Raw genomic sequence first — 56,713 nt, forward strand, 5'->3', positions numbered from 1 at the left:
GTGCGGACCTCCATCTCCTGGATGGCCTTGGTCAGCCCGGTGATCTCCGACTCGACCTCGGTCAGCACACCCGGGTCGGCCTCGGCCTCGGCCAGCTCCAGCAGAACCTGGGCGTCGTCGAGGCCGGAGCGCAGGCTGCCCAGCTTGCTGATCTCGCCGTTGACGTACGACAGCTGCGAGGTCACCTGCTGGGCCTTGGCCTGGTCGTCCCACAGGTCGGGAGCGGAGGCCTCCTGCTCCAGGCGGGCCTTGTCCTCGTGGAGCCGGTCGAGGTTGAGGACGGCCTCGATGTTTCGCAGGGTCGCGTCGAGTTCCTTGAGCTGTTCGGCGTAATCGGCAGCGGTCACGACAGACAAGCGTACTGTGCCGGGAGCGGAGCAGCTCGTTCCCTATGCGCGAACCCGCTGACCGTCACCCGACGGGGGCGGACTTCAACCACGACAGGGCCGCCCGGTGGTAGGCGACGGCGAACTCCAGCGCGCTGGCGTCGTACGTCTCGCCGTCCCGTTTGGCGTTCTTCACCTGCTCCCGGACCTGGGCGAGGGCCTCGGTGTGGTATTCGTTGGCCGAGGCGTACAGGCCCTTCAGCTGGCTGGCGGAGTGCAGGTTGCCGAAAGCCATCCGGAGCGCTATCGGGTTGCGGATGGTGTCCCGCCCCGGGTTCTCCGCGAGCCAGCGGGAAAACGTTCGTTTTCCGCTGGCGGTGAGCGCGTAGGGCTGGCTCATCCGCGGGCCCGGCTTGCCGAGCCGCACGAAACCCCGCTCAGCCAGCACCGGCAACTCGCGGTACACCTGACTGCGGGTCATCGACCAGTACGGCGCCAGACGGCGCTCAGCGGCGGCCATCAACTGACCGCCTGTCATCGGGCCCTCGTGGAGGAGGCCGAGCAGGGCCGCCGCCGTAGGGTTGACTCCGGAATCCGCCATGCCCACTACGCTGCCACTTTGCGCACCCGGCGTCCAGGATTTGCCGGTTTGCCACCCGACAGGACTTCCTAAGTGCACTGTCGGCGGCAGACTGTCCGTTGAGGACTATCGATGGATCGCCACATTCCGGGCGTCCGCCGGCGGCGCCCACGCGCGCCGCCGGCGGGTCGTCGCCGGTCAGCCCATGTGCGGGTACGTGTGGTCGGTCGGCGGCACGAAGGTCTCCTTGATCGTCCGCGGGGAGATCCAGCGGACCAGGTTCAGCCAGGAGCCGGCCTTGTCGTTGGTGCCGCTGGCGCGGGCGCCACCGAAGGGCTGCTGCCCGACCACAGCGCCGGTCGGCTTGTCGTTGATGTAGAAGTTGCCGGCGGCGTACCGCATGCGCTCGCCGACCGACTCGACGACCCGGCGGTCGGTGGCGAACACCGAGCCGGTCAGCGCGTACGGGGCGATCGACTCCGCCTGCGCGACGACCTCGTCGAAACGGGCGTCGTCGAACACGTGCACGCCCAGGATCGGCCCGAAGTACTCGGTGGTGAAGGTCTCGTGGGCGGCGTCGCCGCACTCGAAGAGCGTCGGTCGCACGAAGTAGCCGACCGAGTCGTCGGCGGTGCCACCGGCCAGCACCCGGCAGCTGTCGTCACTGGCGATCAACTCAAGCGCGGCGGTGTGCCGGGCGAACGCCTTGTCGTCGATCACCGCACCGCCGAAGTTGCCGAAGTCGGACACGTCACCGTAGGTCAGCGAGTCGGCGGTGGCGGCCAGCCGGTCCCGCAGCCCACCCTCCCAGATCGAGCGCGGCACGTACGCCCGCGACGCCGCCGAGCACTTCTGGCCCTGGTACTCGTACGCGCCACGGATCAGCGCGGTGTGCAGAGCGTCCACGTCGGCGCTGGTGTGCGCGACGACGAAGTCCTTGCCGCCGGTCTCGCCGACCAGGCGAGGGTAGCCCCGGTAACGGGAGATGTTGTCGCCAACGGTCCGCCACAACTGCTGGAAGACCTTCGTCGAACCGGTGAAGTGGATGCCGGCCAGATCCGGGTCGGCGAGCACGACGTCCGAGACCTCCTCGCCCCGGCCGGTGACCATGTTGATCACGCCGGGCGGCAGGCCGGCGGCCTCGAACAGCCGCATGGTGAAGTGCGCGGCGAACTGCTGGGTCGGGCCCGGCTTCCAGACCACAGTGTTGCCCAGCAGGGCCGGCGCCGACGGCAGGTTGCCGGCGATGGCGGTGAAGTTGAACGGGGTGACCGCGTAGACGAAGCCCTCCAGCGGGCGGTGGTCGAAGCGGTTCCAGACGCCGGGCGAGGACGCCGGCTGCTCCTCGAGCAGGCGACGTGCGAAGTGCACGTTGAACCGCAGGAAGTCGATGAACTCGCACGCCGCGTCGATCTCCGCCTGGATCGCGGTCTTCGACTGACCGAGCATGGTGGCGGCGTTGAGCGTGTCCCGCCAGGGACCGGCGAGCAGCTCGGCGGCGCGCAGGAAGATCGCGGCGCGCTCCTCGAAGGGCAGCGCCCGCCACATCGGCGCGGCGTCCTTGGCCGCCTTGGTCGCGGCCCGCGCGTCGTCGTGGGTGGCGTGCGCGGTCACCCCCAGCACGTGGGCGTGCTTGTGCGGCTGCACCACGTTGATCGGGTCACCGCCGGCCATCCGCTGCTCACCGCCGATGGTCATCGGCAGGTCGATGCGCTCGGCGGCGAGCTCGGTCAGCCGCCGCTGGAGCCGGTCCCGGTCGGGGCTGCCCGGCTCGTAGTTGCGAACCGGCTCGTTGCGCGGCTCGGGAACGGAGAACACGGCATCCATCAAGGCTCCTGGCGATCTCGACAGCAGTGGCGAAACCGGACCCGCGGGCACCGACCGGATGGTCGGACACCGGACGCCGCACGGGAGGCCGAGCAGCGGCGGGACCTCCCCTGATTCTCCCATGACGGGCCGCGCGACCCACCTCCGCCACCGCCCTGCGCCAAGGACCGCCCCACCCCTCCTCCCCTTACCGACCGGTCTCGATCCGTCCCGCTGTCCCGGGGCGGCAGGCAGCCCAGCGGGCCCGCGTACCCTGAATGGTCGGTGACCTGCCGCCTCGAAGGGGAGACGATGACCAAGCAGCCCGGCCGCGTCCCGGCCGCTGAGTCGGACGAGCCGGCAGTCGACGCGGCCAGCGCCGGCGGTCGGCCGCTGCCCGCCCCCGGCGCCGCAGTGCTCGCGCTGCTGGCGCTCGGCTGGCTGGCCGCCATGCTCTGGTCCACCCGGGAGGCCATCACCTCGGCGGCGGCCGGGGTCACCGCGATCAGCCTCTCCGCGTTCGCCCTGCCCGGCGTGATCTCGGCCGCGCTGGTGGCCGGCGCTGCCGTCGCGCTGGCCGGTGGCAACCTGCTGGCCCGCCGGTACGGCGACTGGGCCACCCTGCGTTTCGCCGGGGCGATCGGCGGCGGAATGCTGGTCGGGCTCGCTGCCGCGGTGGCCATCAACCTCACCTACTTCGACACGTCCACCACCAACGTGATCGCCGGCACCACGGCGGCCGCGGCGATCATCGGAGGCGCGCTGGCCGGCGCGCGGACCGCCCCGGCGATCGGCGCCGTGGTCACCGCCGCGCTGGGCACACTGATCTTCGTGGTCGCGTTCAGCCGCGCCCGGGACCCGCTGTTCGACCTCTTCGGCTCCGGCGACAGCCAGGAATCGTTGATCAACGCGGCCAAGTGGGTGTCCCGTACCGAATCGCTCGTCGCCGGGCTGCTCGCCGGGCTACTGGCCTTCGGCTACCTGACCTGGGCACGGCGTCGAGCCGTCCGCCGCGATCCCGAGGCCCCGGCGCTGCGCTGGCCGGCGTACCTGCTCGCCGGCGCCGGGCCGGGGCTCCTCCTGCTGCTCGCCGAAGTGATCATCAGGGTTGGCGGGCGGTCGCTGCTCGACCTTGCCAGCGCGCTCAGTGAGGCGGACGCTGTGGCGCAGACCTCGCTGGGCACCTCGCGGGTGGACAACGGCATCTGGGTGCTCTTCGTGGGGGCGCTGACCGCGCTCATCGCGTTCGGCCGCACGCTCAGCCCGGCCCACAGCGACGACGACGAACCGGCCCACGTCCCGAACCCCGTCGCGGACCAGGTCGACCCGGCGGACGACAAGCCGGGCTACGCCAAGGCGTTCGACGCGGACCCGGCCGAGACGTTCGACGACGACACAGCCAAGACGACCGACGCGGACCCGGCGAAGGCCGACCCGGCTCGCTGACGCCTGACCGAGGCCGGCGTGCGGCCCAGGTGGGCGTGCCCGGCGTCCGGTGTCCGGCTGCTGCTGGGGCGGCGTCCCGGCTCAGTCGGTCGCGCCTAGCAGCTGGTCCAGCTCCGTCACGTCGTACCACTCCAGCTCGTGGTCCTCGGCGCCGTCGACAGTGAACTGGGCGTCCGGGTCACCAGCCGCCGCCTCGGCCACCACGTCGGCCGCCGCGCCGACCTGCTCGGCCGCGTCCGTGCCGTCCACGTGGATGGCCGCGACGGCGCCCACCGGCACGGCGTCGGTCAACGTCACAGTGCTGGAGCCCAACTCACCGTCGCCACGCCCGATCGCTGCCGACGGCAGGTCGACCGAGATGACGACGCGGCGGCGGGGAGCGGTCGGGTCGGCCCGGAGCAGGTGCAGGGCGTCCTGGGCAGCCCGGGTGAAGGCGACGTACTCCAACTCCTCCTCGTCACCCTCGGCGTACCACTCGCGCAGCGCCGGAGTCACGGCGTGCGCCTCATCGGCGGCCAGCCCCTCCGCACGCAGCCGGGCCAGCATCGGTACGGTCGCCGGCACGTACACCCGGACAAGCTCGTCGGTCACCGGTCGTCTCCCCGCGTCGTCCTCCACCGGCGGCCGCCGGCACGGGCGCAGATCATGCCGCACGCCGTGACCGTCATACACCCCGCCTCCGGTCGGAGGAAGTTCCCGGCCGGTGTGTCCCGCGTGGTCGGTCCGCCACCAACCAGGTGCGGTGCTGGGCGGCGAGGGCTGTCGGTGGCAAACTGAGCCAAACGACATCAACCCCGGGAGTTTCTGTGGAGCCGAGGTTCCTGCTGCTCTCCGACGTGGCCGCCGAACTCAACGTGTCGGACTCGCAGGTCTACCACATGGTGCGCAGCGGCGAACTGCCGGCGATCAAGATCGGCGGGCGCGGCCAGTGGCGCGTCGAGCGCGCTCGACTGGAGGAGTACATAGCGCGCAAATATGACGAAACGGCAGACTGGGTGCAGAGCAACCCGCTGGTCGACCGCGATCCCGAGTAGCAGACGGGCGGAAGCCGCCACGAAGCCATTGACCGAGACTGTTCTGTCGCCCAGAATCGAGACTGTCGGAGGCAAACGAAGGCAAACGCAAGATCAAGGGGGCCATGATGAGCGGAGCCCGACCCGGTCCCTCTCGACCACCCGTTCGGCTGCGCCCCGTCCCGCCCTTCGACCCGCCGTACGCCGACGAGACCGACGGGTCGTACTGGCCGGCGCCGACCGACGGCCAACTCGCCCTCGACCTGTTCGCCTCCACCCGTCCCAGCCCGGTCCGGCCGCCGGAGCGGCGAGCAGCTCTGCGCCCGGTGCCCAGCAGGTCCGCCGCCACCCACCCGGTTGCGTCGTTGCCGCCGTCGACCGCACCGGAAACCACCCGAGCCGCGCACCGCTTCGTCGGCACCTGCCTGGAGGTGGTCAACGGCTACCGCTCGCCGGCCCAGGTGCGGGCGCTGCTCGACCCGGCCCGAGCGGGCGACCTGCTGACCGAACTCGCCCGCGCGTCCGGCCGGGCCGGGACGTCCCGCCGCCGTAGCGGCCGACCACTGGTCCGGCTGCTACGCCTGCGGGTCTGTGAGCCCCGCGACGCCGCGGTGGAGGCGGCAGCCGTCCTCACCGGCGCGGGCGGCCGAAGCTGGGCGATGGCTTTGCGCCTCGAACATCGCCGGGGCCGCTGGCTCTGCGTTGCCCTGCACGTGCTCTGACCCCACCTGCCCCGGTCGCCGGCGAGGCTCACACGACAACGACGGGCCCCGGCCTGGTCGGCCGGGACCCGTCGGTCAGACGCTGTCGGTGCAGCTGCTGTTTGTCAGTTGCCGCCGTTGGGGGCGCCGTGGCAGCGCTTGTACTTGCGGCCCGAGCCACACGGGCACGGCGCGTTGCGGGACGGACCGTTGCTCGCCTCCGCCTGGTTCGGTGCCGGCCGACGGGCGGCGGCCGACGGAACTGCCGGGCCACGCAGCCCGGATGCCGGCCGCTGCGGCGCGGACGGCGCGCTCCGCCCCGGTGCCGCCGGAGCACCCGGAGCCGGTCGGCCCACACCGAGCGCCGGAGCCTGCTGCTCGGCCTGCTCCACGGCGACCGCGCCCGGGCTGGCCTCACCGTCGATGGTGGGGGCGGAGTATTGCAGGCCCTGCCGCCGCGGCGCCTGGTTGAGGCCCTTGGCCCGGATCTCCACCGGCTTGTCGAGCAGGGTGACCTCGTCGGCCCCCTCCGCCGGCTCCGGTTCGGTCACCTGGACGTCGACGTTGTAGAGGAAACCGACGGTTTCCTCCTTGATGCCGTCCATCATGGTGGCGAACATGTCGAAGCCCTCGCGCTGGTATTCCACCACCGGGTCACGCTGGGCGTACGCCCGCAGGTTGATGCCCTCCTGGAGGTAGTCCATCTCGTAGAGGTGCTCGCGCCACTTACGGTCGATGACCTGGAGCAGCACCATCCGCTCGAGCTGGCGCACCCCCTCGGTGCCGAGCTGCTCCTCACGCCGGTCGTACGCGGCGTTGGCGTCCTCCTTGAGGCGGGCGACCAGGAAGTCGGCGTCCATGCCGGCCCGGGAGCCACCGGCCTCCTCTTCCAACTCCTCGATCGTCACGCCGACCGGGTAGAGCTGCTTGAGGCTGGACCAGAGCTGCTCAAGGTCCCAGTCTTCGCCGTAGCCGTCGGAGGTGGCGCCCCGCACGTACGCCTCGACGGTGTCGTCGATCATGTTGCGGACCTGGTCGGAGAGGTCTTCACCGTTGAGCACCCGGAGTCGCTCGGCGTAGACGACCTGGCGCTGCTTGTTGAGCACCTCGTCGTACTTGAGCACGTTCTTGCGGATCTCGGCGTTCTGGCCCTCGATCTGGGCCTGGGCGCTCTTGATCTGCCGGGTGACCATCTTCGACTCGATGGGCACGTCCTCCGGGATGTTGAAGCGCTCCATCACCGCCTCGACCGCTCCGGCCCGGAAGCGCCGCATCAGCTCGTCCTGAAGGGACAGGTAGAAACGGGACTCGCCCGGGTCGCCCTGCCGGCCGGCGCGACCACGCAGCTGGTTGTCGATCCGCCGGGACTCGTGTCGCTCGGTGCCGAGCACGTAGAGGCCGCCGGCCGCCGAGACCTCTTCCGCCTCGGCGTCGCAGGCCTGCTTCCAGGTGGGAAGGACCTCCTCCATCGCCTTGGCGTACTCTTCCTCGTTCTCCAGCGGGTCGAGGCCGCGCTGGCGCAGCTCGTTCGCGGCGAGGAACTCGGGGTTGCCGCCGAGCAGGATGTCGGTGCCGCGGCCGGCCATGTTGGTCGCCACGGTGACCGCGCCCTTACGCCCGGCCTGGGCGACGATCTCGGCCTCCCGGGCGTGGAACTTGGCGTTCAACACGTTGTGCGGGATGCCGCGGCGGCGCAGCAACTGGGAGAGGATCTCGGAGTTTTCCACCGAGACGGTGCCCACCAGCACCGGCTGACCCATCTGGTGCCGCTCGGCGATGTCCTCGATGACGGCGTTGAACTTGGCCTTCTCCGTCTTGTAGATGACGTCCGGCCGGTCCTCGCGAACCATCGGGCGGTGGGTCGGGATGGTCACGACGCCGACCTTGTAGACCTTGTTGAACTCGCTCGCCTCGGTCTGCGCCGTACCGGTCATCCCGGACAGCTTCTCGTAGAGGCGGAAGTAGTTCTGGAGGGTGATGGTGGCCAGGGTCTGGTTCTCCTGCTTGATCTCCACCCCTTCCTTGGCCTCGATCGCCTGGTGCATGCCCTCGTTGTAGCGACGGCCGTGCAGGATGCGACCGGTGAACTCGTCGACGATCAGGACCTCACCGTCGCTGACGATGTAGTCCTTGTCGCGCTTGTAGAGCTCCTTGGCCTTGATGGCGTTGTTGAGGTAGCCGACCAGCGGGGTGTTCACCGACTCGTACAGGTTGTCGATGCCGAGCCGGTCCTCGACCTTGGCGACACCCCGCTCGGTCACCGCGATGGTGCGCTTGGAGTGGTCGACCTCGTAGTCGCCCTCGCCGTCGGTGCCGGGCTGGAGCCGGGCCACCACGCCGGCGAACTCGCCGTACCAGCGGGCGGAGTGCTCGGCCGGACCGGAGATGATCAGCGGGGTGCGGGCCTCGTCGATCAGGATGGAGTCGACCTCGTCGACCACCGCGAAGTTGTGCCCGCGCTGCACCAGCTCTTCCTTCGACCAGGCCATGTTGTCGCGCAGGTAGTCGAAGCCGAACTCGTTGTTGGTGCCGTAGGTGATGTCGCACTCGTAGGCGGCCTTGTGCTCACTGGCCGGCCGGTTGGGCAGCACCACGCCGACGGTCAGCCCGAGGAACTCGTGCACCCGGCCCATCCACGCCGCGTCACGCTGGGCGAGGTAGTCGTTGACCGTGATCACGTGGACGCCCTTGCCGGAGAGCGCGTTGAGGTAGACGGCCATGACCGAGGTCAGCGTCTTGCCCTCACCGGTCTTCATCTCGGCAATGTTGCCGAAGTGCAGCGCCGCGCCACCCATCACCTGGACGTCGTACGGGCGCTGGCCGAGCACCCTGGCGGCCGCCTCGCGGGCCACCGCGAACGCCTCCGGCAGCAGGTCGTCGAGGGTCTCACCCTCGTCGAGCCGCTCCCGGAACTGTTCGGTCATGCCGGCCAGTTCCTCGTCGGTGAGGTTGACGTAGTCGTCCTCGATCGAGCTGACGGCGGCGGCGATGGCCTTGAGCCGTCGCACCATGCGGCCCTCGCCCGCGTTAAGGACCTTTTCCAGAATCGACACGGATCAACGCTCCCCTAGACAGTCTCGAACCATCGTAGGCGCTCCATCGGCCCGATGGTCACTGGTGGCGGTGCTCGACCCCGCCGAACCCGACATAACTCGCGTCCTGCGCACGCTCCAAACGTTATCCGGTTACGCCGTCGGCGAACGCTACGGCAGGATGCACGAGTGGAGCCCGTGGAGATCATCGAGGACGGCCTGCTGCTGCGGCCCTGGCGGGAGACGGACGCCGAGGCCGTGCACCGAGCCTGCCAGGACCCGGACATCCAGCGTTGGACCAACGTACCGCGCCCGTACCGGCCGGAACACGCCAGCGGATTTGTCACCGAGATGAGCCGGAAGGCCTGGGCCGAGGGCACCGGGGCACCGTTCGCGGTCTGCGACCCGGACACCGGGGAGCTGCTGGGTTCCAGCGGGCTGATCTCGATCGACAAGGACGGCACCGGTGAGATCGGCTACTGGACGGCGCCCTGGGCGCGTGGTCGGGGCGTGACGGTCCGGGCCACCCGGGCGGTGGCCCGCTGGTCGTTCGACAGCCTCGGGCTTCGCCGGCTCGTCTGGCAGGCCGAGGTGGGCAACCACGCCTCCCGGCTGGTGGCCCTCCGGGCCGGTTTCCGGATCGACGGCAGGTTGCGGCTGGCCAACCCGGCGCTGCCCGGCAGCGCGGACGGCTGGATCGGCTCGCTGCTGCCCGGCGAGGTGCCTGCCGCCGGGTCGACCGGTCCGGCCGGACCGGGCACCCTCGCCGCCCTGCGGGCCGCCGTCTTCGGCCGCCCGCAGCCCGTTCTGTTCGCCGAGACCGGGGCCGGCGAGCTGCGGCTGCGGCCCATGGAGGAGAAGGACCTGGACGCCGTGGTGCAGACCTGTCGGGACCCGGAGAGCATCCGCTGGACGACAGTGCCGGACCCGTACGAGCGCGCCGACGCGCAGGGCTACCAGGCTTACGGCCGGGACGCCTGGGCTCGGGGGGACGCCGCCTGCTTCGTGATCGCCGACTCCGACGACAGGTACGCGGGCACGCTCGACCTGCGGCTCTCCCCCGCCGACCCGCTGGTGGCCGACGCCGGCTTCATGACCGCGCCGGCGGCCCGGGGCCGGGGCTACCTGCCCGCCGCGCTGGTAGCGGTCAGCGCCTGGGGCTTCAGCACGTTGGGCCTGGCGCGGATCGAGTGGAAGGCGAATGTGGGCAACACCGCCTCCCGCCGGGCGGCGGAGAAGGCCGGCTTCCTGATCGAGGGAATCGCCCGGGGCGGCGTGCAGCACCGGGGCGAGCGGGTGGACGTGTGGGTCGGGGCGCTTCTCGCGAAGGATCTGGGATGAATCCGCGGCCGGTCGTCGAGGCGCACGGGGTGCGGCTGCGCCCGTTTCGCGCGGAGGACAGCGCCGACGTGGTGGACGGCTGCGCGGACCCGCTGACTCAACGCTTCGTGTCGAACCTGCCGACGCCGTACACCGAGACCGACGCCCGCTGGTGGATCGACGTCGGCGCCCCGGCGGCCTGGACCGGCGGCGGCACGGCGTACGCCGTCGCGGACCCCGCGACCGATCGGCTGCTCGGCGCGGTGGGGCTGAACAACCCGGTGCCCGCTCGGGGTCAGCTGGAGATCGGTTACTGGATGCGACCGGCGGCGCGCGGTCGCGGGCTGGCCACCGCGGCGACCCGCGCACTGAGCGAGCACGCGTTCGCCGCCGGGGCGGCCCGACTGGAGCTGCTCACCGAACCGGAGAACGGTCCGAGCCAGCGGGTCGCGCTGGCCGCCGGCTTCCGCTACGAGGGTCTGCGCCGGTCGGCCGGTGCGTCCCGGGACGCGGGCCGGCACGACCTGCTGGCCTGGGTACGCGTCGCCGGTGATCCGCCCGGCCCTGCCGCCCGGCTGCTGCCCGACCTGCCCGGCGGGGTGCTCACCGACGAGGTGGTGGCGCTGCGCCCACTCGGTCCGGACGACGCGGCGCTGATGTACCGGCTGCACAGCCGACCCGAGGTGGTGGCGAACCAGGCGCCGCCGGTGCCGCCGACCCGCGAGGCGATGGAGCGGCGTTGTCGTCAAGCGCAGAGCGGCTGGCTGACCGGCGAGATCGCCAGGCTGCTGATCACGGACGTGGCCAGCGGCGAGCCCGTCGGCAGTTGCGGCTTGTCGTACACCGACGTGGCCGCCGGCGAGGCGTCGGTGGGCTACGCGTTGCTGCCGGAGTGGCGCGGCCGGGGGTACGCGACGCGAGCGGTCCGGTTGCTCGCGGGCTGGGCGTTCGGCTCGGCCGGTGTCGCCCGACTGTCGGCCGGCACGGTGCCGGACAACACCGCCTCGCACCGGGTGCTGGAGCGGGTCGGTTTTCGGCGCGAGGCCCTTCAGCGCGGCCGGCTGCCCGGGCTGGCCGGCACCCGCCTGGACGACCTGACCTTCGCGCTGCTCCCCGCCGACGTCCGCTGACGGACCATGGAGTTGTGGTGGGCGTTTCCCCACCACAACTCCATGGTCGACGCGGATCGGCTACCGGTCAGGTGGCGAGGGAAATGATGCCGTAGTCGTACGCGTGGCGCCGGTAGACGACGCTGGGGCGGCCGGACTCCTTGTCCTGGAACAGGTAGAAGTCGTGGCCGACCAGCTCCATCTCGAACAACGCGTCGTCGATGGTCATCGGCTCGGCCGGGTGCACCTTCTCCCGGGCGATGTGCCACGGCTGGTCGTCCTGCTCCTCTTCGACCCGCTCCGCGACCGCGGTGCCGGCGCGGGCGCCATCGCTCGGCGCGCTCAGCGCGCTGGGCACCAGGTCCGCAACCGGCAGGCCCGCTGTGGCCTCGGCGACGGAGATCGGCGCGTGCCGGCCCCGGTGTACGCGGCGGCGGTCGGCCGCGCGGCGCAGCCGGGTGTCGAGCTTCGCGATGGCCGCGTCGAGCGCGCTGTAGAAGTCGTTCGTGCAGGCTTCGGCCCGAATCACCGGGCCCCGGGAAACGCAGGTGATCTCCACCCGCTGGCAGTGGTCGGCCTGGCGCGGATTGCGCTCGTGAAACAGCTCGACATCAACGCGAATGAGTTTGTGGTCGTAGCGTTCGATCTTCGCGAGTTTCTCGGCTACGTGTACCCGGTAATGGTCCGGCACTTCGACGTTTCGGCCCTTGACCACGATGTCCACGTGACCTCCCTTGTTCGGACGGTCTTCGATCCGGTTGCCCGGCCGCGCGCCGTGGGGAGACCCGCTGGCGTCGACCGGTTGGTACGGCTACGCCTCCTCTCACCGCCGAGGGTGGTGGAACGACCTCCTACCCCCGACAGCGAAACGCTAACTCCTGTTTGCCCGGCAGTCACCCCATGTTGCCGAGACGGCCCAGGATTTTTCGCAGCTCATACACCAACGGGTGAAACGGAAACACTGTCGGTTACGACTGGTGTCTTTTCTCGGTCGCCGCGAGCACCACCGCGACACTCGGTGCCCATCCTGTCGCGGTCAGCACCCGGCTCGCGGCGGCCAGGGTCACGCCGGTGGTGACGATGTCGTCGAGCAGCACCACGACCGGCGCCGCGCCCCCGGCACGCCCCCGGACCGGCCCGGTCGAGCGGGGCTGGAATGCCGCCTCGGCCGCCGCCGCACGCTCGGCGCTGTCCAGGGTGACCGAGTCGGGCCGGGGCGACGCCCGCAACGGACGGTGCACCCGCACCACCCAGCCGCTCCGGTTGAGCCGGGCCGCGCAGTGCCGGGCCAGCCGGTCGAGGTGGTCCCCGTAGCGGGACCGGGCCGCCGCCGCGGTGTCCGGGACCGGAACCAACGCCAGCGGACGGGCCCCACCGACGGCCGCCGCGACGACCTCGGCGAGCAGCGCGCCGAGCGGGCGAGCGAGCCCGTGTCGGCCGCGTTCCTTGTACGCCAACAGGGTCTCGCGCAGCGGACCCGCGTACGGGCCGAGGGCGACGCAGGACGGCAGGCCCGGCGGGGCGGGGGTGGGGCGGACCGCCAGTGGCCGTAGTGCACCCAGCGCCACGACGCAGGCGGGGCAGACCCCGTGCCGCAGGCCGGGTCGGCGCTCCCGACAACCGGCGCAGTCGGCGGGCAGCACCAGGTCGGCGAGGTCCGCCCAGAGCCCGCTCACCGTGTCAGTAGAGGAAGAACGGCGCCGACGGGTTGCTCGGCCGGACACCGGTCGGCACCGGGGCGATGTCGCGTACCCGGCCGGGCTCGATCCGTTCGAACGGGCTGCTGCGGTAGGCCACCCCGTTCGCCTCGTACATGTACGCCCCGCTGGGCGCCCGCACACCGCGGTTGGTCGGGTACGCGGTCAGGTGGGTGACCTTGGCGCCGAGGTCGGTCCGCAGCGGCGTCTCCAGGGCGCCGTCGACACTGATCTCGTAGATCGCCGGCTGGCCGACCGACCCCGCCACCACCAGCTGGTCCTCCCTGCCCCAGTCGACAGCCGTCGGGTTGGTCAGCGAGGTGACCAGCTCTCGGGGCGGGCCGATGGAGGCCCCACCGCCGTCGAGGTTGACCGCAGCGACGTAGAGACGGCCGCCGGCGATCAGCGCCACCCGCTGGCCGTCCAGCGCGGCGGCCACCGCGGTGACCGCGGCGGAGGGCAGGTTGAGCGGCACCGGATACATCCGGGCCGCCTCGTCGAACCGGTAGAGCTGCCCGTCGGCCACCACCAGGCCGCGGCTGGGGCGGTTGTCGACAGTACGCAGCCAGACCGGTCGGCCGATCGAGGAGTATTCGGTGTCGCTGTGGCTGATCACGGAGACCGGGTCGGCGCCCGTGCCCACGGCGAGTCGGTACCGGTTCTTGCTGCTGCCGGTGACCATCATGGCGGCGAGGATCCGGCGGTCCTTGGCCAGCCCGAGGCTGGCGGAAACGACGTTACGGTTGGCCTCGGGTGTCAACGGCACCGTGCCGCTGGGCTCGCCTTCGAAGTCGAGTGGGTGGATCGCGCCGTCGTACACGCCGAACCGCTGCGGGCTGGCGGCGTACGGATACAGCACCTGGGAGTCTCGGCGCTCGCCCAGGTCCACCACGGGCTGCGCGTTGTTGCGGATCTTCAGCTCCAGCTGACCGGTGAGGTCGCCCAACGACCAGGCGATCTGCGTGATCAACTGATCGATCCCGCTCTGGTCGTCACCGGACATGTCCAGGTTGACCTCCCACCGACCGTTGCCGCCGGTGGCGTTGTTGATCAGCTCGGTGCGGTCCGGCAGCCCGACGACTCCCGGCCGCAACCAGTCGGAGGGGCCGCCGACCAGCCACTTCACCACCTCGTTGACCTGCCGCTCGACCGGCACCGCCTGCGGCCGGTAGCGCTGGTCGGGCACCAGGCGGCTGCGGTCCGAACTCCAGAAGTAGATCGTCTCGTCCTGGTAAAACTCCCGAAGGGCGGTGTCGCTGAGCAGCAGCACGTTGGGCGGGTTGATGATGTAGAGGCCGGCCCGGTCATCGTTGACGCCGCCGTTGAAGGACGCGCTACGCAGGCCGAACTCGTACTCCGTCTCGGTCGCCACGGGTGGAGCCAGGGTGCCGTCGGTCCGCAGCACCCCGATCTGCTGCACGGCGATCTTCACGGTCGTGGTCGAGTCGCTGTTGAGGGTGTAGACCGCCTCGCGCAGCCGGACCACGTTCAGCGCGACCTCGCTGCCCTTCTTGTCCTGTAGACGGGTCTTGTCCTCCGGGGCGATGAACGCCTTGACCCGCTCGTACGCCCGATCCGGCTCGCCGGCGGCGGCGGACAGGAAGTTGCGGACGAACGTCTCGTTGACGCTGCCGCTGGCCGTCCGCGTCGGTGGCTCGCTGCCCCGACTGATCACACCGGCCTCGGTCGCGGCGCCGCCCTTGCCGTCCACCCGCACGTCGGATGCCGCCGGGATGCCACAGCCGGCGCCCAGCAGCACCATCACGCCGAGGGTCCCGAGCAGAGTCGGCCGTCTCACGAGCGCACCTCCGTCCGCTGCCCGTCTCCGGCCGGAGCCGGGCCGATCGCCAGTGCCCCGCCGGTGCCGGGGCCGATGGCCAGTGGTCCACCGTCGCGGGGGCCGCCGAACGGCAGGGCGGCGTCGGCCGGCACCAGCCGCAGCGGTGAGGTGGTCAGCCGATCGCCCGCACGGGCCGGCAGGGTGAGCCGGAACTGCGCGCCCTGCCCGGGAGCACCCCACGCTTCCAGCCAGCCGCCGTGCAGCCGTGCGTCCTCCAGGCTGATCGACAGGCCCAGCCCGGTGCCCCCGGTCTGCCGGGCCCGGGACGGGTCCGCCCGCCAGAACCGGTTGAACACCAGCTTCTCCTCGCCCACCTTCAGCCCCACACCGTGGTCGCGGACGGTGATCGCCACGGCGGTCTCGTCGATGCCGAGGGTGATCAGCACCGGGCGGGCCTCACCGTGCTCGACGGCGTTGCCGACCAGGTTGCGCAACACCCGCTCGACCCGGCGCGGGTCGACCTCGGCGATGACCGGCGTGCCCGGCAGGTCGAGTTCGATCGGTACGCCCACCCGCTCGGCCAGGCCAGCCAGCCGGTCGACCACCCGGTGCACCACCGGCACCAGGTCGGTCGGCTCGGAATCCAGCATGGCGAAGCCCGCGTCGAACCGACTGATCTCCAGCAGGTCGGTGAGCAGTTCCTCGAATCGGTCCAACTCGGCCTGGAGCAGCTCGGCGCTGCGGGCGACCGCCGGGTCGAACTCGTCGCGCTCGGCGAAGATCAGGTCGGCGGCCATCCGGACAGTGGTCAACGGGGTACGCAGCTCGTGGGAGACGTCCGAGGTGAAGCGGCGCTGCAACCGGGACATCTCTTCCAGGCGCAGGATCTGCCGTTGCAGGTTGGTGGCCATCTGGTTGAACGACGCGGCGAGCAGGGCCAGGTCGTCCTCGCCGTTGACCACCATCCGCTGGTCGAGCAGGCCCGCGGAGAGCCGCTGGGCGGTTCGTGCGGCGACCCGGACCGGGTTTACCACCAGCCGGGTGACCAGCGCCGCGAGCAACCCGAGCAGGATCACCAGGGCGACGCCGGTGGCCACCACTGTCGCGCGGGCGTCGGCGGCGGTGACGTCCTGCCGGCCCAACGGGACCAGATAGTAGAGCTCGATCTGGCCGAAGCGGGTGGGCACCGGCGAGCCGTAGACCAGGTATTTGGTGGTCTCGCCGGTGAGTCGCCCGGTGCGGATCTGACTGGCCACCTTGCCGTCGGCGATCGCGGCCCGCAGCTCGGGGCTGATCAGCGACTGCACGTTCGCCGACGGGGAGGTGCGCGTCTGGATGTCGTTGGGATAGTCGTCGGCGGTGATCGCCACCACCACCCCGCTGGTCTGCTGAGGGTCGCCGCCGGCCAGGTAGTTGACAGTGCCGTCGATGGTCTCCTGGAGCTGCGCTTCCTGCGGCTGCCCGTAGAAGGAGACCTGCTTGGCCGCGTAGCTGGCGCCGCTGGTCACCCGCTGCCGGACGTCGCTGCGAGCGCTGTCGAGCAGGATGGTGGTGATCTTGTCAGCGATCAGGAACGCGAACCCGCCGACCAGCAGGCTGGACGCGACCAGCGTGATGGTCACGACCCGGACCTGGAGCGACCGGCGCCAGGTCTGGTGTGCCCGACCAACCGCACGAGCGACCCGACCGCTCACCGCACGCCAGAGCTCCCCGCCGGCGCTGGGCCGGCGGGCAGCCGTACTCGGGGAGGGTGGGGGCGGCGAGGTCGACACAGTGCGACCAGGCTATCCGGTCCCTGCCTTGTAGCCCACGCCCCGCACGGTGAGGATGATTTCCGGTCGCTCCGGGTCCGGCTCGATCTTGGCCCGCAACCGCTGGACGTGCACGTTGACCAGACGGGTGTCGGCCGCGTGCCGGTAGCCCCAGACCTGTTCGAGCAGCACCTCGCGGGTGAAGACCTGACGTGGCTTGCGGGCGAGCGCGACCAGCAGGTCGAACTCCAGCGGTGTCAGCTTCACCTCCTCGTCGTTGCGGCTCACCGTGTGCGCGGGCACGTCGATGGTGATCTGGTTGTCCGGCGGCCCGATGGTGAGCATCTCCGGGGCCACGTCCTCGCCTCGGCGCAGTCGGGCCCGCATCCGGGCCACCAGCTCCTTGGGCTTGAACGGCTTGACCACGTAGTCGTCGGCGCCGGACTCCAGGCCGAGCACGACGTCCACGGTGTCGCTCTTCGCGGTCAGCATGACGATGGGCACGCCGGACTCCGCCCGGATCGACCGGGCTACGTCGATACCACTCATACCGGGAAGCATCAGGTCAAGGAGCACGATATCGGGACGGCTGTCGCGAAAGGCGGCCAACGCCCGCTCGCCGTCCGCCACAAACGAGGGCAGGAAACCCTCACTGCGCAGCACGATGCCGAGCATCTCGGCGAGCGCGGGGTCATCGTCGACCACCAGTACGCGGGCTCTCATGGGATTAATATTGCATCCTCATTCAGTTCGGTGGGACCGGCGTCCGCCGGTAACGCTTCGCGCCGCCGTCAAACCGGTGATCGCGGTCCGCGGCGGCGGCGCCACGGCTGCGGTGCCTGGCGCGCGAACGGGCCGTCGCCAGGCTGCCACCATGATCCCCCTTCGACGCCGCCGGGCGCCACCACAGGCTGGGCCGATCCGGCTGTCGCTATCCGGACGACGGTCAGCCGAACAGCCGAGCCCTCAGTGGCCCCGCCCTCTTCTACCCCGGGCGGGCAGGCGAACACCCCACCGGAGATGTTCACGACAAGCCTCCTGAGCCACTGCCGAGGACCGACGACCGCCCCGGCAGCCAGCCGGCTGTGGCAGGATCCCCGCCGTGAGGGGATTCCTGCCGTGGCTGACGGTGCTGGCCGTGGTGCTGCTGCTCAGCGCACTACGCCTGCGGGCGCTGGCCACCGTGGTGTCGGTCGGCTGGTTGGTCTGGTGCGTCTGGACGTGGTTCCGGCCCACCCGGCGCGGCCCCCGTTCGGGCTGACCCGGCGGCGGACAGACGCTGAGCCCGCCGAGCCGGCGGCGCAGACGACGAACCGGGCCGGCTGCGAACAGCCGACCCGGTCCGGAGATGTCGATCAGTAGCGGTAGTGATCCGGCTTGAACGGACCCTCCGTGGAGACGCCGAGGTAGGCGGCCTGCTCTTTGGTCAGCGTGCTCAGCTTGGCGCCGAGCGCGCCGAGGTGCAGCCGGGCCACCTTCTCGTCCAGGTGCTTGGGCAGCACGTAGACGCCGATCGGGTACTCCTCGGTCTTGGTGAAGAGCTCGATCTGGGCGATCGTCTGGTTGGCGAACGAGTTCGACATGACGAAGCTCGGGTGCCCGGTCGCGTTGCCCAGGTTCAGCAGGCGGCCCTCGGAGAGCACGATGATGGCGTGCCCGTCGGCGAAGCGCCACAGGTCGACCTGCGGCTTGATGTTGATCCGCTCGACGTCGGACCGCTTGGCCAGCCCGGCCATGTCGATCTCGTTGTCGAAGTGGCCGATGTTGCCGACGATGGCCTGGTGCTTCATCCGGGCCATGTGCTCGTTGGTGATGACGTCGAAGCAGCCGGTGGCGGTGATGAAGATGTCGGCCTGCTCGACAACGTCGTCCAGGGTGGCGACCTGGTAGCCGTCCATCGCGGCCTGCAACGCGCAGATCGGGTCCACCTCGGTCACCACGACCCGGGCGCCCTGGCCGCGCAGCGACTCGGCGCAGCCCTTGCCCACGTCGCCGTAGCCCATGACGACCGCCATCTTGCCGCCGATCAGCACGTCGGTGGCGCGGTTGATGCCGTCGATGAGCGAGTGCCGGCAGCCGTACTTGTTGTCGAACTTGCTCTTGGTCACCGAGTCGTTGACGTTGATGGCCGGGAAGAGCAGGGTGCCAGCCCGGTGCATCTCGTAGAGCCGGTGCACGCCGGTGGTGGTCTCCTCGGTCACGCCCTTGATGCCGGCGGAGATCCGGGTCCAGCGCTGGCCGTCCTCGCCGAGCGAGCGGTGCAGCAGCTCGAGGATGACCGCGTACTCCTCGGAGTCGGCGGACTCGACCGGCGGGACCGCCCCGGCCCGCTCGAACTCGGCGCCCTTGTGCACGAGCAGCGTGGCGTCGCCGCCGTCGTCGAGGATCATGTTGGGGCCCTGCCCGTCCGGCCAGGCGAGCACCTGCTCGGTGCACCACCAGTACTCCGGCAGGGTCTCGCCCTTCCAGGCGTACACCGGAACCCCGGCCGGAGCCTCGGGGGTGCCGTCCGGGCCGACGACGATCGCCGCGGCGGCGTGGTCCTGGGTGGAGAAGATGTTGCAGGACGCCCAGCGCACCTGCGCGCCGAGCGCGACCAACGTCTCGATCAGGACGGCGGTCTGGATGGTCATGTGCAGGGAGCCGGTGATCCGCGCGCCGGCGAGCGGCTGCGCCTCGGCGAACTCGCGACGAATCGCCATCAGGCCGGGCATCTCGTGCTCGGCGAGCTGGATCTCCTTACGCCCGAACTCGGCGAGCGACAGATCCGCCACCTTGAAGTCGCCGTCGGCGAGCGTGCTCGGCCGGGCCTCGGACGGCGTGCCGCTGGCGGACGCCGGGAGGGTGCTGGTCATGAAAGCTCCTGTCGAACGATGTCTGCGCCGACCCTCCACCTTACGCGCGTCGCCGACGGGCATCAGGCACGGTCCGCGGACAGCGCACGGGGCGGTCGGTGATGGACGGACCTTCCCGCCCACGTCCCGCCCGCCCCGTGCATCCCCCCGGTTTGGTTCCCCCGCACGTTCTCGGACCGTCGTCGCGATAACGCTGCGTACCCATAGAGTCACACTTAGGCAGGGTGGCGTCAAGCTATTCCGGGAAAGTCGGACTTGTGTCTTTCGCCCGAGCCGAGGTCAGCGCAGCCCGGACGTCGCCACGTACGCCACACCGGCGCCGTCGATCCGCAGCGGCGCTTCCAACGCCGTACCGATCGCCGCCTCGCCCGAGACCAGCGTCAACGCGCCGGCACCGTCGTCCACGGTGATCGAACCGCCGGCGCAGAGCACCACCCGGGGGCCGGGCAACGCCAGCGTCACCGAGGGCACCGCCGCGTCGACCCGCACCCGGTGCAGCGCGAAATCGTCCACCGGCACAGGCCACCAGTCCACGCCCGGGCCGACCGGCTGCGCGGCCCGCACCGGATCGTCGAGCACCTCGAAGCGCAGCACCCGCAACAACTCGTCGACGTCCACCCGCTTCGGGGTCAGGCCGCCGCGTAGCACGTTGTCGCTGGCCGCCATGATCTCCACGCCGCAGCCACTCAGGTAGGCGTGCAGGTTGCCGGCGGGCATCCAGATCGCCTCCCCCGCCTCCAGCCGCAGGTGGTGCAACAGCAGCGCGACCAGCGCACCCGGATCCCCCGGGTACGCCTCGGCCAACCGGCGGGTCAGCTCCGCGTCCGGGCCGTCGGTCGGCGCTGCCACCACCGCTGCCAGCAGGTCGTGACGCCTGGCGACCGGCCAGGCGAGCAGTGTCCGCACCGCCGTCCGCAACCCCGCCGGGCCGGCCCGCAACGCCGCGACCACCGGCGCCAACGCCGGTACGCCGAACGCGGCGAGCGCCTCGGCCGACTCCACCGGATCCCGGAAACCGCACAGCGCCTCGAACGGGGTGAGCGCGACAAGCAACTCCGGCTTGTGGTGCGGGTCGGAGTAGTTGCGCTGCCCCTCGGAGCGCCCCGCCTCCGCCGCGTAGCCGGCCTGCGCCTGCTCGGCGTCCGGGTGGGCCTGCAGGCTCAGCGGAGCGTCGGCCGCGAGCACCTTGAGCAGGAACGGCAGCCGGCTGCCGAACCGTTCGGACACCCGCTGGCCGAGCCACTGCCCTGGTTCGTCCCGCACCAGGTCACAGAGGCTCACCCGCAGGCCGGCGCGATCCACGTGGGCCGGAGCGCCCGGGTGGGCCCCCAACCACAGCTCCGCCTCCGGACCCGCGCTCGGCACCGATCGCCCCTGAAGGAGGGCGATTGCCGAGCGCGAGCCCCAGGCGTAGTCCCGGATCGGCCCGTACAGTGGCTCCACGCGTCAGCCCCCGGGCCGCCCGGCCGCCTCGCCCGACGTGTCCTGCGGCTGCGGCACTGCGGTGTCGGCCGCGGCACCGGTGCCGGCCTCGGCGGCAGCCGCGCTGTACACGTCCGGCTCCAGATAGATCACCCGGGCGATCGGCACCGCGGCGCGGATCCGCGCCTCGACGGCGTTGATGCCGCGCGCCAGGTCGCGGGCGCTCTCCCACGCCGGAACGGCGATCTTCGCGGCCACCATCAGCTCTTCCGGGCCCAGGTAGAGCGTCTTCATGTGGATGATCCGCTCCACCTCGGGGCCTTCGGTGACGGCACGCTCGATGGCGGCCACGTCGGACGCCTCGGCACCCTCACCGAGCAGCAGGCTCTTCGTCTCGATGGCCAGCACCACGGCGATGACGACCAGCAGGATGCCGATCATCGCGGTGCCGGCGGCGTCCCACTCGCCGTTGCCGGTGATCAGCGTCATGGTGACACCGAACAGCGCGAACACCAGACCGACCAGCGCGCCGAGGTCCTCCAGGAGCACCACCGGCAGCTCCGGTGCCTTGGCCCGGCGGATGAAATGCACCCAGGACTGGTTGCCCCGGACGTGGTTGGACTCCTTGATGGCGGTCCGGAAGGAGAACGACTCCATGATGATCGCCGACACCAGCACGACCACCGGCAGCCAGTGCCAGGACTCGATGCCACCCTTGTGATGCCACTTGTGGTACGCCTCGTAGAGCGCGAACAGGCCACCGATGCTGAACAGCACGATGGACACGATGAACGCGTAGATGTAGCGCTCCCGGCCGTACCCGAACGGGTGTTCCGGGGTGGCCGCGCGCTTCGCCCGCTTGCCACCGAGCAGCAGGAGGCCCTGGTTGCCGGAGTCGGCGACCGAGTGGACCGCCTCGGCCAGCATCGACGACGACCCGGAGAGCAGGAACGCGATGAACTTGGTGACGGCGATGCCAATGTTGGCCAGCAGGGCGGCGACAATCGCCTTCGTCCCACCGTTGGCGCTCATGCCACCGCTCCGCTTCGCCGCACGAAGCCGCCCGGTCCGCGCATGACGCGCCGCCCCCTACGTTCGTTCACTGGTTCGACAGCTCCTTCATCTCGGTGATGGCCGGTACGGCCATCGGGTCCAGCCCGTGCGCCAGAGCAAGGTAGATCGAGGCAAAATCCGGAACGGCGATCAGCGACGCCAGCCGCTCCAGGGCGGAGCCGCCCTCGGCGGTCACCACGTCGCACCGCACGCCACGGCGCTCCGCGAGGGTCTGCACCGCGTCCGCACGGCGCTCCTCGACGGCGAGCGGCTCGTCGGTGTCGTCCTCGGCGTTGAGCCCGCCGTCGCGCAGCAGCACCAGCCGCAGCCGGGTGCCCTCGCCGTCGTCGTCGTCGGCCGGGTCGGCGAAGATGTCTCGCTCCCCCTCGGCCAGGCCGCCGAAGACGCCGTCGAGCAGCCCGACCCGACCCCGCCCGGCCTCACCCAGCGCTCCGGTGACCACCGGGTAGCGGGCGTTCGCCGACAGGGTGTCGCCGAACCGGCGGGCCGCCACAGTGGCCAGCGGGGACGAACCCCAGACGATCGGGATCGAGCCGGCCAGGCCCAGCGCCAGTGACTTCGCCGGGTTGACGAAGGACTCGGCGGCCGACCGGCAGCGGTCGGCGTCCGCGTCGAGCCGGGCCGCGGTCTCGGCCAGGTCCGCCTCGTTGACCTTCACGAGCCCGAGGGAACGGGCGGCGAGCAGGACCGGCACGGTGAGCGCCCAGAGGCTGGCCCGGGCCGGGGCACGCCGGGGCACCGGGATGAACGGCGCCCGGGCCTGCTCGGCGATCGACTGCAGCTGCGAGTCCGGGGCACCCACGGCGACGAGTCGGGCCCCACGGCGGTGGGCCGCCTCGGCGGCGCCGAGCGCCTCCGGGCTACGTCCGGACGCGCTCACCGCGATCACCACGTCGGCCGCGCCCACCCAACCGGGTACGCCGGCGGAGCGGTGCCCGATGATCGGGACCGGGCAGCGTGGTCCGGCGACGGTGGCCAGCACGTCCCCGGTACGCCCGGCGGTGCCGATGCCGGCGATCACGACGGCTCGGGGCCGCCCGTCATCGGCGAGCACCGCGAGGTTCGCCTCGGCTGCCAGCGCGGCGCTCTCGCGGACCTGCGCACCGGCCGACGCCGTGTGCCGGAGCATGCCGCCCGGGTCGGCCTCGGCCAACGCCTGCGGGTTGTCGAGCAGGGCCTCGTCGGCGTCACGGCGCCCGCTGACCCCGGCCGTACCGTCGATCATGAGGTCTGCCCGGGGCCGCCGCGCGCCTCGTCGAGCAGCAGCACCGGCACGTCGTCGCGGACCTCGAAGATCCGGCCGCACTCCGTACAGGTCAACGTCTGCGCCTCGGCGTCATAGGTGAGCGGGGCGTGGTGCGTGTCCGGACAGGCAAGGATCTCGAGCAACTGCGGATCCAGGGCCATGGCGCGGCTCCTTCCACGTGTACGGCTTGACCGACGGCGGTGCCGACCGGCGCAGGCGATCTTATCGGCGAACGCGGTCGAGTACGTCGTCCCGGAGCGAGACCATCCGATCCCGGGTGGGCGCCTCGACGTTGAGTCGCAACAGCGGCTCGGTGTTTGAGGCGCGCAGGTTGAACCAGGCGCCGTCGGGGAAACGCAGGGTGAGCCCGTCCATCTCGTCGGCCACCGCGTCGGGGTACGCGGCGCGCACCTCGGCCACCGCCGCCGCCTGGTCGGCCACCGTCGAGTTGATCTCGCCGGAGGCGATGTAGCGCTCGTACTCACCTGCCAACACGGACAGCGGCAGCGACTGCTCGCCCAGCGCGGCCAAGGTGTGCATCGCCGCGAGCATCCCGGTGTCGGCGAACCAGAAGTCCCGGAAGTAGTAGTGCGCGGAGTGCTCGCCGCCGAAGACGGCGTTGGTGCGGGCCATCTCCGCCTTGATGAAGGAGTGCCCGACCCGGGCGACGACCGGCTGCCCACCGTGCTCCCGGATGATCTCCGCGACCGCGCTGGAGGTGATCAGGCCGTGGATCACCGTGGAACCCGGGTGCTTGGCCAACTCACGGGCGGCCACGAGTGCGGTGATCGCCGACGGTGAGACCGGCTCGCCGCGCTCGTCCACCACGAAGCACCGGTCGGCGTCTCCGTCGAAGGCCAACCCGATGTCGGCCCCGTGCTCGACCACAGCGCGCTGGAGGTCGACCAGGTTCGCCGGGTCGAGTGGGTTGGCCTCGTGGTTGGGGAAGTTGCCGTCCAACTCGAAGTAGAGCGGCACGATCTCCAGCGGCAGCGGCGACAGGGCTGCGTCGCCCAGCACTGTCGGAACGGTGAAGCCACCCATGCCGTTGCCGGCGTCGACGACCACCTTCAACGGCCGGATGCCCGAGAGGTCGACCAGCTTGCGCAGGTAGCCGGCGTAGTCGGGAAGCAGGTCGCGCCGCTCGGCGGGCCGGGTCGGCGCACCGGCGGGACGAGCATCGCCCGAGTCCAGCAGGGCCTGGGCCCGCTCCCGGATCTCGGCCAAGCCGCTCTCCTGGCCGATCGGGCGCGCGCCGGAGCGGCACATCTTGATGCCGTTGTACTGCGCGGGGTTGTGGCTGGCGGTGAACATCGCGCCGGGCAGGTCGAGCGAGCCGGACGCGTAGTAGAGCAGGTCGGTGGAGGCGAGACCGATCTCGATCACCGACCGGCCCTCGGCGCGTACGCCGGCGGCGAACGCGGCGGCCAGGCCGGGCGAGGTGGCCCGCATGTCGTACCCGACGACGACGGCGTCGCCCGGCTCGTCGGTGGAGTTGAGCAGTTGGGTGAAGGCGGCGCCCAGTGCCTCGGCGGCCCGTTCGTCCCACTGGTCCGGCACCGTCCCGCGGACGTCGTACGCCTTCACAATCTGGGACAGATCAGACACGTGTTCCACTCCTTGGCCGCAGGTTAGACACCGATCCTGAGCCTAACGGAGGGCCGGGCCGTACTCCGCTCAGCCGGGGAGGCGGGGAATGAACGCGGTGTGGCCGTCACCGTCGGTGGGCGGGTCACCGGGCTTCGGGCGACCGTCGGGCCGACCCGGCATCGGCTGGGTGGCCTCCGGGGCGGGGGTGTCCGGCCGGGCACCGTAAACCCCCCCGGTGGCCGGACGCGGTGACGGCACCGCACCACCCCAGGCGGCGGCCGGCGGCTGCTGGCCGTACACCTGACCGGGGCGACCGGGCGCGGCCGGCAACCCACCCCCGGCGCGGTAGGTGGTGCCACCGGGGTTGCCCGGCAGGGTGCCGGGCGCGTCGTCGGACGGCTTGCGGTCCTGCCGCGAACGACGGAACAGCAGCACGATGAGCAGCAGTCCGACCGCCACCAACACGATGCCGAAGTACATCACCGGTGAACCTCCTCCGGACGATTCGGCGGCGGTCGCCGTGGTGTTCGGCGCCGAGGAGACGCCACCCTGCGCCGCCGGGTTCACCGCCTCGTCGACGGTCGCGACCTCGGTCGGCGTCGGAGTCGGCGTCGGCGTCTTCGACCGCGACGGAGTCGGCGACGGAGTGACCCGCCCTCCGGTCAGCCGCGCCGCGTCGGTGGCATGACCCAGCGTCTGGCCGGCGGCGCTGATGCCCGCGCCCCTGACCACGAGACGGCCGCCCGGCGAACCCGCCGCGAACGCCACCCGGTAGCGGACCGTGATGCCCTTGCCCTTGCACAGCGTCGGCTTCGAGGGTGACGTCTGCGCGGTCGACACGGTGCCGGCGCCGCCGGTGACGGCCACCGGGAACCAACGCCCACCCGCGTTGACCTCGACCGTCACCTGGTTCGGTTGGAGACCCTGCAGGCTGAAGCCCAGCGCGGTACGCAGCAGGACGCACCCGTCGGTGCGCTTGCGCACCGCGACGTTCACCCCCTGCGCGGAACCACCGGCGGCGAAGCTACTGGCCGCGCCCACCCGGACCGAGTCCTGATCGGCCAGCGCCGGTGACGCGCCGAGCATCACCAGGCCGCCCGCAAGACCGCAGACCGCCGCGAGCCGTGCCACGCGTCGACGCACTGTCATGATCACCTCGCCGTTCTCCCCGAGAGGGGTCCGCGGGTCAGGCTACTACCGGCCCCCCTGTCCCACCGGTCATAGAGCGCCCCGCATGTGTGCGGCGTTACGGTTTACGGCACCTTTCGCCGACCTCCTGGCGACCGGACTGACCAGCCAATCAGCGGGCCGGCTCCGCCTCGGCGAGGGCGTCACGGCACAGCCGGTCGGCGGTGCGGGTGGTCTCCGGCAGCCGGTAGCGCGGAGTCAACGCGAGCACCTGCGCTGTCGCGTTCTCCAGGCTCATCCGATGGCCGACGCTGACGAAGACCGGCTTCACCCCGTCGCGGGTCCGCAGCACCCGACCGACGACCTCACCACCGTCGCGCAACGACGACCAGGAACCCCGCCCGGCGGCCGGCGGATCCCACACCCCGACCAGTGGCGTCTTCGCCACCCCGATCGCGGGCAACCCCGTGACCACCCCCAGATGGCACGCGAGCCCGAACCGGCGCGGATGGGCCAGCCCGTGCCCGTCGCAGACCAACAGGTCCGGGACGGTGGTCAGCCGGTCGAGCGCAGCGAGCAACGCGGGCAACTCACGGAAGGCGAACAACCCCGGCACATAGCCGAACGCGGGTCGCCCCACACCGACCGCGGAATCCACCACCGCCAGGGTCCGGGCGTCCAGGACCGTCACAGCCGCCGCCAGCAGGTCACCACCCTCGGCGTACGCGACGTCCAGCCCGGCCACCGTCGCGGGCGCGCTCGGCCCCGGCCCGACCAGGTCCACCAGCGGCCGCAACTCCTCCTGTACGGCCACCGCCTCGGCAACACTGCCCGGCCCTGTCGCCCCCGTGCCCGGCGTGCCCGGCGTGCGCCATGATCCACTCGGCTTCACGGAAGTCGCGCTATCCCACGGCCTTGGATGCCCCGACTTCAAGGAACCGGAGTCGATCACCCTCGGCCTGAGGCGTCGGCGCCATCCCCGGCGGCCATCCCGTCGGGGCCACCGTCGACCCGGCCCCGGATCGCACCCAGGCCGAGCGCGAAGGCAATGCCGAGGGCGACGCCGAAGGCGACGCCACCCTTCGCACCGAACACGGGAATGCCGATCGCCAGACCGATCAGGATGCCGACCGGCCAGGCCCAGACGGTGGACCTGACGCTCTCCGTACCGGATTTCGCCATGCGTCGATCTTATTCGGCCCCGCCACGGCTCCACCCTCCGTCTGTCCATCCGCGAAGCATGCCTACTGCACTCTTGCTATGTCGGGATCCGCGCCAGGATCACCGGCCGCGCGAAGCTGCTCCTCGAACATGACGAACGTCCGCTGCCGAATCCCACGAATGAGCGCCTGCTCCTTCGGCGTCAGGTGACGATCTTCGGCCTTCGCCACGTCTCTGACCGCCTGCACCGTCTCGTAGAGAGCGAAGATCGGACCTTCGCCCTCGAGATAGTGAGCCCGGAAGCGCTCCACCTCCTGCACGAAGTCCTCAGGAGTGCGCCGGAAAATGTCACCCCCAACACCGAGGGTGATCTCCGTGAAAATGTCGTTCTTCTCGTGCCAGCCGCCTGTATCGATGGACACACGCCAAACCCTGGCACCTCCATCCAGGGTTTCCACGATCTTGACCGGAGACTGGTAATAGAGGTAATAGGAGGGAAGCAACAGACCCTCGACCATCAGGCATTCCCCTCGAAAGTTGACTGCAAAGCCTGCCAGAAAAGCTGCTGCTCGCGGCGGCGGATGCCCGCCGTGATCGCTCGCTCGCCCCTCGTCAAGGCTCGACCATCCGCCTCGGCGAGCGCTTCCACGTCGCGGCGCACCTCATAGAGCACATGCTCCCAAACCGCGACCGCGTCCAAGGCGGCCAGGTGCAGCCGGAACTCTGCAAGATGACCGTTCCTCATCTGCAGTAGGAGTTGCACGTCTCGGTAGCCGCTATCCCTAGGCGAGATGAAGCGATCATCGAGGCCCATGACGACAACGTCAGGATGGTCGCGTATCCGCCCGAGGGCGGCGTAGAGGTCGTCGAGGTTGCGGAACTCGACCTTCGCGGCGGCCAGGTCGAGCAGCTTGGACGCATCGCCCTGGTGTTTGGTCACCTTGTCCTCGGCTCGACGGCGATCCTTGGGCTGGAGACGCCAGCCGGGCTCACCGACCCGACGATCACCGACAAGGGCTAGGGACGACGCCAACTGATTCAGTTCCGCCTGGGCAACAGCTGCTGCTGCATAGAGATCGTCGAGGTAATGCTGCCGATAGGAGGGGTCAGACTGACGACGCTTCTCGAATCCCCGCTGGGTCGGTGGATCATCCGGAATCCGAATACTCGCGCTGATCCGCCGCTGGTCGTCCGTGAGTGGCGTTGGCTGTGGTCGGTCCACATCGCTACCGGTCCTGATTGCCTGTCCTTGCCCCCCGGGCCCTGCCGCCTCCTGCTGGGCGACGTCATCCAGCACCTCGGCGAGGACGTCGATGGCCTGTTGATGGCTGGCCAGGTGGTACAGGGTCAGCGGGCGGGCCGTCAGCGACTTCGCGAGTTCAGGCGTGGACTGGATCATGCGCGCCAGGTCCGGATGCTGCACCAACTGCCGTACCAGCCGCTCGGCCAGGTCCGGCTCGTTCGGGGGCGGCTCTCGCCGAGCGCTGTCGAGCATGTCCCGGACCCGGTCGTCGGCGAACAGTCGCACGAGATCCCGTGACGACGCTTCGTCGAGGTCCGGCACCAGCCGACGAAGGGTGGGCGGGTCGACCACCGTCGCGAACTCAACGGGAGTCACCCCCGCCGCGAAGACGTCGTCCACGCCGTTGGCCGACAGAACGGCGCGCGCAGGACCGCCACCCGGTGTGGGCTGGTCGAGATCAGCGCTCTCCGGAGCGTCGGCATCGGCATCGGGGGCCGAGCCCGGGCCGTCGAGGAGCAGGTACATCCGGTTGATGTACGGGTCGCCGTGGCCGCCGTCGTCGTGCGTCGGCGGGTGATCCGGCAGGTCGGGCCGTTCGCTGAACCGGCCCCGGGGCAGTCCGCCGAGCGGCATCGGTCGGCCGTCTCCGCTCAGCACCAGCGCGTCGATGCCGACCACGTCAGGGTAGAGCGGCCGGTCCCGGACCACGCCGTTCTGCGGGTCCACGTAGAGCACGGTGCCGTTCTGGTTGAGCGCCACCCAGGCGTGCGAACCGCCGTGCGCCCACTCGGTGACCAGGAACGAGTAGCTGCCGTGGCCGCCCAGCAGCAGTTGGTCGTGCAGGTTGCGGTAGCCCCGGTCGGCGGCCTGCCGCGCCTGCGTGGCGTCGGTACGGTGACCGGACGCCGGGGCGAGGAGTTGTTGGAAGCGCCCGCCGGTCGCGTCCTCCACCCGACCCGGGCCGCCTGCCTCGCCACGGATGGGGCGCCGGATGTCACCGTCGAGGTAGCCGTCGAAGGTTCGTGGCGCCGACACGCGGGGTCGCCCGTGCACCCACGTCTCGAACAGCGACAGTGTGCAGTCCAGGCAGTTGATGCCACGGGTGGCGTCGGCAGCGGGACCGCCGTCGTTGAGCAGCCGGAACCAGCCGCCCTGTCGGGGGTCGGCGGTGCGGGTGACGGTGCCGTCTCGATCGCGGGGCATCTGTCGTTCGACGTCGACCTGGTGCAGCGCGAGCGGTGGCCGGAGTCCCCCGGGCTGCCCGTACGGCCGGGAGTCGTCGATCGGCGGCGGATCGTCGTCGCCGGTGAGCATTGACGGGCCGGCAGTCTCCACCGCGCCGAGCGCGAGGGCGCCCACGTCCCGGTTGGCGTGCTCGAAGGTCGCGCTGATGTCCACGACCGGCGGGGCCGTGGTGCCGGCCAGCACCGCGTCTGCCAGGTCACGCCATTCGGCGTACGCGCGAGCTTCCTCGTTCGCGGCGCGCTGCCAGCCGTCGGCCCACTGCCGGTTGCCGGCCTGGTGCAGTTGTCGGGCGTAGGTGGCGTACTCGACGGCTCGGCGATCGTGCTCCACGGCACGGGTGCGCAGTCGGGCGGCCTCGGCCTGCCGGCGGTTGTTCTCGAACCCGATCCGCAGTGACTCGTAGTGGTCCTGGTAGCGCCGTCGCTCGGCGGCTTCCGCCGCTGCGGCCCACTGCGCCGCGTACGAGTCATTGGTCTCGGGCTCGCGCACCGACGGGGCACCGAACGCGGCCACGTCGACGGGGATCGACGCCCTTCCCCGGGCGGGATGGTCGGGCGCTCGCACCGGTGCAGGTGCCTCCCGGGACGGGACACGCGACGGCACGGCGAACCGACCCACCGCCGGCGGGGTGGAGGCGACCGGCGGCGGCCCGTTGGTGGTGGTCGGGGCGCCGAAGGTGGTCGGTGCCGCCGGGCCGGGGGTGATCGTCGGTGCGGAGGGGCCGGCCGCCGGAGACCAGGCGGTCGGTCCGGAGGTGGCGGGGTGCGGGGAACTGCCGGGCTGGACCGGCGGCACACCGGTGGCAGCCGGCCCGCTGCTCGATTCGAGGGGACCGACCACGGGTGCGGACGCCGACGAAAGCCTCGGATCAGCACCCACCACAGGCCGACTCGGATCAGCCACCGCCGAGGTGGCCGGATCGGCAGTAGAAGCCGACGCGACCGGACCGGCACCCACCGCCGACGTGGTCGGGTCGGTGGTCGCCGCCGAGAGCACGGGGTCGGCCGCGACCGGAGACGCCGGCCCGGCTCCCCGTGACTGCTCGACAACCGGGGACGTCGGCGCAGCCAGTTGATTCGGCGACGACGCCACGACGGCCTCCGCAGGAACGCCCGCAGCCGTAACCAGAGCACCCGAAGCCACACCACCGGCAGCCCCCGCAGACGCAGCCCCCACCGCAGGCGAGACCGCCGCCGACGCCGCCGCCGAAGAGGGAGACGCTCCCGCCGAGGCCACCTCCCCAGCGACAGGCAGCACAGTCGGGAGGGAGGGGCCCGTGAACGATGCTCCGGCGAGGGCGTTGGCCTGCGCGTCGAGCCGTGCGCGTAGCGCGTGGTCGGTCTGCCCGGTCGCCGAACCGGTGGCCCCGGACGCGGCGGCGCGCGCCACGTCCTCCATCGAGGTCAGGCCCTGACCGGTGGCCAGGCTCGCCGCGCTGTCGGCGAGCACCTCGCCGGTCATCTCCCGCCCCAGGTGCTCCCCGACTTTCGCCGCTCGCCCGGTCGCGTGCCGGCCCAGGCCGGCCAGCGGTGCCACCGCCCCGCCGGCCAGCCCGCCCACCGCCGAGGCGCCGAGATCGGTCAGGTCCAGGCCGTGTGCCCGCCCGGTGGAGTTCTGGTACGCCTGGGTGGCCAGGGTGACCCCGGCTTCCTCGGTGGCCTCCTCCAGCCCGCCACGGGCGGCCCGCTTGGCGAGCCCGCGTGCGCCACCTCGGGCGACATCCTTGGCGGCCCGCTCGCCGGCCTCCTTGAGCCCGTGCTTGAGGGACTTGCTGGCCAGTTGGCCCATCAGCCGCTTGAAGATCTGTTGAACCAGCAGTCGTGTCGCGGTGATCGCCGCGCCGGCGGCCGGGGTTGCCGCACCGGCGGTCAGCACCGCCGCCACCGCCACTGTGAGCAGCTCGATGACCAGGATGCCCAGCTCGATCCAGACTTCCAGCTTGGCGCCCTCGATGTCGCAGCCGCACTCCTCGACCAGTCGGCCCAGGTCGGCCGTGACCGCGAGCAGCACGGGCAGCGGGGCGTCGGCACCCTCGGCGATCCCCCGCCAGGCCGCCTCGAACGCCGCGTCGACAGCTCCGACGCCGCCGTACCCGTTGTGCACCTCGACGGCGGCCGCGGCGGCGTCGGCGTGCGGCCCGGCGAGCACGGAGGCGACCGCGTACCACTGGTCGGCGACGTCCCAGACGGCCCGCTCGTTGCCCTCCGGCCACTGCACGCCGACCACCCAGTCGAGGGCCTCGTAGATCCAGCCGGGCACGTCCCACGGCGCGTAGTCCAGGGGGTGCGGGATGGGGCTCGGCAGCACGCTCATCGGGATCGTCGGCCGTCAGCGCCGGTCGGCGGCCCGACCGACCCGGGCGGCGCCGGCCCCGTCGGTCTGCACGCTCGCGTCGACCGCCTCGACCACGTCGCTGCCCAGCTCGGTGAGCCGGTGCCCGACGCCGGCCCAGGCCCGCAGCACTGTCTGCTCGAACCCGCGATAGTTGCGCTCGAAGGCGGCACCGATGTCGTCGCGACCCCACGGCCGAGCACCGCTGGTGGCCTCGATCGCGCCCCCCTCCGCCGCACGACGGGCCGTCACCGCCTCGCCGGCGAGCGCCAGGTCGGCGCCACCTCGGCGGGCCCGGGACGGATCAAGCCAGAGCTGCCCGTCGGTCATGGCTTCGCCTCATTTTTGCCGAGTACGGCGTCGGCCCGGCCGAGCAGCGTGGCGTAATCGCCGGTCTTGAGGAAGTCCGTCGCCCCGGAGCCGGCCGGCATGCTCTCGGCGACGAGGTCGCGGGTGACCTCTGCGGCGGCGGTCGCGGCGGCCCGGATCGTTTCGGTGACCTTTCGGCCGAGCGCGTCAGCGTCGCGGTCCCGGTAGATGGCCGGCGTCAGCTTGACCTCGATCAACTGGCCCTGCGCGCCCACTGTCGCCGTCACCTGCCCGTCGGCCGACCGGCGGGTCACCCGCAGCGCGGCGAGTCGCGTCTGGAGGGTGTCCAAACCGGATCTGAGCTGCTGGTATTGCCCATAAACGTCGTCGAATCGGGCCCGTAGCTCGCGATTGACGCCCCGGTCCGCCTGTTCGTCCATCGCCGCCCTCCCGTCACCGTCGGTAGAGCGAAACAATACCGGCCGCCATCGATCCGTGTAGTCCGGTAGTTTCAATGCGTGATCGACCGTCAACAGGCCGAGCAGCTCGCGGCCACCTGGGCCCGCCGTGACTCGCAGCGTCTCGGCCACGAGTGCACCGCGATGGTCGACGAGTTCGACCTGGGGTGGGTCATCACGTCCGTCGTGCCCACCGAGGTGCGCACGGTGCCGGGTGACCTGCCGACGACAGTCATCGACAAGCAGACCGGCACGGTCACCACCTGGCCCCGGGTGCCGAGCACTGTGGTGGCGGAGCTGTACCGGCGTAGCCAGCCCGTCGGGCCGACAGCTCCCCGCACTCTCGATCCGTCGAGCCTGCTGCTCCGGGAGATCCATCGGGGCGCCACCCCGAACACCGCCGCGCACCTGACCATCGACGGACGGATCTGGACGGCCCAGGGCACGAAGGCCGACGTGCCACTTCACCATCACCCGCTGGTCCGCGACTACCTCGACCAACTGCCCCCCGGCGAGTTGGTTCGCGGCGGGGAGGCGCACGCGGAGCTGATCGTGGTCTCGGACGTCCTGCACGAGTACGACCACCGCCGCGCCGCCGAGGGCATCGCGCCGATGGGGCGGGCCGAGGCAGCGGCGCTGCTGGAGGCCGCCCGCTTCGAGATCTTCCGGGTCCGTGAGCCGGGCGATCCCGCTGGTGGGCCCGCCGAGCGGCCCTGCGACTCGTGCATCGCCTTCCTGGTGCGGGCGAACGTCCTGCCGGAGTCGGCTCGCGCCTACACCGAGACCTGGAACGCGCCGGAGGCAGCCGACCCCGATCCTGGGCGGTTCCCGGCGGAGGTCGCGAACGCGCTGGTCGCGGCCGGGTGGCGGCCACACATCGGGGACCAGATCATGGCCGCCGCCGCCGTACGGGACGTCACGTCGGTGCCGGGGCGCAACCATCGGCACGAGGTCTTTCCCGCCGCCGTGGAGGCGCTCACCGCGTTCCCCAGCCTGGTGGGTGCGCGGCGCGGCAGGGGCGAGCAGGTGTGGATCTCCCGTTTCGACATCCGCCCGCACACCATCGCGCACACCGCCGACACCCTCGCGGACTTCGGCGCGGTGCTCGGCGTACGCCTCTTTCCGATCGGCACCGAGCAGCAGGACAGCATCCTGGCGGTGGACGAGCGCGGCCGGGTCTTCGCGCTCGACCAGGCCGGCGAGTGGTTCCTCGGCGACACCATCGACGCCGCGCTGACCACTCTGCTGCTCGGCCGCGCCCCCGCCCGGGTCCGCGACGACGGCACCTGGCGGGCCGACCAGCCCGGCGGCGTTGCCGGCTAGAGCGTGAGGCCGGTCAGCACCATGACCCGGGGCTCGGTGTAGTCGTCCATCGCGCTGCGCGGCCCTTCCCGGCCGACGCCGCTGCCCTTCACGCCGCCGTAGGGCATCTGGTCGGCGCGGTACGACGGCACGTCGCCGACGATCACCCCGCCCACCTCCAGCGCGCGGGCGGCGGCGAAGGCCACGTCCAGGCGTCGCGTGAAGACGCCGGCCTGCAAGCCGTACGCCGAGTCGTTCACCGCTGTGAACGCGGCCTGGTCGTCGGCGACCGGGGTGACCACCAGCACCGGCCCGAACACCTCCTCGGCCACCACCTTGGCGTTCGCCGGTACGCCGGTGAGCACGGTCGGGGGGTAGGTAGCACCGTCGCGGAGGCCGCCCACCTCGACGGTGCCGCCGGCGGCGACGGCCTCGGCCACCCACGTCTCGACCCGGCGGGCCGCGTCCTCGGACACCATCGGCCCGACGTCGGTCAGCTCGGACGCGGGGTCTCCGGTCCGCAGCCCCCGCACCGCCGCCACCAGCCGGGGCAGGAAGTCGGCGTGCCGGGCGTGGTGCACGTACACCCGTTGGACGGCGATGCACGACTGGCCGGCCTGGTAGTTGGCGAACGTCGCGATGCGCTGCGCGGCGAAGTCCAGGTCCTCGTCGGCGGTCCAGTCCGCACAGAGCACCGCGGCGGCGTTGCCGCCCAACTCCAGCGTCACGTGCTTCTCCGGCGCGGCGCGGCGGATGGCGGCGCCGACCGGCCCGGAGCCGGTGAACGACACCACCGGTAGCCGGGGTTCGGTGACCAGTTCGGCGGCGCGGTCGTTGGGCAGCGGCAGCACCGAGAACATCCCGGCCGGGAGGTCGGTCTCGGCCAGCAACTCGCCGAGCAGCAGCGCGGTCAGGGGCGTCGCGGGCGCGGGCTTGACGATGATCGGCGCGCCGACGGCGATGGCCGGCGCCACCTTGTGGGCGACGAGGTTGAGCGGGAAGTTGAACGGCGTGATGCCCAGCACCGGCCCGCGCGGCACCCTGCGGACCAGGGCGATCCGCCCGCTGGCGGCCGGGTCGGTGTCGAGTCGTTGCAACTCGCCGGAGAAGCGGCGGGCCTCCTCGGCGGCCCAGCGGAACGTCGACACGGCACGCCCGACCTCGGCGCGGGCCCACTTGAGCGGCTTGCCGTTCTCCGCGGTGATCAGGGCGGCGATCTCGCCCGCGCGCTCGGCGATCCGCCGGGAAACGTGGTCGAGGGCCGCCGCGCGGGCGTGCGCGGGCAGGGTCGCGGCCTGCGCGGCCACCCCGGCCGCCGCGGCGACGGCGGCGTCGACCTGGTCGGGCGTGGCGAATGTGGTACGCCCCACCGGGCGGCCGTCGTACGGGTGGTGGACTGTCAACTCACCCTCGCCGGTGGCGGGGCGGGAGGCGACGAAGAAGGCTGCGGGCTCCACGCCGAGCAGAGTAGCCGAGCGGCCAGCCGACGGAAACAGTCGCGATAACCCTTGTCTGCCGCGAATTCAGTAGCGAAGATGGCAGAGAGATTGCGATAACCGCCGCAGAACCGCGCCCCCGGCCCCCTCGGAGTGATCCCTCATGAGTGACCAGCAGCAGCTGCGCAACTTCGTCAACGGCTCCTACGTCGACCCGTCCGATGGCGGTTACGCCGACCTGGTCGACCCCTGCACGGGTGAGGTGTTCGCCCAGGCCCCGGTCTCCGGCGCCGCCGACGTGGACGCGGCGATGAACGCCGCCGCCACCGCGTTCGAGAGCTGGCGGGAGGTCACCCCGGCCGAGCGGCAGCGGGCGCTGCTCAAGCTCGCCGACGCCGTGGAGGCGCGCGCCGCCGAGCTGGTCGACGCCGAGGTCCGCAACACCGGCAAGCCCCGCCAGCTCACCGCCGAGGAGGAGCTTCCCCCGGCGGTGGACCAGTTCCGGTTCTTCGCCGGCGCCGCCCGGATGTTGGAGGGGCGGTCCGCCGGGGAGTACCTGGCCGGGCACACCTCCTACGTGCGGCGGGAGCCGATCGGCGTCTGCGCGCAGGTCACCCCCTGGAACTACCCGCTGATGATGGCGGTCTGGAAGATCGCGCCCGCGCTCGCCGCCGGCAACACAGTGGTGCTCAAGCCGTCGGACACCACACCGGTGTCGACGCTGCTGCTCGCCGAGATCGCCGCCGAGTTCTTCCCACCGGGAGTGTTCAACGTGGTCTGCGGCGACCGGGACACCGGTCGTACCCTCGTGTCGCACCCGACGCCGCAGCTGGTGTCGATCACCGGATCGACCCGCGCGGGCATGGAGGTCGCCGCCGCGGCGGCCCCCGACCTGAAGCGCACCCACCTGGAGTTGGGCGGCAAGGCCCCGGTGGTGATCTTCGACGACGCGGACGTGGCGGCGGCCGCCGAGGCCATCGCGCTGGGCGGCTACTTCAACGCCGGGCAGGACTGCACGGCGGCCACCCGGGTGCTGGCCGGCCCCGGCGTCCACGACGACTTCGTGGCGGCGCTCGCCGAGCAGGCCCGCAACACGAGGACCGGTGCCCCGGACGACGCCGACGTGCTCTACGGTCCGCTGAACAACGCCAACCAGCTCACCCGGGTCAGCGGTTTCGTGGACCGTCTGCCGGACCACGCGGCGATCCAGACCGGCGGGTCCCGGCAGGGCGAACGCGGCTACTTCTACGCGCCGACCGTGGTCTCCGGGCTGCGTCAGGCCGACGAGATCATCCAGGACGAGGTGTTCGGGCCGGTCATCACCGTGCAACGCTTCTCCGACGAGGACGAGGCTGTGCGCTGGGCCAACGGCGTCGACTACGGCCTGTCCGCGTCGGTCTGGACGCGCGACCATGGCCGGGCCATGCGGATGACCCGTCGACTGGACTTCGGCTGCGTCTGGGTAAACACGCACATCCCGTTCGTCTCCGAGATGCCGCACGGTGGCTTCAAGCACTCCGGGCACGGCAAGGACCTCTCGGTCTACAGCCTGGAGGACTACACCCGGATCAAGCACGTCATGCACAACCTGGGGAGCTGAGCCATGCCGTCGAGCGAGGAGCTGCACAAGCGGCGCGGCGGTGCGGTGGCCCGGGGTGTCGGCAGTGTGATTCCGTCCTACGTGGACCGGGCGTCCGGCGGGACGATCACCGACGTGGACGGCCGGGAGTGGATCGACTTCGCCGCCGGCATCGCCGTGACCAGCGTGGGCAACTCGGCTCCGAGGGTGGTCGACGCGGTCCGGGCGCAGGTGGAGCGGTTCACCCACACCTGCTTCATGGTCGCGCCGTACGAGTCGTACGTGGCGGTGTGCGAGCAGCTCAACGCGTTGACGCCCGGCGGGTTCGCGAAACGCTCGGCGTTGTTCAACTCGGGCGCGGAGGCGGTGGAGAACGCCGTCAAGGTCGCCCGACACGCCACCGGGCGGCCGGCGGTCGTGGTGTTCGACCACGCGTACCACGGCCGGACCAACCTGACCATGGCGTTGACCGCGAAGAACATGCCGTACAAGCACCGGTTCGGGCCGTTCGCCGGGGAGATCTACCGGGTGCCGATGTCGTACCCGCTGCGCGATGGTGGGCTCACCGGCGCGGAGGCGGCGGCCCGGGCGATCGAGACGATCGAGAAGCAGGTCGGCGCGGAGAACGTCGCCGCGCTGCTCATCGAGCCGATCCAGGGCGAGGGTGGCTTCGTCGTACCCGCGCCGGGTTTCCTGCCGGCGCTGCGGGCCTGGGCGACGGCGGCCGGGGTGGTCTTCGTCGCCGACGAGATCCAGACCGGTTTCTGCCGTACCGGTGACTGGTTCGCCTGTCAGCACGAGGGCGTCGAACCCGACCTGGTGACAGTGGCCAAGGGCATCGCCGGTGGCCTGCCGCTGGCCGCGGTGACCGGCCGGGCCGAGCTGATGGACGCGGTGCACGTCGGTGGGCTCGGCGGCACGTACGGCGGCAACCCGATCGCCTGCGCCGCCGCGCTGGCCACCATCGAGACCATGCACGAGTTGGACCTGGCCGGTGCGGCCCGACGGATCGAGTCGGTGCTCGTCCCCCGGCTACGGGCCATCGCCGAGCGGGATCCCCGGGTCGCCGAGGTACGCGGCCGGGGCGCGATGCTCGCCGTGGAGCTGGTGCTGCCGGGCACCCTCACCCCCGACCCGGTCGCCACCGCGGCGATCTCGGCGGCCTGTCACGCCGCGGGCCTGCTCACCCTGACCTGCGGCACGTACGGCAACGTGCTGCGCTTCCTGCCCCCGCTGGTGATCTCCGACGGGCACCTCGGTCGGGGTGCCGACCTGCTCGACGCCGCCTTCGGCTGAGCGCTGAGCAGGCTGAGCGGCGGAGGGGCCCGGTGCACGGGCCCCTCCGCCGAGGTCAGCGAAGCACCTCGACAGTGTTGCGGCGCACCAGGTTCTTGCCCGGTTCGCGGATCTGCTCCATGGCGGCGGAGTTGAGCAGCACGCAGCTTCCCGACGGGCCGGTCACCGTCACAGTGGTCGCCCGGTTGTTGTCCAGGTTGGTCACCCGCAGCCGGGTGCCCACCGGGAACTGCCCACTGGTCGCCGCCGGTCCGGCCGCCTCCTCGAAGAAGGTGATCGCCCCGGAGCACACCGACTGGGGCGCCGGGCCGGACGCGCCGGGCGACGCGGCGCCGGGGCGCACGGTGCCGGGGGCCGGAGCGCCGGCGGGTGGGGCCGCGCCGTCGACGCGTTCCACCACGTTGCGGCGGATCACGTTCTTCCCCGGCTCGCGGACCAGCTCCATGGCCGCCGCGTTGAGCAGCACACAACTGCCCGACGGGCCGGTCACCGTCACAGTGGCCGCCCGGTTGTTGTCCAGGTTGGTCACCCGCAGCCGGGTACCCACCGGGAACCGGTCGCTGGTCGCGGCCGGCGCGCCGCCCTCCGCGGAGAAGGTGACCGAGCCGGAGCAGACCGACGACCGTGCCGGGGCCGTGTCGGCGAACCCGAAGCTGGTCCCCACCGACACGCCCACCGCGGCGAGCACCGCCACGCTCGCTGCCAGCACGTGCCTGCGCTGCACCCTCATCGCCGTCACTCCCGTCCTCGGTGGTGTCCTTCACTCACCGGTACGGACCGGAGCGTCCTACCGTTCAGCCGGCACGGGTATCGATCGTGCGGCGGCCAGGTCCACCGGCCCGTACCGGGTGCGCGGGGCCCCGGTGATCAGCGCCCAGTAACGGTCGCCGTACGACCAGTGCCACCACTCGGTCGGGTAGTTGACCATCCCCGCGCCACCGAGGGCGTCCACCAGGATCTGCCGGTGCCGACGGGCGGTGCCGCCGATCGTCGGCGCGTCGGTGAAGCAGGCGTCGGCGCTGTCCTCCGGGGTGGCGTCGATGGCCGTGCCCAGGTCCAGCTCCACACCGTCGTCGGTGCAGAGCGTCAGGTCCACAGCGCCGCCCGTGCTGTGCGGGGCCACCTCGACCGGTGAGACGAACTTCGTGGTCTCCCGGTGCAGCCGCTGCGGCGACCAGTCCGGGTGCCGTCGGCGCAGCTCGTCGCGGTAGCCGGTGAAGATGGCCAGTTGCGCCTGGTACGGCCGGTAACCCTCGACCACCAGCAGCCGCAGCCCGCCGGGCAGGGCACGCTGCGCGGCCAGCAGGCGGTCCACGACACCGGCGCGCAACCGGGCGTACGCCCCGGCCGGGTCGGCCGCCCGGCCGTCGAGCCGCAACTCCGGCAGCTCACGCAGGTCCACGAACTCCTCGCCGTCGTCGGCGCTGGGCACCGCCGCCACCCGGGGGTCGGAGAGCAGGATCATCTGGTGCTCCCCGCCGTGCTCGCGGGCCGTTCCGCGTGCCGGAGCCGGGCCAACTCGACGAGCCGGTCCACCACCTCCCGGTAACTGACCCCGACGGCGGCCCACACCTTCGGGTACATCGAGTGCGCGGTGAAGCCGGGCATCGTGTTCAGCTCGTTGACGTACAGCTCACCGGTCGTCTCGTCGTAGAAGAAGTCGACCCGGGCCAGACCCCAGCCGCCGATCGCGGCGAACGCGCGCAGCGACAGCTCGCGGACCCGCGCGGTCACCTCGTCCGGCAGCACGGCGGGGACGATCATCGGGTCGGCGTCGCCGAAGTACTTCTGCTGGTAGTCGAACCAGCCGCCGCTGACCTGCACCTCGCCCACCGCCGACGCCTCGGGACGCCAGCCGCCGAGCACCGCGCACTCCAACTCACGGCCGACGACCCCCTGCTCGACAATGACGAGTTGGTCGTGGCGAAGCGCCTCCTCCACGGCGGCGGCCAGGTCGTCATCCTCGCCGACGCGGGAGATGCCGATCGACGAACCCATGCTGGCCGGCTTGACGAACAGTGGCCGGCTCAGCCCGGTCACCAACTTCTCCGGGTCGTCGACCGCCCGGTAGGTGTGCGCGTCGAACGACACGTACGGGGTGACCGGGATGCCCTCGGCGCGCAGCGCCCGCTTCATCGCCACCTTGCTCATGCCGACCGCCGAGGCGAGGATGCCGCACCCGACGTACGGCACGTTCAGTGACTCCAGCAGCCCCTGCACCACACCGTCCTCGCCGTAGGGGCCGTGCAGCACCGGGAAGACCACGTCCAGCTCGGCGTGGACCGCGCCAGGGGCGTTACCGGCGGACACCTGCACGACACCCGGACGCGGACCGGCCCGCAACTCGACGGCTGGCCCGGTCACCACCAACTGGTCGTCGATGGCCCGCTCGCCGGCCGGCCGGTCACGCAACTCGGCCAGCAGCGCGTCGGGCATCAGCCGAAACCCGCCGCTGCGGGTCACGCCGATGGCGACAGTGCGGTAGCCGCCACCGGCGAGCGCCCGAGCCACCCCGAGCGCGGAGGCACCGGAGACCTCGTGCTCCGCCGACGGTCCACCGAACAGAATTCCGATCCGAACTGGCGCGCTCACGCCGCCGCCCCTTCCTCAGCCAGGTCGGCGGATCGCGGGGCCATCAACCGGGCCACCAACGCCTCCTCCACGTTTCCGCCGGTAAGCACCACGCCGACCGTCCGCTGCCGATCCCGGTCCGGCGGAAGCCGGAGAGCGCCGGCCAGGCCCGCCGCCCCGGACGGCTCGGCAAGCACCTTCAGCTCCGTGAGGATCAGCCGGAACGCCACAGCGATCTCGTCGTCGTCGACCCGGACGACCCCGCGCAGCGTGTCCCGCACGATGGCGAACGGCAGCTCCCCCACGCAGGACGGCCGCAGCCCGTCCGCGATGGTGGGCGCCGGCGCGACCGGCACGCGTACACCTGCCGCCAGGCTGCGGGCGAGCGAGTCGCAGCCCACCGGCTCCACGCCGTACACCTCGATGCCGGAGCCGGCGGCGGCCAGGCACGCGCCGGCCACCCCGCCACCACCACCCACCGGTACGACCAACGCGTCCAACGGCGTCCCCGCGCGCTCGGCGTCCTCGATCAGCTCCAGGCTCGCGGTGCCCTGCCCGGCGATGACATCCGGGTGGTCGTACGCGTCGACGACGGGGTGACCGCTCTCGTCGCTGAGCCCGTTGGCCACCGCCACCCGCTCCTCGACGCTGGTGCCGGCGAACACCACCCGCGCTCCCGCCGCGCGCGCCCGGCCGACCTTCGTCGATGCCGCGTCGACAGGCAGCACCACTGTCGCCGCGAGCCCGTGCTGCCGGGCCGCCAACGCCACCGCCACCGCGTGGTTGCCGGTGCTCTGCGCGATAACCCCGGTGTGGCCGGCCACCGCGAGGCGGCCGACCGCGCGCAGCGCGCCCCGCATCTTGTACGAGCCGCCGTTCTGGAGGTTCTCCGCCTTGAGCAGGACCCGCGCCCCGGCACGCTCGTCGATCACCGGGGAGCGCAGCACGGGGGTACGGACCACGCGGCCGGCAAGCCAGCGGCTGGCCTCCTCGACATCGGCCCGGACCTGGCCAACGGTGCGTGTCATCGTCTCTCCTCTTTCGGGCACACCACAGGAGGGGTCCAGCGGCACGTGGACCCCGGTGAAGGTGGGTGGAAGTGTCAGTTCAATGTGGGTAGCCGGACGTCGACCCGCAGGCCGCCGTACTCGGCGGGCCGGGCCGCGATGATGCCGTCATGGGCCTGGGTGATCGAGCGGGCGATGGCCAGGCCCAGGCCGGCCCCGCCGCCCTGCGAGGTCCGGTCCCGGGCGAGTCGGCGGAACGGCTCGAACAAGCCGGCCACCGCCTCGGCCGGCACGGGCTGGCCGGTGTTGACAACGGACAGCGCGGGCACGCCGCTCACCACGACGGTCAGTGAGCCGCCCGGCCGGTTGTACTTGATCCCGTTCTCCACCAGGTTGGTGACCAGGCGTTCCAGCAGCACCCGCTCGCCGACGACGATGCGGGGTGCGAGATGGGTCTCCACTGTGACCCCGGCCTCCCCGGCCCGGTCCAGGTACCCGGCCAGCACCGCCTCGACGATCGTGTCCAACCGCTGCGGTATCCGCGAACGGAGGCCCTGGTCGCTCTCGCTGAGCGCGAGCAGGCCCTCGATCAGTCGTTCGTTGCGCTCGTTGGTCTCCAGCAGCTGACTAGTCAGCAGCTCCAACTGCTCACCGGTGAGCGCCCTGGCCATGCCGACCTCGATGAGCGTCCGCTGCACGGCGAGGGGCGTCCGCAGCTCGTGCGAGGCGTTCGCGGCGAACCGCCGCTGCCCCTCGTACCCGGCGGAGACGCGTTCCATCATCTCGTCGATCGCCCGGGACAGCCGGGCCAACTCGTCGCTGCCCCGCGGCCGGATCCGGTGACCAAGGTTCTGCGGGCCGAGGTGCCCGATCGGCCCGGCCAGATCAGCGACCGGACGCAGGCACCACACCGCTGCGAACCAGAGCGCCACCAGGACAGCCACTGTCACGAGCAGGACGGCCACCAGGGGCAGCATGAACGCCCCCGGCCGTACGTTGCCGCACACCGTCGACAACCCGGGCACGGGCACGTCACAGAACTGCTGCCCCCAGGCCCAGGTCATCTCCGAGAGCCACTTGCCCATCGCCGGCAGTATCGGGCCGGCCAGCAGCGCCAGCAGCCCCACCAGCAGCACCCGACGTCGTGGCGTCCAGCTCACGCCGTGCCGCCGATGCGGTAGCCGGCCTTCGGAACGGTGTGGATGATCGCGGGATCGCCGAGCTTCTTGCGCAGGGTCATCACGGTGACCCGTACGGCGTTGGTGAACGGGTCGGCGAACTCGTCCCAGGCCTGCTCCAGCAACTCCTCGGCGCTGACCACCTGGCCGTCCGCGCGCAGCAGCACGTGCAGCACCGCGAACTCCTTTGGGCTCAACGCGAGGGACCGGCCGTCCCGGGTGGCCAGGTGCCGGCCCACGTCCAAGGCGAGGCCGTCCTGGGCGAGCACCGGTGGCAGCGCCGGGGTGGACCGTCGCCCGAGGGCCTGCACCCGGGCCACCAGCTCGGCGAACGCGAACGGCTTGGTCAGGTAGTCGTCCGCGCCGAGGCCGAGGCCCTCGACCCGGTCCCGGATGCCCGCCGCAGCGGTGAGCAGCAGCACCCGGGTGCCGACCTGTGAGTCGGCGATGCTGCGGCACACCTCGTCACCGGTGTGTCCGGGCATGTCCCGGTCCAGCACCGCGACGTCGTACCGGTTCACCCCGACCCGCTCCAGCGCACCGTCACCGTCGTAGCAGACGTCGACGGCCATCGAGAGGCGGCGCAGCCCTTCGGCCACCGTGTCCGCCAACAACCGCTCGTCGTCCGCCACCAGCACCCGCACGTTTTTCCGCTCCCCCAGTTCGGCCTGCCCGGCATACCGTCGCAGGCCCGGGTTAAGGGTTCTGTAAGCACCCGTCGCAGCCATCCTCCACGCGGGTGTCCAGCGGGCAAACCACCGCAAGCCAGTCCCGGTCGACTTCGTGCCCGTGTCACGTCATCTGGGCCGTGCGTCCCCGAAGGCCACGGCGCTTGGCGTGCGGGAGTGAGCTGCGTCACGACAAGCGCTCGCCCCGTCCAAGCCCCGGCCGCCGACCCCGACCCCTCCCGTCGATCATGGAGTTGTGGTGGGAGTTAGATCCGTTTCACGCCTTCCGTGAGGCACCACAACTTCATGATCGGCGCGAGGTCAGGTGAAGGCGAATGACTGGAGAGCTAGGGGTACAGGAGGGGTATCAAGGTTCGGACGATGTGGGTGGGGCGACGGTAGAGGTCCCGGTCCGTGAAGTGCCGCATTTGCCAGCCGTTGGCGGCGAGCCAGTTCGTACGAGAGCGATCATGCTGGAGTCGAGCACGGTCCAGATGGGACGATCCGTCGTACTCGACGCCGACGCGGTGTCGCCGATACCCAAGATCCAGGCGGTAGAGCGGTATCCCATAGTTGTCCGGGACCCAGATCTGCGGCTCCGGCGGTGGCAAGCCGCCATCTATCAGCACCAAGCGCAGCTGGCTCTCCTGCCGACATTCCGCCCGAGGATCGGCGCGTGGCACGAGATCGCGCGCCTGAGAGACTCCCCGCAGACGATCGTGCCGAGCTACCTCTACCCGGAGTTCCTCGGGCCGACAGGCGCCTACGCGAAGGCAAAGGTCCAGCAGCGGCATCGCTTCCATTCGGCGCAACGACCGGGCCAGGTCCACCGCGCACCTGACGGCGGGCGCGCACGGCACTCCGCCGAGCAGCACCGGGTCACGCACCGGCAACACTGCCTCGTGTGTAACGACGCCTCGGATGCGCGGGACCTTCTCCCCCGCTGGCACGATCACGTGCACGTCGGAGCTTCGCGCGTCGCCGAAGCCATGCAGTTGCGCCCCGGTGTGAAAGCCGACGACGGCTCCGGGAGGCAGCCGCCGGAAGATTGCCGGTAGACGTCCAGCCTGGTCGGCCGATGGCCCGTAGATGCTCCGCGACAGCCGGTGCAGATGGGACTGCTCGGTCAATCTGCGCACTTGTTCCCGGCTGAGGCCGGCTGCGAGTAACTCCGAGTATGGATACAGAGGCTCTGCCATGCCGCAGGAATCTGCAGCACCACTTCACCAACGCTCGACCCCAAGAACGCGCCCTGTGGATAACCGCCGACCCTGTGCACAACCCCCGCAGCCCTCCCCAACCGTGCTATAGCACCGAGTCCGCCACCTGAGTCGATCATGGAGTTGTGGTGGCGGACAAATGCCTTGATACAGCGCCTTCCGCCCACCACAACTCCATGATCGACACGGTTCAGCGGGGCGAGGGCGAGGGCGAGGGCGGGGGCGGGGCGGGGGCCGGGGGCCGGGGGGTTAGTCGCAGGCTGTGCCGTCGCCGTCTCGGTCCAGGTCGTAGATGTCGTTGCCGATCACCCTGATCGGTCCGCTGACGTAGGCGGGGCCGTCGCCCTTGCCAGGCAGGCAGTCGACGTCGCTGGCGATCGGGACGCAGCCGCTGTAGTTCGGGTCGCACTTCGACGACTGCGGCTTCTTGGTGCCGACGGCCACGACCTGGGTCACCGGCTGCTTCGTCACTACGGATGTGACCAGCTTCTTGGCCGTCCGCACGCCGTCGGTGGTGGTCACCTCGTAGGTCAGGGTCCGGACGCCGTTCACGCCTTTGGTCCGGACGACCCGCTTGCCCTCGGCCAGCGACGAGTCCTTGACGGTCCGCTGGCCGTACCGGATGGTCGCCTTCTCCGTCACGGTCGTCACCTGCACCACCGGCGCGGCTGCCGCTGACGAGGGCGGGGCCGGGGGCACGGTGGAGGGCGGCGCGGCAGTCGGCGACTCCTCCTGGGCCGGCTCCCCGGGTGCGGCCAGGATCGGCTGCTGCGGCTGCTCGGCGGCGGTGCCGGTCTTTGTCGGCTCCGGCTCGCCGGTCAACGCGCCGACGATGGCGGTGCCGGCGCAGCAGAGCAGCAGGATCGACAGCGTCACCGAGCCGAGGATCACGGCGACCCGGCCGGCGGGAGTGGCCCGGCGGAACCAGTTCGGTCGGGGCGTCTGGCCGAACGACGGCGGGTACGGGGGCCCCGGGTTCTGTGGTGGTTGCATCGTCACGGCGATGAGTGTCGTCGCAAACACAGTCTGCAATATCCCCCGTCGCGTTCGTCACCTGCGCCTTTCGCTTCGCGGGAAAGATCGGTGGGCGCGCTCGCGTGCGACGAGTCGACAGACGCGGCAACCCTCCAGGTTGGCAGGGCAGGGCCGATCGTGCGGGTGTCGGCACCAGCAAAAGCCGCAGATCACCACGCACCGCATCGACAGGGGATCGGAGGCCCAACGGCGACGACGAAACTGTCGCGATGCCGTCAGCGCGGCCGGCTCACCGCTCCTCCATCGCCCATGGCGACCCGTAACCGTTCAGCAGGTCGAGGAAGGGCATCGGGGGCAGCGCCTCCGGCCCGAGCACCCCGACACCGGCCCACGCGCCGCTGGCGAGCAACTCCAACGCGACGACCGGGTTGACGGCGGTCTGCCAGACCACCGCCTGGTGCCCGTACTCCCGCATCGACCACTCGTTGTCGACCACGTGGTACAGGTAGACCTCGCGGGGTTGCCCGTCCGGGCCGAGGCCGCGTACCCAGGTGCCGGCGCAGGTCTTGCCGCGCATCCGGGCACCGAGCGTGGCCGGGTCGGGCAGACTCGCGGCCACCACGTCGCGCGGGGAGACGTCGACGCCGCGTACCCGTACCGGGGAGACCGCGTCCAGGCCGAGCTTGTGCAGCGTCTTGAGCACCTCGATGAACTCGTCGCCGAGGCCGTACTTGAAGGTGACCCGCCGGGCCTTGACCCAGCGCGGGATGAGCAGCACCTCCTCGTGTTCGACGTTGACGCACTCGACCGGCCCGATCCCCTCCGGAAAGTGGAAGACCTCCGGCTCGGAGAACGGTTCGGTGGTGAACCAGCCCCGGTCCCTCTCCCAGATGACCGGCGGGTTGAGGCACTCCTCGATGGTGGTCCAGATGGAGAACGAGGGCGCGAAGTCGTACCCGTCGACTGTGAGGTTCGCCCCGTCCCGGACACCGATCTCGTCGATCTCACTGAACAGTTCGTCGGCGGCGTAGCGGGCGAACACGTCGGAGAGGCCGGGTTCGACCCCGATGCCGCACAGCGCCAGCCGACCGGCGACCGACCAGGTGTCGGCCAGCGCGAACTGTTCGTCGCCGAGCTTCACGCCGGTCCCCACGTGCGACAGCGACATCGCCATGTCCAGGTAGTCCGCGCCGGCCGCGAACGCCCCGTTGAAGATCGGCATGACGAACCGCGGGTCGACTGCGTTCAGCACGTGCGTGATCCGGTGCTCCCGGCACAGCGCGGTCACCGCGTCGGATGAGGAGGCGTCCACCTGGGCGGCGACGAACCGGTCACCGTGCCCGGCGACCGCCCGCTGGGCCCGAACGGGGTCGTGGTCGGCGACCACAACGGTCTCGAAGAAGGTCCGTCGGGCGGCGATGGCTACGGCGGCGGAGCCGACGCCACCGGCGCCGACGAGGAGGACACGCATCAGGAATCAAACCCCAAACCGAAACGATCGAGAGTACGGAGCCAGAGGTCGCGCCGACCCTCGCGCGCGTCGGCGCGGGCCAGTGACCAGCGGGTGAGATTGATGCCGACCGCGCGGACGGGTTCCGGCGGGAACGGCAGTGGCTTGCGGCGAACCAGGTCGAGCCGGGTCAGCGGGGTGTTCCCGCCGTCGAGCAGGTCGAGCAGCACCCGGGCCCCGAAGCGGGTGGCCCCGACGCCGAGGCCGGTGTAGCCGGCCGCGTACGCCAGCCGACCGCCGTAGGCGGTGCCGAAGAACGGGCAGAACCGGGTGCAGGTGTCGATGACCCCGCCCCAGCGGTGGCTGAACCGCACGTCGGCGAGCTGCGGGAACGTGGTGAAGAAGTGGCGGGCAAGGGTGGTGAAGGTGGCCGGTCGTTGCTCCAACTCGGGCGCGACGCGGTTGCCGTAGTGGTAGACGGCGTCGTAGCCGCCGAAGAGGATCCGCCCGTCGGTGGTGATCCGGTAGTAGTGGAACTGGTTGGCGGTGTCGGCGAGCCCCTGCCGGTTGCGCCAACCGATGGCGTCGCGCTGGGCCGGGGTCAGCGGTTCGGTCATCAGCACGTGGTCGTAGACCGGCACCAGGTACGCCCGCAGCCGGCGCAGCAGCGGCGGGAACGCGTTGGTGGCCAGCACGACCCGGCGCGCCCGTATCGAGCCGGGAAGGCCGGCGGCCCGGGTGTCGGCCGGGCCAGCGTCGGCCGGGTGGGCGACGGGATCGGTGCCCAGGGTGCTGGCGTGCACCGCCGCGGTGTCGGCGCGCAGGCCGGTGACCCGGGTGTGTTCGTGCACGCGTACGCCGAGGTCGAGGCAGGCGCGGCGCAGCCCCCAGGCCAGCTTCGCCGGGTCCACCATTGCCACCCGGTCGGCGTCGAACATCCCACCCAGGTACGTCGGTGAGTGCACCTCGGCGCGCACCTCGTCGCGGTCGAGCAACCGCACCCGGTGGCCGTACCGGCGGGCCAGGTCCGCGTCGGCGGCCAGCCCGTCGAGTTGGTACGGCTCGACGGCGACGGCCAGCTCACCGGTGCGCTCGAAGTCGCAGTCGATGTCGAACTTCGCGACGGTGGCGGCGATGGCGTCCAGGTTGTCCCGGCCGAGGCGTTCCAACTCGCCGACCTCGTCGGGGAACCGTTCGACGCCGTTGGCGAGGCCGTGGGTCAGCGAGGCGGCGCAGAACCCGCCGTTGCGCCCGGACGCGGCCCAACCGCAGGTCCCGGCGTCGACGAGCAGCACGTCGCGGTCCGGGTCCGCCTGCTTCGCCAACAGCGCGGCCCACAGTCCGCTGTAACCGCCACCGATCACCAGCAGGTCGGCGGAGTGCCGACCGCTCAGTGGCGGTAGCGGGTCGGGGCAGTCCGGGCGATCGAGCCAGTACGGCACGGGTGCCGCGTCGGCCAACGCCCGGCCGGTATGCGGAAGGGTCATGACGGGCCGGTCAGCAGGTTGGCGCGGCGGGCCCGTCGACCGCGCAGCGAGCTGAGCCCGACGAGCAGCAGCGCGACCGCGAACATCGCGGTGCCGATCACGTTGACCTGCGGTGGGATGCCACGCTGGGCAGCGCCCCAGACGTACATCGGGAACGTGACAGTGGTTCCGGCGTTGAAGTTCGTGATGATGAAGTCGTCGAAGCTCAGCGAGAAGGCCAGCAACGCGGCGGCCACGATGCCGGGCAGCACCAGCGGCAGGGTGATCCGTCGGAAGGTCTGCCACTCGTTGGCGTAGAGGTCCATGGCGGCCTCCTCCAGCCGCCGGTCCATCCCGGCGAGCCGTGCCTTCACTGTGACCACCACGAACGACACGCAGAACATCACGTGCGCGATCACGACGGTCCAGAAACCCTGCGGTACGCCCGCCGACACGAACAGGGCCAGCAACGACGTGCCCATCACCAGCTCCGGGGTGGCCATCGGCAGGAAGATCAGCACGTTGACCCCGGAGCGGCCACGGAAGCGGTGCCGGACCAGCGCGAACGCCATCAGCGTGCCGAGCACTGTGGCGACCACGGTGGCGATAAAGCCGATCTGCACGCTGCGGACCACCGCGTCGCACATGTCCGAGGTGGCGCAGGGCTGCCGCCAGTTGTCCAGAGTGAACTCGTTGAAGTCGTACGACAGCCGGCTCGACGGCCGGTTGAACGACAACGCGGCCACCACCAGGATCGGCAGCGCGAGGTAGCCGAGCACCAGCAACGCCACGAGCATCACCCAGCGGTCCGCGAACCAGCGCGAAAGTCTCATTAGAGGACCTCCTCCGTGCCGGCTCGACGGAGGTAGCCGAAGACCACAGCGAGGATCGCCGCCATCAGCAGGAACGACAGCGCGGCGCCCTGCGGGTAGTCCAGTCGGACCAGGAACGCCGAGTCGATGACGTTGCCGATCATGTATTCGTTCGGGGTGCCGAGCAGTTCGGCGTTGATGTAGTCGCCGCTGGCCGGGATGAAGAACAGCAGCGTGCCGGCGACCAGACCGGGCATGGACAGCGGCAGCGTCACCCGACGGAACGCCTGCACCGGGCTCGCGTACAGGTCGGTGGCCGCCTCCAGCAACCGGGGGTCCAGCCGCTCCAGGCTCGCGTACAGCGGCAGCACCAGGAACGGCAGGAAGTTGTACGTCAGGCCGAGCACCACAGCGAACGGGGTGGCCAGCAGCCGACCGTCCGGGGCGAGCAGGTGCACGTCGCGCAGCAGACCGACGAGCGCGCCGTTGTCCGACAGGATCGTCTTCCAGGCCAGCGTGCGGACCAGGAAGCTGGTGAACATCGGCGCGACGACGCACACCAGCAGCAGGTTCTTCCAGCGGCCGGCCTTCTGCGCGATGGCGTACGCCAGTGGGTAGCCCAGCAGCAACGCCAGCACCAGGGCCAGCCCGGCGTAGCCGAACGAGCGCAGGAACTGCGGCCAGTACGCCTGCAGCACGTCCGGGTAGTTGCTGACCGCCCAGGTCATCGCGTACCCGGTGGAGAGCGAGCCGCTGGGGTCGTACAGGCTGGCCGCCGCCAACTGCACCAGCGGCACACCGAAGAAGATGAGCAGCCAGGTCGCGCCGGGCAACAACAGGAGGTACGGCAGGAGCCGGCGTCGCCCGGACCGGGCTGCCGGTGGCGCGGGTGGCGGGTGCCCCGCCCTGGTGGGGGCCAGCAGGGTCACGACGACGCACCCACCGGCTCGTCGAGCACCGGCGACGTCCGGTCGGTGTCGGCGGCGTCGCGGGGCAGCAGGAACGCGTGCCGCGGATCCCAGTACGCCACTGCCTCGCTGCCGACCGCCGCGGGCGTCGACGTCCCGCTGTTGGCGGCGAAGACCGACAACTCGGTGCCCCAGCCGGTGCGCAGCAGGTACTGGGTGCTGACGCCCACGTAGGAGGCGTCGGTGACGACTCCGGTGACGTGCTGATGCCCGGCGGGCACCTGGTCGGCGGAGCCGACCAGGATCAGCTTTTCGGGGCGTACCCCCAGGTGGACCGGACCGTGGTCGGCCCGCGACCGGCCGGCGGGCACCGAGAAGCGCGTGCCGTGCGCCGTCACCGCGACGTCGCCGCCACCGGCGCCGGTGGCCTCGCCGGCGAGCAGGTTGGACTGGCCGAGGAAGTTCGCCACGAAGGCGGTGGCGGGAAACTCGTAGAGGTCGGCGGGAGGACCGAGTTGCTCGATCCGGCCGGCGTTCATCACCGCGACGGTGTCGGCCATTGTCATGGCCTCCTCCTGGTCGTGGGTGACGTGCACGAAGGTGATGCCGACCTCGGTCTGGATGCGCTTCAGCTCGATCTGCATCTGTCGGCGCAGCTTGAGGTCGAGTGCGCCCAGCGGTTCGTCGAGCAACAGCACCTGCGGCCGGTTGATCAGGGCGCGGGCCAGCGCGACCCGCTGCTGCTGGCCGCCGGAGAGCTGGGCGGGGCGGCGGTTGCCGTACCCGTCGAGTTGCACCAGTGACAGCATCCGGGTGACCTCGTCGTCGACCGAGCGGATGCCGCGTCGGCGCAGCCCGAAGGCCACGTTCTCGAAGATGGTGAGGTGCGGGAAGAGCGCGTAGCTCTGAAAGACGGTGTTTACCGGTCGCTTGTACGGCCGCAGCCGGGTGATGTCCCGGTCACCGAGCAGCACCTGGCCGCTGGTCGGCTCCTCCAGCCCGGCGATCATCCGCAACGTGGTGGTCTTGCCGCAGCCGGACGCGCCGAGCAGCGCGAAGAACGAGCCCTGCTCGATGGTCAGGCTCAGGTCGTCGACAGCTGTGAAGACGCCGAACCGTCTGGTGAGGTTGGCCAGGCGCAGGTCGCCGGCGGGTGTCTCGCGCGCCATCCTCGTCACGCCCCGATGACCTGTTGGAACTTGCCCTCGTACTCCTTCTCCTGCTTCTCGTCCAGGGCCATGAACACAGAGGACTTCGACAGCAGCGCCTCGTCCGGGAAGATCAGCGGGTTGGCGGCCAACTCGGGGTCGATCTTCTCCATCTCGGCCTGAGCGCCCTTGACCGGGCAGATGTAGTTGACGTAGGCGGCGAGCTTCGCCGCGACCGCCGGCTCGTAGTAGTAGTTGATCAGCGCTTCGGCGTTGCCCTTGTGGGTGGCCTTGTTGGGGACCATCATGTTGTCGCTGTAGAGCATCACGCCGGAGTCCGGCGCGACGAAACGCACCTTCTCGTCCTCACCGGACAGTTGGATGACGTCGCCGGACCAGCCGATGCACGCCGCGATGTCGCCCTTTGCCAGGTCGGGCGCGTAGTCGTTGCCGGTGAACCTGCGGATCTGCCCGGAGTCGACGGCATTCTTGAGCTTGTTGAGGGCGTCGTCGAACTGGGCGGCGGTGAAGTTCGCCGGGTCGTGCCCGTTCGACCCGAGCAGCAGACCCATTGTGTCGCGCATCTCGCTGAGCGCTGTCACCTTGCCCTTGAGGTCGGGGCGGGTGAGCAGTTCGTCGACAGTCCGCAGTTCCTTTGTGACGTTGCCGTTGTAGGCAAGGCCGGCGAGGCCGGACTGCCACGGAATGGAGATTCGGTTCTCGGCGTCGAAGGGGCGGTTGAGCAGCGACGGAAGCAGGTTGGTCTGCACGTTCGGGATCTTCGCCGGGTCGAGCTTCTGGATCCAGCCGAGCCGGATCATCCGGGCCGCCATCCAGTCGGTCAGCACGATGATGTCCCGGTCGGTGCTCTGGCAGGCGGCGAGCTGGTTCTGCACCTTGCCGAAGAATTCGTTGTTGTCGTTGATGTCCTCGGTGTAGGTCACCTGAATGCCGGTCTTCGTGATGAACTCGTCGAGGCTCGGCCGCTTGGACTCGTCAGTGTCGTCCACGTCCATGTACTGCGGCCAGTTGGCGAAGGCGAGTTTCTTCTCGGTGCCGGAGAGGTCCTCGCTGACGCAGCCAGTTTCGGTCTGCTGCGCGCCCTTGGTGCCGCAGCCCGCGAGGCTGCCACCCATGGTGAGCAGGGCGGCCGAACCGAGAGTGCCGGTGAGCAGTCCACGCCGGGAGAGGGGCCGGAGGGGAGTACGCATGACGACTCCTAGGGGGTCATCGTCGGCGGGCGGGACGGGGAGGCGCGCCGGCGGGAATGTCGGGAGGGTCAAGTGCCATGGACGACTGATCCTGACATGAGAGGACCTCCCTTACAAGGGATTCCGTTGCGGGAATAGCGATACACGACGAAATACGCCAGACTACGCGGGGATACATGCGCGACATCACGATTCGGGACATGGGGAGCGGGCAATGACAAACCGGCAGCACGAGAACAGCAATGGCGGTCGACGTGTCGCTGTCCGTGACGGTGCCAATCACGCTCTGCTGGATGACGTGGCCAAGCAGATCATCGAGCAGCTCCAGGAGGACGGTCGCCGCCCGTACGCGACGATCGGCAAGGCGGTGGGGCTGTCCGAGGCGGCGGTCCGGCAGCGGGTGCAGCGGCTGCTCGACTCCGGCGTGATGCAGATCGTGGCGGTGACCGATCCGCTCCAGCTCGGCTTCAACCGGCAGGCGATGATCGGCCTCCGTACCGACGGCGACCTGGAAGCTGTCGCCGACCGGCTGGCCGAGTTGGACGAGGTCGACTACGTGGTGATCACCGCCGGGTCGTTCGACCTGCTCACCGAGGTGGTCTGTCGCAACGACGACCACCTGCTGGAGATCCTGCAGCGACTGCGCGCGGTGCCCGGGGTGCTCTCCACCGAGGCGTTCGTCTATCTCAAGCTGCGCAAGCAGACCTACACCTGGGGTACGGCCTGAGCTTCCCCTGATCCACTCGGCTTTCCGGGAGTCGGGGTGTCCGGGCCGCCCTGATGCCCCGACTTCCGTGATCCCGAGTGGATCAGCGGTGCGTCGCGCGGACTTCCTGCACGAACGACGCCCAGGCGGTCGGCGCGAACGTCAGCGTGCCGCCGTCGCGGTCCTTGCTGTCGCGCACCAGCACCCGGCCGGGCAGGTTGTCGGCCACCTCGACGCAGTCACCACCGTTGTTGCTGCTGCGGGTCGCGGTGCGCCAGCGGGCGTCGGTCATGTCCATGTCGTGGCCACTTCCCTGATCAGCTCGATCGACCGGCGTTGGGGGAACGCCTCGCCGGTGACGCTCTCCCACCTGCGTCCCAGGTTAGCGACGTCGAGGGGATCGGTCACGACCTGACCGCGGAGCTGGTTGTCGAGATACGCCAATTCGGTCCCGTCGGGCAGCCGGCCCAGCACGAAAGGGCCGGCCAACCCGGTGTGCCACGGGCTCTCGGCCGGGATGACCCGGACCTGCACGTGCTCCCACTCGGCCACTCTCGCGAGGTGGGCCAACTGGCCGGCCATCACGGCGCGGTCGCCGACCGGCCGGCGCAGCACCACCTCGTCGATCACCGCCACGAGCTGCGGTGGGGCATCGCGGCACAGCACCGCCTGCCGTTCAAGGCGGCCCGCCACGATCAGGTCCACCTCGGACGGTGCGACCAGCCCGCCGGTGCCCAGGATCGCGCGGGCGTACCCCTCGGTCTGGAGCAGGCCCGGCACGAGCAGCGGCTGGTAGGACCGGAGTGACGTGGCGTCCTGTTCCAGCTCGGCCCACGGCCGGAACCACGGCAGGTCACGGCGGCGGAACGGCTCCGGCCAAAGGTCGGCCGCCTCCCGGCGCAGGACCTCGGCCACCGCCACCCGGGTACGCGGATGCGGGATGCGCCCCGAAGCGAGCCACCGCGCCGCCGTCTTCGGGTCGACGCGGACCTTCTCGGCCAACGACTCGACCGTCTCCCCCGCCTCGGCCATCGCCACCCGCAACGCCTCGTTCGCCACCGGACCCTCCCGCCGCTCATCCGTGCCGTGGCGGACGACCCCGGGTCGTTCGCCCAGCAGGCGCGCTGCGACGCCGCTCGATGCACGTTGCGGCGGACGATAGCCACGCTGCGTGTCCGTGTCTGCGACCTACCGGCGTGTTGCGGTGGGACGTGTTGGCGCGCAGCCAGGACGCCCCCCGACAGTCCCCGAAGTGCCCCACCAGCGTCCCAAGACCCGCGCCTCCCGGCCCCCAGCACGCCCTCCCCGGCCCCCGGCACGCCCTCCCCGGCACCCCGGCCCGCGCCTCCCCCGTCACGCGTCGCCCCGACCTTCAGCCGCGCACCCGACCTTCAGCCGCGCACCCGACCCCAGCCGCGCACCCGACCCGGCCTGCGTCACCGACCCCGGCCTGCGTCACCGCAATCCGCGACCGCTGCCCTGCGGCCTCCCCGGCCCCACCCTTGCGCTTGCGCTTGCGCCTGATCCACTCGACTTCACGAATATCGCGGTATCAACCACGCCCGGACACCGCGATCTCGGCGAACCCGAGTGGATCGAGGCGGCGGCCGAGGAAGGCGCTGTCACCCGCCGGGCCCTTTGGAGCTGATGTCGCAAACGAGTCGCGGACGGGAGAACCCGGCGACGAGCCAGCCTGCCTGACCGACAGGCCCGATCCGACAGGCCCGATCCGACAGGCCCGAATCCGGGAAGGCACGTGGCGCGGCCCCGACAGGCCGGCCGTGATGCCGCAAACGATTCAGCTCCAAAGGCAGCCACCAGCACACCTCCACCTCCTGCCGACCGCCGACCTGCCGACCGCCGGCCAGCCGACCAGCCGGCAAACAGCGGTGCGGATTCCGTTGCATCTATGACGCTGCTGCGCTAAATCCGTCGCCAACCGACCGTGATACCGCCGATAACACTTGCTTCGGAGGTTGAGACTGTGCGATAACCGTTGACAGAGCGGCCGGCCTCACCCCTTTGACCGGCCCGACGACCGATGGGGCTGACATGGCCAACGCCACCGACCACCTCTGGATGCACTTCACCCGGATGGCGAGCTACTCCGCCGGTGAGGTGCCGACCATCGTGCGCGGCGAGGGAGCGTACGTGTGGGACGCGCAGGGTCGCCGCTACCTGGACGGGCTCGCCGGGCTCTTCGTGGTCAACGCCGGCCACGGCCGCACCGAACTGGCCGAGGCCGCCGCCAAGCAGGCCGGCGAGCTGGCCTACTTCCCGCTCTGGTCGTACGCGCACCCGAAGGCCATCGAGCTTGCCGAGAGGATCGCCGCGCTCACCCCCGGCAACCTCAACCGGATCTTCTTCACCACCGGCGGCTCCGAGGCCGTCGAGGCGGCATGGAAGCTGGCCCGCGCGTACTTCAAGCGCACCGGGAAGCCCAACAAGTACAAGGTGATCAGCCGGTACATCGCCTACCACGGCACCTCCATGGGCGCCCTGTCGATCACCGGCCTGCCCGGCATCAAGAGCGACTTCGAGCCACTGGTACCGGGCGCGATCAAGGTGCCGAACACGAACTTCTACCGGGCGCCCGAGCACGGCGACGACCCCGAGGCGTTCGGCCGCTGGGCCGCCGACGAGATCGGTCGGGCCATCGAACGGGAGGGGCCGGACACTGTCGCCGCGGTCTTCCTTGAGCCGGTGCAGAACTCCGGCGGGTGCTTCCCACCGCCGCCCGGCTACTTCGATCGGGTACGGGAGATCTGCGACGCGTACGACGTTCTGCTTGTCTCCGACGAGGTGATCTGCTCGTGGGGGCGGTTGGGCGAGTACTTCGGCGCGGTGCGCTACGGCTACCAGCCGGACATCATCACCACTGCCAAGGGCATCACCTCCGGCTACGCCCCGCTCGGCGCGATGATCGCCAGCGACCGGCTGATGGAACCGTTCCTCACCGAGACCGGCATGTTCGCCCACGGGGTGACCTTCGGTGGCCACCCCGTCTCCTGCGCGGTGGCCCTGGCCAACCTGGAGGTGTTCGCCCGCGAGGACCTGGTCGGGCACGTACGCGCCAACGAGGACGCCTTCCGGGCCACCCTGGAGAAGCTGTACGACCTGCCGATCGTCGGCGACGTCCGCGGCGACGGCTACTTCT

At 71.1% G+C, this 56,713-nt stretch carries 52 protein-coding genes (2 of these 52 running past the window's edge); 12 read left to right on the top strand and 40 right to left on the bottom strand.

Features of this window, described 5'->3' with window-relative positions; all coding sequences use genetic code 11:
* The 3 genes from prfB to pruA all read right to left on the bottom strand — a co-directional run.
* Positions 1–347, bottom strand: partial view of a peptide chain release factor 2 gene (prfB, locus tag ABZ794_RS07835; RefSeq protein ID WP_357514797.1) — the start only. 775 nt of this gene lie to the left of the window's left edge; the window shows 347 of its 1,122 coding nt (coding positions 1–347); the start codon lies at positions 345–347; the stop codon falls past the left edge of the window.
* A 64-nt stretch (positions 348–411) separates the two neighbouring features.
* A complete protein-coding gene (locus tag ABZ794_RS07840; protein ID WP_091393967.1) occupies positions 412–927 on the bottom strand; it encodes a PadR family transcriptional regulator in 516 nt (171 codons plus the stop codon).
* A gap of 177 nt (positions 928–1,104) precedes the next feature.
* Positions 1,105–2,733 carry an L-glutamate gamma-semialdehyde dehydrogenase gene (pruA, locus tag ABZ794_RS07845; RefSeq protein WP_210784514.1) on the bottom strand — a complete coding sequence of 543 codons (1,629 nt, stop codon included), beginning with the start codon at positions 2,731–2,733 and terminating at the stop codon, positions 1,105–1,107.
* A 291-nt stretch (positions 2,734–3,024) separates the two neighbouring features.
* On the opposite strand from pruA, the gene ABZ794_RS07850 reads away from it, so the two are divergent.
* Positions 3,025–4,158 carry a hypothetical protein gene (locus tag ABZ794_RS07850; RefSeq protein ID WP_357514799.1) on the top strand — a complete coding sequence of 378 codons (1,134 nt, stop codon included), beginning with the start codon at positions 3,025–3,027 and terminating at the stop codon, positions 4,156–4,158.
* 81 nt (positions 4,159–4,239) lie between these two features.
* Here ABZ794_RS07850 and ABZ794_RS07855 read toward each other — a convergent pair whose 3' ends face one another.
* Positions 4,240–4,749, bottom strand: coding sequence for a hypothetical protein (locus ABZ794_RS07855; protein WP_210784513.1), 510 nt, complete (start codon positions 4,747–4,749; stop codon positions 4,240–4,242).
* Positions 4,750–4,964: 215 nt separating this feature from the next.
* On the opposite strand from ABZ794_RS07855, the gene ABZ794_RS07860 reads away from it, so the two are divergent.
* Both ABZ794_RS07860 and ABZ794_RS07865 read left to right on the top strand, forming a co-directional pair.
* Entirely contained in the window at positions 4,965–5,192 is a 228-nt protein-coding gene (locus ABZ794_RS07860; RefSeq protein ID WP_030490852.1) for a helix-turn-helix domain-containing protein, read from the top strand.
* Positions 5,193–5,296: 104 nt separating this feature from the next.
* The gene (locus tag ABZ794_RS07865; RefSeq protein ID WP_238691103.1) at positions 5,297–5,893 is read left to right on the top strand and encodes an Rv3235 family protein; all 597 of its coding nucleotides are present in this window, start codon (positions 5,297–5,299) and stop codon (positions 5,891–5,893) included.
* 104 nt (positions 5,894–5,997) lie between these two features.
* On the opposite strand, the gene secA is transcribed toward ABZ794_RS07865, so the two are convergent.
* Positions 5,998–8,925, bottom strand: coding sequence for a preprotein translocase subunit SecA (gene secA, locus ABZ794_RS07870; protein WP_210784511.1), 2,928 nt, complete (start codon positions 8,923–8,925; stop codon positions 5,998–6,000).
* 168 nt (positions 8,926–9,093) lie between these two features.
* On the opposite strand from secA, the gene ABZ794_RS07875 reads away from it, so the two are divergent.
* Complete coding sequence (locus ABZ794_RS07875) at positions 9,094–10,245, top strand: GNAT family N-acetyltransferase (RefSeq protein ID WP_210784510.1); 1,152 nt, start codon at positions 9,094–9,096, stop codon at positions 10,243–10,245.
* Entirely contained in the window at positions 10,242–11,354 is a 1,113-nt protein-coding gene (locus tag ABZ794_RS07880) for a GNAT family N-acetyltransferase (protein WP_357514803.1), read from the top strand. The genes ABZ794_RS07875 and ABZ794_RS07880 overlap by 4 nt, the downstream gene beginning before the upstream one ends.
* Positions 11,355–11,421: 67 nt before the next feature.
* On the opposite strand, the gene raiA is transcribed toward ABZ794_RS07880, so the two are convergent.
* The 5 genes from raiA to mtrA form a co-directional block, all read right to left on the bottom strand.
* Complete coding sequence (gene raiA / locus ABZ794_RS07885) at positions 11,422–12,057, bottom strand: ribosome-associated translation inhibitor RaiA (RefSeq protein ID WP_210784508.1); 636 nt, start codon at positions 12,055–12,057, stop codon at positions 11,422–11,424.
* A 244-nt stretch (positions 12,058–12,301) separates the two neighbouring features.
* The gene (locus tag ABZ794_RS07890; RefSeq protein ID WP_357514805.1) at positions 12,302–13,009 is read right to left on the bottom strand and encodes a ComF family protein; all 708 of its coding nucleotides are present in this window, start codon (positions 13,007–13,009) and stop codon (positions 12,302–12,304) included.
* A gap of 4 nt (positions 13,010–13,013) precedes the next feature.
* Positions 13,014–14,828 carry an LpqB family beta-propeller domain-containing protein gene (locus ABZ794_RS07895; protein WP_357514807.1) on the bottom strand — a complete coding sequence of 605 codons (1,815 nt, stop codon included), beginning with the start codon at positions 14,826–14,828 and terminating at the stop codon, positions 13,014–13,016.
* Complete coding sequence (mtrB, locus tag ABZ794_RS07900; protein ID WP_210784506.1) at positions 14,825–16,582, bottom strand: MtrAB system histidine kinase MtrB; 1,758 nt, start codon at positions 16,580–16,582, stop codon at positions 14,825–14,827. Before mtrB ends, ABZ794_RS07895 begins: the two co-directional genes overlap by 4 nt.
* Positions 16,583–16,594: 12 nt before the next feature.
* Positions 16,595–17,284, bottom strand: coding sequence for an MtrAB system response regulator MtrA (gene mtrA / locus ABZ794_RS07905; RefSeq protein ID WP_030331519.1), 690 nt, complete (start codon positions 17,282–17,284; stop codon positions 16,595–16,597).
* A gap of 379 nt (positions 17,285–17,663) precedes the next feature.
* On the opposite strand from mtrA, the gene ABZ794_RS07910 reads away from it, so the two are divergent.
* Positions 17,664–17,822 carry a hypothetical protein gene (locus ABZ794_RS07910; protein WP_210784505.1) on the top strand — a complete coding sequence of 53 codons (159 nt, stop codon included), beginning with the start codon at positions 17,664–17,666 and terminating at the stop codon, positions 17,820–17,822.
* A 94-nt stretch (positions 17,823–17,916) separates the two neighbouring features.
* Here the strand turns inward: ABZ794_RS07910 and ahcY are convergent, their stop codons facing one another.
* The 13 genes from ahcY to ABZ794_RS07975 all read right to left on the bottom strand — a co-directional run bounded on the left by ahcY (position 17,917) and on the right by ABZ794_RS07975 (position 32,605).
* Complete coding sequence (gene ahcY / locus ABZ794_RS07915; protein WP_091394012.1) at positions 17,917–19,416, bottom strand: adenosylhomocysteinase; 1,500 nt, start codon at positions 19,414–19,416, stop codon at positions 17,917–17,919.
* A gap of 279 nt (positions 19,417–19,695) precedes the next feature.
* Positions 19,696–20,859: a mannose-6-phosphate isomerase, class I gene (gene manA, locus ABZ794_RS07920; protein WP_210784504.1), complete on the bottom strand. Its 1,164-nt coding sequence runs from the start codon at positions 20,857–20,859 to the stop codon at positions 19,696–19,698.
* Positions 20,860–20,862: 3 nt separating this feature from the next.
* The gene (locus ABZ794_RS07925) at positions 20,863–21,870 is read right to left on the bottom strand and encodes a cation diffusion facilitator family transporter (RefSeq protein ID WP_238691100.1); all 1,008 of its coding nucleotides are present in this window, start codon (positions 21,868–21,870) and stop codon (positions 20,863–20,865) included.
* A 67-nt stretch (positions 21,871–21,937) separates the two neighbouring features.
* On the bottom strand, positions 21,938–23,137 hold the full coding sequence (locus tag ABZ794_RS07930; protein ID WP_210784502.1) for an SIS domain-containing protein: 1,200 nt from the start codon (positions 23,135–23,137) through the stop codon (positions 21,938–21,940).
* Positions 23,134–23,319: a Trm112 family protein gene (locus tag ABZ794_RS07935; RefSeq protein WP_210784501.1), complete on the bottom strand. Its 186-nt coding sequence runs from the start codon at positions 23,317–23,319 to the stop codon at positions 23,134–23,136. Before ABZ794_RS07935 ends, ABZ794_RS07930 begins: the two co-directional genes overlap by 4 nt.
* A 61-nt stretch (positions 23,320–23,380) precedes the next feature.
* Positions 23,381–24,766, bottom strand: a complete 1,386-nt coding sequence (locus ABZ794_RS07940) for a phosphomannomutase/phosphoglucomutase (protein WP_210784500.1) — start codon at positions 24,764–24,766, stop codon at positions 23,381–23,383.
* Between the two features lie 69 nt (positions 24,767–24,835).
* Complete coding sequence (locus ABZ794_RS07945; protein ID WP_210784499.1) at positions 24,836–25,897, bottom strand: hypothetical protein; 1,062 nt, start codon at positions 25,895–25,897, stop codon at positions 24,836–24,838.
* 151 nt (positions 25,898–26,048) lie between these two features.
* On the bottom strand, positions 26,049–26,690 hold the full coding sequence (gene nfi, locus ABZ794_RS07950; protein ID WP_238691332.1) for a deoxyribonuclease V: 642 nt from the start codon (positions 26,688–26,690) through the stop codon (positions 26,049–26,051).
* A 134-nt stretch (positions 26,691–26,824) separates the two neighbouring features.
* A complete protein-coding gene (locus ABZ794_RS07955; RefSeq protein ID WP_210784497.1) occupies positions 26,825–27,058 on the bottom strand; it encodes a hypothetical protein in 234 nt (77 codons plus the stop codon).
* A gap of 62 nt (positions 27,059–27,120) precedes the next feature.
* A complete protein-coding gene (locus tag ABZ794_RS07960; RefSeq protein ID WP_238691096.1) occupies positions 27,121–27,555 on the bottom strand; it encodes a hypothetical protein in 435 nt (144 codons plus the stop codon).
* A complete protein-coding gene (locus tag ABZ794_RS07965) occupies positions 27,555–31,838 on the bottom strand; it encodes a toxin glutamine deamidase domain-containing protein (protein WP_357514812.1) in 4,284 nt (1,427 codons plus the stop codon). The genes ABZ794_RS07960 and ABZ794_RS07965 overlap by 1 nt, the downstream gene beginning before the upstream one ends.
* A gap of 15 nt (positions 31,839–31,853) precedes the next feature.
* The gene (locus ABZ794_RS07970) at positions 31,854–32,186 is read right to left on the bottom strand and encodes a hypothetical protein (protein WP_210784494.1); all 333 of its coding nucleotides are present in this window, start codon (positions 32,184–32,186) and stop codon (positions 31,854–31,856) included.
* Positions 32,183–32,605: a YbaB/EbfC family nucleoid-associated protein gene (locus ABZ794_RS07975; RefSeq protein ID WP_210784493.1), complete on the bottom strand. Its 423-nt coding sequence runs from the start codon at positions 32,603–32,605 to the stop codon at positions 32,183–32,185. Before ABZ794_RS07975 ends, ABZ794_RS07970 begins: the two co-directional genes overlap by 4 nt.
* 78 nt (positions 32,606–32,683) lie before the next feature.
* Between ABZ794_RS07975 and ABZ794_RS07980 the strand changes: the two genes are divergently transcribed.
* A complete protein-coding gene (locus tag ABZ794_RS07980) occupies positions 32,684–33,946 on the top strand; it encodes an SUKH-3 domain-containing protein (protein ID WP_357514814.1) in 1,263 nt (420 codons plus the stop codon).
* On the opposite strand, the gene ABZ794_RS07985 is transcribed toward ABZ794_RS07980, so the two are convergent.
* Complete coding sequence (locus ABZ794_RS07985) at positions 33,943–35,382, bottom strand: aldehyde dehydrogenase family protein (RefSeq protein WP_357514816.1); 1,440 nt, start codon at positions 35,380–35,382, stop codon at positions 33,943–33,945. The genes ABZ794_RS07980 and ABZ794_RS07985 overlap by 4 nt on opposite strands.
* A 142-nt stretch (positions 35,383–35,524) precedes the next feature.
* On the opposite strand from ABZ794_RS07985, the gene ABZ794_RS07990 reads away from it, so the two are divergent.
* Both ABZ794_RS07990 and gabT read left to right on the top strand, forming a co-directional pair.
* Complete coding sequence (locus tag ABZ794_RS07990; RefSeq protein WP_357514818.1) at positions 35,525–36,961, top strand: gamma-aminobutyraldehyde dehydrogenase; 1,437 nt, start codon at positions 35,525–35,527, stop codon at positions 36,959–36,961.
* Positions 36,962–36,964: 3 nt separating this feature from the next.
* Positions 36,965–38,236 (top strand): 4-aminobutyrate--2-oxoglutarate transaminase, encoded by a 1,272-nt coding sequence (gene gabT, locus ABZ794_RS07995; RefSeq protein WP_357514820.1) that lies wholly within the window; start codon positions 36,965–36,967, stop codon positions 38,234–38,236.
* A 55-nt stretch (positions 38,237–38,291) separates the two neighbouring features.
* Here gabT and ABZ794_RS08000 read toward each other — a convergent pair whose 3' ends face one another.
* The 7 genes from ABZ794_RS08000 to ABZ794_RS08030 form a co-directional block, all read right to left on the bottom strand.
* The gene (locus ABZ794_RS08000; RefSeq protein ID WP_357514822.1) at positions 38,292–38,966 is read right to left on the bottom strand and encodes a hypothetical protein; all 675 of its coding nucleotides are present in this window, start codon (positions 38,964–38,966) and stop codon (positions 38,292–38,294) included.
* 57 nt (positions 38,967–39,023) lie between these two features.
* On the bottom strand, positions 39,024–39,701 hold the full coding sequence (locus tag ABZ794_RS08005) for a M15 family metallopeptidase (protein ID WP_357514824.1): 678 nt from the start codon (positions 39,699–39,701) through the stop codon (positions 39,024–39,026).
* Positions 39,698–40,828: a D-alanine--D-alanine ligase family protein gene (locus ABZ794_RS08010; RefSeq protein ID WP_357514826.1), complete on the bottom strand. Its 1,131-nt coding sequence runs from the start codon at positions 40,826–40,828 to the stop codon at positions 39,698–39,700. The genes ABZ794_RS08005 and ABZ794_RS08010 overlap by 4 nt, the downstream gene beginning before the upstream one ends.
* Positions 40,825–41,835 (bottom strand): pyridoxal-phosphate dependent enzyme, encoded by a 1,011-nt coding sequence (locus tag ABZ794_RS08015; RefSeq protein WP_357514828.1) that lies wholly within the window; start codon positions 41,833–41,835, stop codon positions 40,825–40,827. The genes ABZ794_RS08010 and ABZ794_RS08015 overlap by 4 nt, the downstream gene beginning before the upstream one ends.
* Before the next feature lie 74 nt (positions 41,836–41,909).
* Positions 41,910–42,974, bottom strand: a complete 1,065-nt coding sequence (locus ABZ794_RS08020) for a HAMP domain-containing sensor histidine kinase (protein ID WP_238691087.1) — start codon at positions 42,972–42,974, stop codon at positions 41,910–41,912.
* A complete protein-coding gene (locus ABZ794_RS08025; RefSeq protein WP_210784484.1) occupies positions 42,971–43,636 on the bottom strand; it encodes a response regulator transcription factor in 666 nt (221 codons plus the stop codon). Before ABZ794_RS08025 ends, ABZ794_RS08020 begins: the two co-directional genes overlap by 4 nt.
* A 371-nt stretch (positions 43,637–44,007) precedes the next feature.
* Positions 44,008–44,226 (bottom strand): DUF559 domain-containing protein, encoded by a 219-nt coding sequence (locus ABZ794_RS08030; RefSeq protein WP_357514954.1) that lies wholly within the window; start codon positions 44,224–44,226, stop codon positions 44,008–44,010.
* On the opposite strand from ABZ794_RS08030, the gene ABZ794_RS08035 reads away from it, so the two are divergent.
* A complete protein-coding gene (locus tag ABZ794_RS08035; RefSeq protein ID WP_357514973.1) occupies positions 44,131–44,718 on the top strand; it encodes a hypothetical protein in 588 nt (195 codons plus the stop codon). The two genes, ABZ794_RS08030 and ABZ794_RS08035, sit on opposite strands and share 96 nt — an antisense overlap.
* Before the next feature lie 411 nt (positions 44,719–45,129).
* On the opposite strand, the gene ABZ794_RS08040 is transcribed toward ABZ794_RS08035, so the two are convergent.
* From ABZ794_RS08040 to ABZ794_RS08070, 7 genes are all read right to left on the bottom strand, one after another.
* Entirely contained in the window at positions 45,130–45,873 is a 744-nt protein-coding gene (locus ABZ794_RS08040) for a G5 domain-containing protein (RefSeq protein WP_357514956.1), read from the bottom strand.
* 271 nt (positions 45,874–46,144) lie between these two features.
* Positions 46,145–47,326 (bottom strand): saccharopine dehydrogenase C-terminal domain-containing protein, encoded by a 1,182-nt coding sequence (locus ABZ794_RS08045; RefSeq protein ID WP_357514830.1) that lies wholly within the window; start codon positions 47,324–47,326, stop codon positions 46,145–46,147.
* The gene (locus tag ABZ794_RS08050; protein WP_357514832.1) at positions 47,326–48,792 is read right to left on the bottom strand and encodes an FAD-dependent oxidoreductase; all 1,467 of its coding nucleotides are present in this window, start codon (positions 48,790–48,792) and stop codon (positions 47,326–47,328) included. The genes ABZ794_RS08045 and ABZ794_RS08050 overlap by 1 nt, the downstream gene beginning before the upstream one ends.
* A complete protein-coding gene (locus ABZ794_RS08055; RefSeq protein ID WP_210784479.1) occupies positions 48,789–49,604 on the bottom strand; it encodes an ABC transporter permease in 816 nt (271 codons plus the stop codon). The genes ABZ794_RS08050 and ABZ794_RS08055 overlap by 4 nt, the downstream gene beginning before the upstream one ends.
* The gene (locus tag ABZ794_RS08060) at positions 49,604–50,512 is read right to left on the bottom strand and encodes an ABC transporter permease (protein ID WP_357514835.1); all 909 of its coding nucleotides are present in this window, start codon (positions 50,510–50,512) and stop codon (positions 49,604–49,606) included. The genes ABZ794_RS08055 and ABZ794_RS08060 overlap by 1 nt, the downstream gene beginning before the upstream one ends.
* Positions 50,509–51,660 carry an ABC transporter ATP-binding protein gene (locus ABZ794_RS08065; protein ID WP_357514958.1) on the bottom strand — a complete coding sequence of 384 codons (1,152 nt, stop codon included), beginning with the start codon at positions 51,658–51,660 and terminating at the stop codon, positions 50,509–50,511. Before ABZ794_RS08065 ends, ABZ794_RS08060 begins: the two co-directional genes overlap by 4 nt.
* Positions 51,661–51,665: 5 nt before the next feature.
* Positions 51,666–52,850, bottom strand: coding sequence for a spermidine/putrescine ABC transporter substrate-binding protein (locus ABZ794_RS08070; RefSeq protein ID WP_357514837.1), 1,185 nt, complete (start codon positions 52,848–52,850; stop codon positions 51,666–51,668).
* 214 nt (positions 52,851–53,064) lie between these two features.
* Here ABZ794_RS08070 and ABZ794_RS08075 point away from each other — a divergent pair, with 214 nt between their 5' ends.
* On the top strand, positions 53,065–53,577 hold the full coding sequence (locus ABZ794_RS08075) for an Lrp/AsnC family transcriptional regulator (RefSeq protein ID WP_091394101.1): 513 nt from the start codon (positions 53,065–53,067) through the stop codon (positions 53,575–53,577).
* An 82-nt stretch (positions 53,578–53,659) separates the two neighbouring features.
* Here ABZ794_RS08075 and ABZ794_RS08080 read toward each other — a convergent pair whose 3' ends face one another.
* Both ABZ794_RS08080 and ABZ794_RS08085 read right to left on the bottom strand, forming a co-directional pair.
* Positions 53,660–53,854: a DUF397 domain-containing protein gene (locus tag ABZ794_RS08080; RefSeq protein WP_210784475.1), complete on the bottom strand. Its 195-nt coding sequence runs from the start codon at positions 53,852–53,854 to the stop codon at positions 53,660–53,662.
* On the bottom strand, positions 53,845–54,588 hold the full coding sequence (locus ABZ794_RS08085; RefSeq protein ID WP_210784531.1) for a DUF5753 domain-containing protein: 744 nt from the start codon (positions 54,586–54,588) through the stop codon (positions 53,845–53,847). The genes ABZ794_RS08080 and ABZ794_RS08085 overlap by 10 nt, the downstream gene beginning before the upstream one ends.
* 1,020 nt (positions 54,589–55,608) lie before the next feature.
* Between ABZ794_RS08085 and ABZ794_RS08090 the strand changes: the two genes are divergently transcribed.
* Positions 55,609–56,713: the 5' portion of an aspartate aminotransferase family protein gene (locus tag ABZ794_RS08090; protein WP_357514839.1), read on the top strand. Its footprint extends 242 nt past the window's final position; 1,105 of the gene's 1,347 nt are visible here — the first part of the coding sequence; its start codon is at positions 55,609–55,611; the stop codon falls past the right edge of the window.

This window comes from Micromonospora sp. NPDC047187 (assembly GCF_040643355.1).
Classification (GTDB): Bacteria; Actinomycetota; Actinomycetes; order Mycobacteriales; family Micromonosporaceae; genus Micromonospora; species Micromonospora salmantinae.

What these genes read in the sequence shown, in the direction of transcription:
- ABZ794_RS07840 (WP_091393967.1), bottom strand. Translation starts at nt 927, where the DNA reads ATGGCGGATTCCGGAGTCAACCCTACGGCGGCGGCCCTGCTCGGCCTC.
- pruA (WP_210784514.1), bottom strand. Translation starts at nt 2,733, where the DNA reads ATGGATGCCGTGTTCTCCGTTCCCGAGCCGCGCAACGAGCCGGTTCGC.
- ABZ794_RS07850 (WP_357514799.1), top strand. Translation starts at nt 3,025, where the DNA reads ATGACCAAGCAGCCCGGCCGCGTCCCGGCCGCTGAGTCGGACGAGCCG.
- ABZ794_RS07865 (WP_238691103.1), top strand. Translation starts at nt 5,297, where the DNA reads ATGATGAGCGGAGCCCGACCCGGTCCCTCTCGACCACCCGTTCGGCTG.
- ABZ794_RS07880 (WP_357514803.1), top strand. Translation starts at nt 10,242, where the DNA reads ATGAATCCGCGGCCGGTCGTCGAGGCGCACGGGGTGCGGCTGCGCCCG.
- mtrA (WP_030331519.1), bottom strand. Translation starts at nt 17,284, where the DNA reads ATGAGAGCCCGCGTACTGGTGGTCGACGATGACCCCGCGCTCGCCGAG.
- ahcY (WP_091394012.1), bottom strand. Translation starts at nt 19,416, where the DNA reads ATGACCAGCACCCTCCCGGCGTCCGCCAGCGGCACGCCGTCCGAGGCC.
- ABZ794_RS07925 (WP_238691100.1), bottom strand. Translation starts at nt 21,870, where the DNA reads ATGAGCGCCAACGGTGGGACGAAGGCGATTGTCGCCGCCCTGCTGGCC.
- ABZ794_RS07930 (WP_210784502.1), bottom strand. Translation starts at nt 23,137, where the DNA reads ATGATCGACGGTACGGCCGGGGTCAGCGGGCGCCGTGACGCCGACGAG.
- ABZ794_RS07935 (WP_210784501.1), bottom strand. Translation starts at nt 23,319, where the DNA reads ATGGCCCTGGATCCGCAGTTGCTCGAGATCCTTGCCTGTCCGGACACG.
- ABZ794_RS07945 (WP_210784499.1), bottom strand. Translation starts at nt 25,897, where the DNA reads ATGACAGTGCGTCGACGCGTGGCACGGCTCGCGGCGGTCTGCGGTCTT.
- ABZ794_RS07955 (WP_210784497.1), bottom strand. Translation starts at nt 27,058, where the DNA reads ATGGCGAAATCCGGTACGGAGAGCGTCAGGTCCACCGTCTGGGCCTGG.
- ABZ794_RS07960 (WP_238691096.1), bottom strand. Translation starts at nt 27,555, where the DNA reads ATGGTCGAGGGTCTGTTGCTTCCCTCCTATTACCTCTATTACCAGTCT.
- ABZ794_RS07965 (WP_357514812.1), bottom strand. Translation starts at nt 31,838, where the DNA reads ATGAGCGTGCTGCCGAGCCCCATCCCGCACCCCCTGGACTACGCGCCG.
- ABZ794_RS07970 (WP_210784494.1), bottom strand. Translation starts at nt 32,186, where the DNA reads ATGACCGACGGGCAGCTCTGGCTTGATCCGTCCCGGGCCCGCCGAGGT.
- ABZ794_RS07975 (WP_210784493.1), bottom strand. Translation starts at nt 32,605, where the DNA reads ATGGACGAACAGGCGGACCGGGGCGTCAATCGCGAGCTACGGGCCCGA.
- ABZ794_RS07990 (WP_357514818.1), top strand. Translation starts at nt 35,525, where the DNA reads ATGAGTGACCAGCAGCAGCTGCGCAACTTCGTCAACGGCTCCTACGTC.
- gabT (WP_357514820.1), top strand. Translation starts at nt 36,965, where the DNA reads ATGCCGTCGAGCGAGGAGCTGCACAAGCGGCGCGGCGGTGCGGTGGCC.
- ABZ794_RS08000 (WP_357514822.1), bottom strand. Translation starts at nt 38,966, where the DNA reads ATGAGGGTGCAGCGCAGGCACGTGCTGGCAGCGAGCGTGGCGGTGCTC.
- ABZ794_RS08005 (WP_357514824.1), bottom strand. Translation starts at nt 39,701, where the DNA reads ATGATCCTGCTCTCCGACCCCCGGGTGGCGGCGGTGCCCAGCGCCGAC.
- ABZ794_RS08015 (WP_357514828.1), bottom strand. Translation starts at nt 41,835, where the DNA reads ATGACACGCACCGTTGGCCAGGTCCGGGCCGATGTCGAGGAGGCCAGC.
- ABZ794_RS08035 (WP_357514973.1), top strand. Translation starts at nt 44,131, where the DNA reads ATGCTGGAGTCGAGCACGGTCCAGATGGGACGATCCGTCGTACTCGAC.
- ABZ794_RS08040 (WP_357514956.1), bottom strand. Translation starts at nt 45,873, where the DNA reads ATGCAACCACCACAGAACCCGGGGCCCCCGTACCCGCCGTCGTTCGGC.
- ABZ794_RS08045 (WP_357514830.1), bottom strand. Translation starts at nt 47,326, where the DNA reads ATGCGTGTCCTCCTCGTCGGCGCCGGTGGCGTCGGCTCCGCCGCCGTA.
- ABZ794_RS08050 (WP_357514832.1), bottom strand. Translation starts at nt 48,792, where the DNA reads ATGACCCTTCCGCATACCGGCCGGGCGTTGGCCGACGCGGCACCCGTG.
- ABZ794_RS08055 (WP_210784479.1), bottom strand. Translation starts at nt 49,604, where the DNA reads ATGAGACTTTCGCGCTGGTTCGCGGACCGCTGGGTGATGCTCGTGGCG.
- ABZ794_RS08065 (WP_357514958.1), bottom strand. Translation starts at nt 51,660, where the DNA reads ATGGCGCGCGAGACACCCGCCGGCGACCTGCGCCTGGCCAACCTCACC.
- ABZ794_RS08070 (WP_357514837.1), bottom strand. Translation starts at nt 52,850, where the DNA reads ATGCGTACTCCCCTCCGGCCCCTCTCCCGGCGTGGACTGCTCACCGGC.
- ABZ794_RS08075 (WP_091394101.1), top strand. Translation starts at nt 53,065, where the DNA reads ATGACAAACCGGCAGCACGAGAACAGCAATGGCGGTCGACGTGTCGCT.
- ABZ794_RS08080 (WP_210784475.1), bottom strand. Translation starts at nt 53,854, where the DNA reads ATGGACATGACCGACGCCCGCTGGCGCACCGCGACCCGCAGCAGCAAC.
- ABZ794_RS08085 (WP_210784531.1), bottom strand. Translation starts at nt 54,588, where the DNA reads ATGGCCGAGGCGGGGGAGACGGTCGAGTCGTTGGCCGAGAAGGTCCGC.